Origin of the sequence: Pseudomonas sp. BF-RE-22 (assembly GCF_019956155.1) — a bacterium.
In the GTDB taxonomy this organism is placed as follows: domain Bacteria; phylum Pseudomonadota; class Gammaproteobacteria; order Pseudomonadales; family Pseudomonadaceae; genus Aquipseudomonas; species Aquipseudomonas migulae.
Genome location: NZ_JAHBDD010000086.1, coordinates 114,057 through 170,504, shown reverse-complemented (window position 1 = coordinate 170,504; position 56,448 = coordinate 114,057). Strand labels below are relative to the sequence as shown.

Here is a 56,448-nt window from a genome sequence, read left to right as displayed (position 1 = left end):
TCGACACGAACGGCACTCAGGGCGATAAAGGCCGGCAGTTTACCAGAGCGGCCGGCACAAGCCTGTACCGTCCAGACGGGCTCCCCTATAATTCGCCGCCAATGAACGCACAGCCCTGTGGCTGGTCGAACCACCAGTCACCGAACCAGGAGAGTTTCATGCTGCGCCTTATCGTTCCCACCGCTGCCATCCTGCTGGCGTCGTCCTTCAGCGCTCAGGCTGCGTCCTTGAGTGAGCAGAATCTCAACAGAGAGCTGCGAAACGTCGCCGCACAAAGCAGCGTCGGCACGCCACGGGCGATCAACGAAGACATTCTCGATCAGGGCTACACCGCCGAAGGCAATGTTCTGATCAACCACTTGAGCGTGCAAAGCAGCCACGCCAACAAGATGCGGGCTGATCCGAAAGCGGTGTACTTCCAGCTTGGCGCCTCCGTCTGCAGAAACGAGGGGTTCCGCAAGCTGATGAAGAAGGGCGCGATCATGCGTTACGACTTTACCGAGGTGAAAACCAATCGCGCGGTCGGCTCCGCCAGCTTCGAGGAATCGGATTGCCCGAAAGCCACGCCGCCGGCAAAGAAAAAGTAATCAATGGGAATTGGCGCGCCGCTGTTCATCCTCGGCGCGCAGTTCGGCCAACAGCGCCTGTAAATAGCGCGAACGCCGCTCGGCTCCCTCCAGACGCCGGCAACACTCCTCCTCGAGACTCAAATGATTGGTCTCGGCCGATGACTTCAATAATCGATACAGTTGCGTATCGATCTCCAGAATGACTCTGGCCATAGCATCCCGCCTCCTTGCACTTCGCCCTTGCTTGAGCGACAAAATCCTTGAACCGCTTGTACCGTGCGCCCTGCCTTTGACGCAAAGCTGTCGTGTCACGTCTGTAATTTAGTAAATCAGAGTGCCGGACACTTGGCGCAGGTTCAGACGAGCGGTGAAATCACCTTGAAAATCGTCAATAAGCGGTTGCCAGGAAAGACTTTGCAGCGCAATGATCAAGTCAGCGAAAACCATCTAGAGGGTCTAGATTCATAGTGTTCCCGTTCACTTTTCAGGGCAGAAAAGGGGCTGCCTGGTTTGCGTTTTCCGATGCGAATGTTTCTTTCATCCAAAGGAACAACAGAGCCTGTACGGAAGGAGAAGTTGATGCCTTACCAACCGAATGACCTCCTCAGCCGTCATTTCGAAGAAAGCGGCCACGACCTCATCAACAAGGTCGAAGAGCAACTCAACCTGGTTTCACCCAACAGCCCGAATATCCCGATCTACCGCGACATGATTCTGACCGTGCTGCGCATGGCCCAGGACGATCACAACCGCTGGAATGCCAAGATCACCCTGCAAGCCCTGCGCGAACTCGAACACGCCTTCCGTGTGCTCGAACAGTTCCGGGGCCGGCGCAAAGTCACGGTATTCGGCTCGGCCCGCACACCGATAGAACACCCGTTGTATGGCCTGGCCAGAGAACTCGGCGCCGCACTGGCACGCTCCGACCTGATGGTGATCACCGGCGCAGGCGGCGGCATCATGGCGGCCGCCCACGAAGGTGCCGGCCTTGAACACAGCCTGGGATTCAACATCACCCTGCCCTTCGAGCAGCATGCGAATCCCACCGTGAACGGCACCACCAACTTGCTGCCGTTCCACTTTTTCTTTACCCGCAAGCTGTTCTTCGTCAAGGAAGCCGATGCGCTGGTCTTGTGCCCTGGCGGTTTCGGCACCCTCGATGAAGCGCTGGAAGTGCTGACACTGATTCAAACCGGTAAAAGCCCGCTGGTACCAGTGGTGCTGCTGGACGCTCCAGGTGGCACGTTCTGGCAAGGCGCACTGGACTTCATCCGCAATCAACTGGAGGAGAACCGCTACATCCTGCCGACCGACATGAAGCTGGTGAGCCTGGTCTACAGCGCCGAGGAAGCGGTGGAGCAGATCAATCAGTTCTACAGCAACTTCCACTCCAGCCGCTGGCTCAAGCATCAATTCGTGATCCGCATGAACCACAAGCTCAGTGACGCGGCGCTCGAACACATGCAACAAGCGTTCGCCGACCTGTGCCTGAGCGATCACTTCCATCAGCATGCCTACAGCGGCGAGGAGCACGACGAACCGCAGTTCAGCCACCTCGCTCGCCTGGCCTTCACCTTTAACGCCCGTGATCATGGACGACTGCGCGAACTGGTGGACTACATAAACCTGCCGGAAAACTGGGCGCAGTCCAAACCCCAGGCGCAACAACGCACGCGGGAACCGTCAAAGGTTACGTGAGGAAAAGCACGGCAGCGTACTCGCCCCACCCGTAGGAGCCGGCTTGCTGGCGATGGACTCAAGTGCGACGCGTTGATTCAGACAGCACACGTCATCGTTAACGACCATCGTCGGAACGCCGCCCGCAGACAAGCCGGCTCCTACAGGTTATTGAGTTGCCTGAGTTTCTCGGAACTTTATGAAGAGGCAAAAAAAAACGGCCCGCTATCGAAATAGCGGGCCGTTTTTGTTTAATCATCCATTCCTCGACCGCTGAACAAGCGGTTGATCATTTCCATGGAATACCCCCGATAACTCAGGAACCGCCCTTGCTTGGCGCGTTCCCGTGCGTCTATCGGTAAATGCCCGGCAAACTTGCGCCGCCAGGTATCTTCCAGTTGTTCCTGCCAGTTGATACCGCTCTCACGCAGTGCGAGTTCGATGTCATTGCGTTGCAGGCCACGCTGGCTCAACTCTTCGCGAATACGCAAAGGGCCATAGCCGGAACGGGAACGGTAGGAAACGAAGCTTTCGAGGTAACGGGATTCGGACAACAGGCCCTCTTCCGTCAAGCGGTCGAGTGCTGTGTCGATCATTTCAGGGAGAGCGCCGCGCTGACGCAGTTTACGCGTCAGCTCGACTCGACCGTGCTCGCGTCGCGCGAGCAGGTCCATTGCGGTTCGCCGCACCGCGACGAGTGTATCGAGTACGGCGGTCATCGGATCAATCAGATATCAGCGTCAGCCAGGTCATCTTCAGTCTCTTTGACCGCAGAAGCTTTGGATTCCGCTACCGATGACGGAGACAGCAACTTGTCACGCAATTGCTTCTCAAGTTTCGCCGCGATTTCCGGGTTGTCCGCCAGGAACTTGGCCGAGTTGGCCTTGCCCTGACCGATCTTGGTGCCTTCGTAGGCATACCAGGCACCGGACTTCTCGACGAAACCGTGCAGAACACCCAGGTCGATCATCTCACCGTTCAGGTAGATGCCCTTGCCGTAAAGAATCTGGAACTCGGCCTGACGGAACGGCGAAGCGACCTTGTTCTTCACAACCTTGACGCGGGTTTCGCTACCGACGACTTCATCACCTTCTTTCACCGCGCCAGTACGGCGGATGTCCAGACGAACCGAAGCGTAGAACTTCAGCGCGTTACCACCGGTGGTGGTTTCCGGGCTGCCGAACATCACGCCGATTTTCATACGGATCTGGTTGATGAAGATCACCAGGCAGTTGGCGTTCTTGATGTTACCGGTGATTTTACGCAGCGCCTGGGACATCAGACGGGCTTGCAGGCCCACGTGCATGTCACCCATTTCGCCTTCGATTTCAGCCTTTGGAACCAGGGCGGCTACGGAGTCGACGATGATCACGTCAACCGCGTTGGAACGCACCAGCATGTCGGTGATTTCCAGGGCCTGCTCACCGGTGTCCGGCTGGGAAACCAGCAGGTCGTCGACGTTGACGCCAAGCTTGCCGGCGTATTCAGGATCGAGGGCGTGTTCGGCGTCGACGAATGCGCAGGTCGCGCCGGCTTTTTGAGCCTGGGCGATTACCGACAGTGTCAGCGTGGTTTTACCGGAGGATTCAGGACCGTAGATTTCAACGATACGGCCTTTTGGCAGACCGCCAATGCCGAGCGCGATGTCCAGACCCAGAGAGCCAGTGGAAATAGCCGGGATCGCCTGACGGTCCTGATCGCCCATACGCATTACGGCACCCTTGCCGAATTGACGTTCGATCTGACCCAGGGCCGCAGCCAAGGCTTTCTTCTTGTTGTCGTCCATTAAAGTCCTCACGTAATCAATAAGGCCTGGCGGCCAACACCTGTATAAGTAGCCAGTATTATTCCACAGCGATTCAGGATCGCCTACCCCTGATTTGAGATTTCTCCCGAGGCATGGCGCAGCAGCCCCTCTAGCGCGGCCTTCACCGTTTGTCGGCGGACCTCATCGCGGTTGCCGGGGAAGTGCTGCACCTCGCTGAACACCCGCTCCCCCACCCCCCAGGCCAGCCAGACCGTGCCGACCGGCTTGTTCGGCGAACCGCCATCCGGACCGGCCACACCGCTGACCGCCACGGCAAAATACGCCCGGCTTTTTTCCTGGGCGCCACGGGCCATGGCCTCGACCACTTCGCGACTGACCGCCCCCACCGTCGCAAACAACCCGACAGGGACATTCAATTGCTCGGTCTTCTGCCGGTTGGAGTACGTCACATAACCGGCTTCGAACCACGCCGAACTCCCCGGAATCCGGGTGATCGCCTCGCAAATGCCGCCGCCGGTACAGGATTCGGCTGCGGTGACATGAGCATTGAGAACCTGCAGGCGTCTGCCCAGTTCAGCGGCCAGTTGGGTGATTTCTTTCACGGTCATCTCCTGAGTGGGCGGAATGGGACTACCGTACACGAGCGGATCACGCTTGCAAGTTACAGGATCGATCAAAATGTTAGCGACCGAGCGCCCTGATATAGGCCTGACAGGCCTGCAACGCAATCAGTGCACGGTCGCCGGCGTCGGTGATGGCGATAATTCGTTGAGCATGCGCCGGGTCAAGTCGGGCTCGAACGGCGCCATGATCCACGCTGCCGGTGCTGGCGGCGGTTGGCACTGCACAGGCTGAGGCAGCGTCATGGGCATCGAGGAGGACTGACAGCCGCACATCAGCAGTGGCAAGACGATCGCGCAAGCGACCTTGATCACGTTGGGCATCGCTCAGCGCTCGGTAATGGGTGTGTTCGCTGGCCGATAGCCGCTGTTCCAGCGCCAGCCGTTTATCCTGCTCGGTCTGTTGTCGAGTGGCGGCCGCCAGGGTCAGTTGGTTGAGCATCTCGGCGTGCGCCCTGGCCTGTTCCGCCAGTTGCCGCCCATAACGCCCATCCTGAAATCGCCAGGCCAGCGTTGCCGAGCCACCAGCCAACACAGCCAGCAACACAACAACGCCAACCACCCGCCACGACCCCGGGATCAAACCGAAGGCTGGCATAACACCGCCCTCGCCCGCGCCCAGAGTTGCAAACGATCCTGCAACCCGTTCAGCCCCCCGTTGATCCGGCGGGTGATGCTGTTGAACTGGTCACGATCAGCCAGCTCGTTGAGGCCGTTTTGCCGCCAGAACCAGGCGGCGGATTCGGCGGCCCATTGCGGTTGCTCCAACAGTTCCGGCAACTGCAACAGACGCTCGTCGCCGAACAATCCGAGGCTGCACTGCTGGTAGTTATGGCGGCCGGTAATCTGGATCAGGCCACGGCCTCGGTACCTTTGGCCATCACCGTCGGGCATGGGTGTATTGCCCAAACGAGCGGCCAGGGTGCCGGTGTCGTACTTGCTCAAATACTGATCACCGCCGAGTTCGCGCACGTAGTGCAACTGCCCGGATTCGTGACCGACTTGCGCAAGGAAAGCGGCGCTGCGTTTGGGCGTGTTGATGTCATGGCCATCCATGGCGCTATTGAGAGCAGAAATGAAAACGCCCGCTTGGCTGCGGGCGTTGGGAAGTATTTGCTGTAATTGCAGGACAGTAAGCGGCATGAGTGATGTTCCGTTCGCCATTGATCCGCCAGACCGGCGCCAGTGCATTTGATTGCGTTATTACGTGGCATCCGGACACTTCGCCTCGATCATGCAGCGATAGCTTTGATATTTGTCACCGCTGGCAATGACCTTTTCGATCGACCAGTACCCGCGCAGGAAATCCGGCCAGGACTGGTCGAGCAACAAGACACCCTCGGCGGACAGCGCCGGATTACCCGGGCAACTGATTTTCACCTTGAGCTTTTCACGCAGCAATTTGCGCACTTCACCCTCGCCGATATCCCTGGCCTCCGCTTCATTCTGGCAGAGCCGACCGATGACCTTGAACGGCGCGCTACCGGTTTCAATCACCCGCACCACCCCCGCTGCCGCGTCCCACCAACTCGTCTTGCAGCCCTGGTTTTTCGCCCGGACGGAGTCATCGAGCGTGGCGGAAATGAAGGCGCGATCGCCGGGTCGATTGTTGGTGGTCACCGACAGTTTCACCTGGGGCAACACCTTGCCCGACAGTGACTTGGTCTGACTTGGGAGCGCCAGCACATACAGCTCATTCATCGGTTTGGCGATGGCCTTGTATATGCCGGCGAGGCGAGTCAAAAACGCCATGTCACTTTCGTTGGACTGATCGATGTGGTCGATTTTTTTCAGTGCCAGTTGGGGGGCCACCCGTGGCGAAAAACCGTGCCGCTCAGCGATCTCGCGAAACAGCGCACCCAGGGTGGTCGGCCCATGACTGGCCGATCGACGCTGCAGGAAGCCGGTCTTGTCATCGGCACTGAACGGCGCTGCGGTTGCCACCAGCGTCAAGCGCAGCGGGAACAACGTCGGCGTCAGGCGAGACACCGTGAACTGGCCCTTATCCACCAGACTGGACTCCGCGTAACCGACCTTCAGGCCAATCTTGCCGCCCAGGATCGGCAGCCCCTCAAGCCCTTCCAGATCGAGCGTCAACGTCAATTGATCGGACTCGGTACCGGCGGCATCAATGTGCTCCCAACTGATCAGGCGCTTGTTGATCAAGTCCTTATTGGCCCCATAAATCTCTACCTCTGGCGTAAAACCCAATGCCATGAAACCTCCTTAATCCCACGCGGTAACCGGCGTGGTCACCACAGGTTGTGAGTCAATTTCCGGCAGGACTACCCAGATACCCGCAGGTAATACCGCCCCCTGTTCTGCCAGCGTGGGGTTGAGCCGCCACAGTGCCTCTTCGACGGCGTCGTCACAGCGACCCAGTTCGCGGTACAGCAACAGGTTCACCGAATCTCCGGCCACACTTCTAACTCTACGCATGGATAAACTCCGATAGATCGATGACCCAATTGGTGACCATCGCCGTGCCGTCATCGATGATCACACTCTGGGTCTCCGTCACCGCGTTGATTCGCCAAAGCCCCCAGTTGCGTCCGATGCCATCCACCAACGGCACCGGTTTGCGCTGTTCCTGCAACGTACGCAGTTCATCGAGCCGCTCCATGGCCACCGCGTACATCGACGTCCCCGTAATTTTCAGCGTCTGGGCTTTTTGCCCGGTCTGACTGGATTTCGGCTTGCCGGTCACAATGTCCAGTTCCACCCAGCCACCGTCCGATGTGTGCACGATGTTGTGGTAGGCGAAGTTGCGGGACAGGCCGAAAATGAAACTGCCCAGGATCATTTGCTGGCGCATTACCTGCCTCCATCGGTCAGGGCCGCACCACGTCGGGTGGCGAGGGCGTTGGTGGACATCAGTGGAACAAACTCGCCGTGGAACTGCGTTTGCAGCTGCTGCGCCACGATCGTCCGGATGTGCTCGGAGCTCTCCCCACCGGTGCAGGTGACCTGAATCGACGGTGAGTAATTGATCTGCTGGTTTTGTGTCGGCGCGCTGGTCAGTTCTTTACTGACCTGATCAGGAGCACCGAGCTGATCGGAAGGTGTGGCCAGTTTTTCCCCCAGCCAGGATCCGGTGATACCGCCGAGAAAACCTCCGATGGCCGTGCCCACGCCTGGCAATATCAGGGTGCCTAGCGCGGCGCCAACATAAGAACCGGCCATCATCCCGGCGGAGGAAGCGATGGCTTTGGTATCACCATTGGCGACACCTTGCGCGAGATCGACCCCGGCGCCGAGCACGTTCCGCCTTGGTGCTTTTTTAGGGAGCAACGTGCCGACCTTGGCCACTTTGCCGAGCAACGGGCTGGCCTGCCCGGAGCCCGAGAACGACACCAGACTTTGAGCCTCGGCAATTACAGGCCTGACGGTCCGAGACTGCACAGTGACCTCGATTGGCGATTGATCCTTGGCACTGCTGCGCCCCCCGGCCTTGCCTCGTTTGGCGTCCCGGGATTGCTTACGCGCCTGATCCCCTGTGTACCCAAGACTGTCTTTCGTTTGTTTTTCCGGGGGTGGATCTTTTTTGGCCTGATCGACGTCGCGATTGTCCTCGCTGATCAGCTTGCCCAAGCCGAACGGGATTTTCGGCGAACCACGTTTGATAATTTTTTTGGCAACGTTGGTCAGCGCTTCGGTTGCAACGGCAGCGCCCACGACAGAGGCGATAGAACCCAACGCAACCGCAACGCCTGCCAACACGGTGGCAAGCGTGGAATTGTTCTCGGCAAACGTACCGAGCTTGTCGACTTGAACGGAAAGCGACGTCAGCGGACCGGAAATGTCCGGAGTCACTGCGCGGCCCAATCTGCTGAAACTTGCACTCAAGGCATCGCTGCCGGTTTTCGAAGGGGTCCCCGTGTCTTGGGCGGATTGCGCTTTCGCTACGTTGCCTTCGAGGTTCGAAGTCGCAACAGGCGCGTTATCGGACTTCAGATGATCGGCTGCGGTGTTGTCGCGCGAGCTCAACGTTGTGCTGAGTTGTTTCAACGAGGTGCTGGCGACGCCGTTGCCAACATTACTGTTCAGGGGGGTAACGGCGATGCCTGCGATTTGTTTCGGCGTCGTGCCCGCGGCCCCTCCGGCCTCGCCGCTACCGGGAACAATCCCACGGAAGTCAGCTGCACTGACATTCAGGCTTACGGTACCCAAGTGGCGGGTCACGTCATTCGCCGCGATGCCAGGGAGACTGGATTGTGCCTCGCTGTCCGCGACAGGCTCCTCTGCGCCCCACTTGAGTACAGATCGTGTGGAAGACAATAGCGCTGTCAGCGACATCAGCACTTCACCCAGCTTGTTCTGCCCCGCGGTCAGTAATCGGATGTCCAGGCTGACTGTGTTCAGTGCCTGGTTGAGCTGCGCCAATGGGGCCATTAAACCGGCCAATCCGAGAGTTGCCACGCCGGCGCCCACTGTTAGCGATCCAACGCTATTGGCCGTCACACTGGCCAGTGAATATTGACTGTCTGCCATCCCCCTCTACTCCTGTTTGACGCCAAGGCGATTGATCGCAATGTCGTAGCGGCGCAAGGCCTTGCCGACGTCCCATTCCAGAATGTCCGCTTCACTTATCGGATAAATGAGCGGCACCACATCGAGGATTACTTCGATGTCGCGCTCCGAAAGAAGGCCGCCGGTTTGTTTAAAAAATCGTCGATTCGCACCTGCAATTGTGTCCAGTCAGGCACGGTCAAACTGGCCAGATCGGGCAGCATCAGGCCGGTGCAATGGGCCGTGATGAATTCGGCGCGTTCCTTGGCGGTCTTGAGTTTTTTCATCGCCTTGGTCGCACGCAGCACCGGCATTTCCAGGGTCAGCGTGGTCAGGGCTCGACCCGCCACGGTGAGCGGTTGCAGCAAGCTCACTTCGTCGGGATCGGCCGACGGTTGTTCACTCTCGTCCGCTTGTTCAAGGAAATGCGACGTCGGCAAGGTCGACATCTCATGCACGTACTGCGCGATGCTCACGTAGTCCGGGCGTTTGAGTTGATCGAGTTCCTTGACCGACAAACCGGTGGCCAGCAGCGCCAGCTCGAAGAACTGATCGTCCTCATCATCGCCGGCACGGGCCAGGGCTTCTTTCTGTGCGGCGTAGTACAACGGTTTGAGTTGAATCTGTTCGATCTCCGACTGATCGTCAGCAGTAATCGGCGACAACAAGGCGTGAACGGGTGGAGTCCAGGACATGAAATGAATTCCTTGATGAGTCATGGGAAGGCGTTGCGTTTTGCTACTTGTGGGAGCGAGCTGGCTCGCTCCCACAGAGTGTTACGGGATCAGCACCGCGCGACGGGCGCCGCCGAGAATGTCGACGCCGTTGAGCACGAACTTCTGGGTGCGCACGTCGATGTCGATCACCGGGATGCCGTTTTCCAGGCGGTTGTAGGTGCGGCAGGACAGCTCAAGCGTGGTGAGGGGTTTTTCGCCCATCTTCAGCTTGGCCTCGGTCAGCGATTTGAGCTTGCCGCCGACGGTGTGGTAGGTGAACCAGGTGTTGCCATCCTGATCCTGACCGGCTTCACGGACGTTCAACAAAATGTCGTCGCCCAGCTTCACGCCGAGGGAGAGCATCACTTCGGCGCCGACGCCTTGCAAAATGAGGGTCGCGCCCAGCACTTTGCCGCTCTTGATCATTTCTTCGGCGATGAAGCGCCCGCCCGCCATCGCTTCCATATCGAATTCGATCTTCGGCGGGGTGAACTCTTCCACGGTCGCCGACAACGGCAAGCCTTGCAGGGTGGCCGCGATGGCCTGTCTTACGCGGTTGGTAAACATTAGAGAACGTCCTCCAGGAACTGCTCGATGATTTCATCGCGGGCATTGAGTTGATAAACCATGTGTTCGTTCGGCGCGTAGCGGCCGTAGTCGATGACCACGTACCAGGTGCCGTTCTTGTACTTCTCGACGCTGTTCAATTCCGGGTGCAGGTACACGCTGCCGCCGGGGATGGTTTCGTCGGCGACCAGGGTTTGCAGCCAGTCGTTGATGCGCTTGACCTCCTGGTCCATGAACGACTTGGTGAGGTTCTTGGCCATGGCTTTCTGGCCGGCCTTGACCAGCTTGCGGCTGATCGCATCTTCCAGGCCGACGTAGCTGATGAACTTGCCGGTGATGGAACGGTTACCCAGTAGCGAGAAGCCGCCGAGAATGGTGCGGGCGTAGTAGCTGATGCCGTAGCGGTTGAGCAGGTCGCCTTCGGTGGATTTGTCGAGAATGTTGTATTCCACGACGCGCGAAACGTCCTCGGCAAAGGTCACCTGATTGCCCGGGCTCTCCCATTGCTTGACCTTGGCCAGGGCCGCGATGGCCAGGCTCGACGGCGACAGGAACACGTTTTTCTTCGCTGCCTTGGAGTACACCGACGGCATGTTGTGCACCAGCAGGCAGCGGTCGAAACCCAGTTCCGCGCCGCCCAGTTCCTGGCTGTAAGTCACCTGATCGGCGACCGCGGCATCCTTGCCGTCGAGCACCACACGGGCCTTGATGCGCTTACCGAAAGACGCGAACTCACCGGCCACGGCTTTGGTGCTGGTGAAGCCCGGCGCGCCGATGATGGTCAGGTCTTCCGGCACGCTGCCCAGTGCCGCGAGGCCGAGCTTGCGGCCGGTCAGCGGATCGACGCCGCCGATGACGTTGTTCAGCGTGTCCGCCGGGGTCGCGCCCTCTTCGACGATGACCACGTAGACCGGCACCTTGACCACTTTCAGGATCTGGAAGACCGCGTGATACAGCGTGCCTGCCTCGGTGCCGGTCGGGTCGAGCAGCGCCTGGGTGGTGAAGCTGTTGATGCGGAATGGCGCATTGCGTGGAATCAACGGGTCTGCCTTCGGCGCGGTGCCGATCAGACCGATGACGTTGTCACCCAGGCCACCCATGGCCTCCGGGGATTCGGTGGCATTGACGGTAATGCCGTTGTGCTCGAAGTTCAAAACCTCAGCCATGGTTATTCAGCCTTCTTGGCAGCAGCTTTTTTCGCTGCGGTGGATGGAGAGGCCGAATCGGCAGCCTCGGCTTTTTTCAGCTCCAGACGACCAGCGCTGCGTAGCGCACTGGCCTCCACATCGAGCAGTTGCAGTTCCTGGCCGATGCTCGACCAATGGCCACCCCCGGTAGGGAATGGAAGGAGCACGGTGTACGTTTGGCGTTCTGCCATTTCTGTTTCTCCATAAACGAAAAAGCCCCTTGGGTAAGGGGCTGTCGGGTGTTGTGTGTGTGTTTGTGTTGCGGATAAGAAAACGCCCCGGCGGTGCGGGGCGTTTATCGGGTTTGTTCGGCGATCCAGGACGGAGCGACCGGACGATGCTGGGTATCGGGGAAGTCCGGTGATTGAGGCCAGTCGCGCAGGGCTTGCATGTACACAAGCAACTCACCGAACTGCTCTGCGCTCAGCGTGACAGGCCCACCGATTTCAAGCTGATCGCGATGACGTTCGCGCAGCCACATAACCGCCGACAACTGAACATCGCGCCAAGTGCGCTCCTGTGCAGGAAGATCAGGTTCCGGCTCAGGTGCATCTATCAGATAGGGCAAACCACGCTCGTCATGAGCGCGGACCTTGCCTGGCACAGGATTACCAATGACCGACAGGTACAAGGCCTCGGAAATATCAACAGCGTCTGGAGGCATTTCTGTATGAATACCCTCCAAATAAGTAGTGCCTGTACTCGGGCTATAAAAACGCTTCATTTGTTCTACCCTCCTTAATTTCCGATAGCGAAAAATGATGCGCTGCCGTTTGCACTGTTTGCGACCTTGAAGGAATCCTTGGTCTCACCCAGCACCTCAACAAACTCGCCAACTGTTGGCGCCAGGTTCCCGTAGGCCCCGCCAATGAGGAACATGCAGGCGTTCGGGAAGGCAACCGGGAAAGGTACGGTGCTGATGGTGCCCAACGCTTGAGTAACCCGCCCCCACTGAAAGACAAGCCCACCGAGCCACGTCGGGAACATGATGTAGCCGTTGAGTGCCAAGCTGATCGAAAACCCAAACCGCAACTTCTTCGGCGTCACGATCGTTTCGTCGTCCGCACCGGCATTCACCTGAACCTGAGTCGCGACTTTTGCTGTGCCCTGATTGACCTCAGTGGCCTGTGACGTATGTGTTGCCAGCGCTGCAATGTCGATGTTTCCCTGGTTGATCGGGGCATTCCAGGCCTTGATGCACCACATGATGGCCAGGTTATTGGGTCGGGTTATGCCATAAGTGACCTCTGCGCTACCCGGGAGCGTGGTGTTCGTCACCGCGTTCACCCCAATAAGAGTTACGCCAGCATAAAGCCCCACATCACCAGCATCGTAGCCAGCCCGAACCCTTGACGCCGCAGCATCAGCGAGGTTGGTAGCGATCGTCTGGGCCGCTACTACGTTGATATCAACAGCGACCATGCTGCCTTTCTGCCAACTGCCAACTGCTCGACCAGGATCCATCCCCCGCCCATGATCCCAACCACGCAGAAACTCACCGCGCGATTCGGGAAGACGGAAATTGCCCGCACCTTCGTTGCCCTGGTTGAACGCCGTCCCAAGGAACGCAGCCAAGTCAGGATAAGTCGCAATGCTCCGCACACTACCGTCAAGTTCAAGAAAGCCGGGCGGAACCTTGTTCACCGGCAACCCGACCATACTCCCGACCGGCAGCGCCGAGACCTGCGCAATCAGCGCTTCGACTTCAGGCTTGGTGTAAGTGTCCTTGATCCCAAAACCTGCCAGTGTTTCCGGGTTCGTACCACCCGTCGCGCGGCCATACTTATCGACCGTCAGACTCTTGTAAGTCCCCGCCTGAATCCCCGTCCGCCCCGCAAGCATTTCAAAGCTCAGCGCCGTAGTGCCCAGCGTGATCGGCCCATTCGTGATCAGGTGCCAAAGCGAATCACCATTCGCCGTGCCCTCCTCGACCATCACGGTCAGGCCCGGCGTCACCTTGGCGCTGGCATTGGCATCCGCCGCTCGCACCCAGGCACCGTTGGCCGCAACATAAATGCCGTTGTCCTTCGCCAGCGTTTGCGCCGTCACCAGCACTCGCTGCCCGGAAAGCACTGCGACACCGTCGATTTGCTGCGCACTACTGAGCACGATGTTTTCAGTGGTGGCCACGCGAACTGATTGCTTGCCATCCAGCTTCGCCAGTTCGTCGGCGAGATACCCCATCACCCACGCCCGCGTCGCTTTGACCACGGTGTCGTCGATCAACAGCGTCACGATCGACGCATTGCTGGTCTCGAAAATCGAGCGAATGTAGAACTCTTTCCCCGAACCCGACGTTGCCAGCACCGGTTTGAACGACTCCGGGTATTTGACGATGGCGTAGAGGATGCCAGTGTCGGTCCAGAGCCCGGCTTCACGCACATACCAACCGCCCTCTTCTGGCGGAATGGTCACTTCGGCGAGCAGCCAGCTCGGGTTCTTCTCGTCCTGGAACAGCGCGTTCAGTGGCCCGCGCCACACTTCTCGTTTAAGCGCCGTGGCGGTTGCCGCCGGGTTGTAAACCGCGCCGCCGCCGTCACCGACCGAAATCTGCGACAGTTTGATCGGCACGCCCGCCGCCTTGCAGGCAGTTTCGTAGGCGATCCCCGCATTGGTAAGCAGGGTGTAATAGTCGGCCATTTAGGACCCCTGAGGATAAATAGTGGATGTTTCAACGGCGTAGAGCCCGGCGGCCATGAAGGCCTGCCCCGAGGCTTCGAGCCCTTCGATGACAATCGGATAAACCGTGGTGAGTTCGCCGCACACCGTCGCCGCGCCAATGACGTGACTGCCGAATGCGCTCAAGCCGACGGACACCGACAGAACGTCGCGCTCGCTTTTGGCGTCCGCCAGACGCCGGTCGAGACGAGCGTCGATTTCTTCGCTGTAGGGTTGCTCGGTAAATGCCCTGACGGAAAAGCTGTAAGGCGCGCCCGGCGGTGTCTGCTCGTACCAGGCACGCACCTCAGGCATTAGCCGCAATCCTTTCGCGGCGTTTTCCAGGGCCTGGCGTGTCCCGGCCTGCCGTGCGGTGGGCCAGGCCAGTTCAACGGTCAAACGCTTTTCCGCCTCGGCGGCCTCGGTGCTCCATTCGCTGACACCACGATCCGCTGCGAGATAAGGCAGAAATACCTGAGGCGTCGAGGTCGGGTTCATCAGCTCGGGGAACGGCGGCGCGATGCGGTCAAGCAATGCACCGAAGCCGATATCGAGGGCTTTTTCCAACGGTGAGCTGTTGGCTGGCAACAGGCTCGGGCGCGGCCTCTGGTCACTCATAGCGTGAGCACCTCGACCTCGACCCCGGTGCAGTAAGGCGCTTCAAACGCCGTCGTCACAATCGGCTCGACCGGTTCGAGAATGTCCAGTTGAACCGCGCCGGCACTATGCAGCGTGTAGTCGATCCAGCTCGGATCGATCCGCCCTTCCAGTCGATGACAGCTCTGGGCATACGCTTGCAGTTGCTGTTGCGCGGCCACCTTGGTCAGCCCCGAATCAGGGCCGGCGTTGATTCGGGCGACGACGCGGATTTTGTAGTTTTTGATATGGGCGCTTTGCACTGTGACCCGATCCGTTTCCGGTCGGACGTCGGGCCGGGCGAAGTGCCGCCGCACGCCGTCGAGCAGGTCATCGGACGCAGTGCCATCGCCCTCCCGAGCCAGCACCGTGACCATCACTTCACCGGGCGCCGTGCGGCGTCCATTGCCGTCCTTGACCTGCGCCGCGTAGCCGTCCGGATCGAAGGTGTACGTGACCGTCACCTCGCCCGGTGCATGAGTGTCCACCTTCACCACAGGACGCTCGCCGAGGGTGAAGACCTCGCGGCGATATTGCATGCGTGAACCGGCGGCCGGTGCGTGTGGCGCCAGGTAATAACGCAACCGGGCGTCGTCGTCGCTTTCGTACACGGGCGCAATCGGCGGGAATGCCGCCGGGTCGCCAGGGTCCAGCAACTGACGCTCAAGCCCCATGTCCGCGAGGCGGGCATCGAGGTTGCTGCCAGTCGCCCACCAGGCCAGCATCTGCTTGATACGGGCGTTGTATTTGCGTTCGTGGATTTGCAGGCGCACACAAAAGGCCTCAAGGGCCAGGGTCAGCAACTCGCTTTCGTTTTCGAGGCTGACCTTGATCTTTGCCGCCGACTCGGGAGCGCGGGCGCCAACGTACTCGACGACAAACGTCTTGAACTCGGCGAGCAAATCCTCGAACGCTTCGACGGTGACGATCGAAGGTTCGGCCAACTGGTTCTGGCCGGGTATCAACATGCTCATGTCACCACCTCGAAGGTCTGTTTGCGGTTTTGCCAGGTGCCGGCGAATCGCAGGACCAGCCCGGCACCTTGCCGGCTGGCCACAATGACCTGCGGCTGGAAATCATCGATGCCGTTCTGCGGGTTGTAGAACGCTTGTGCCGCGTGGCTCTGGGCAAGCATCAGCAAGTCGTCGCCGAGGTTGCGGCCCAGCAGTTCCGGGATCAGCGAGCCATACAAAGGACGTTTCTGCCGGGTGCCCAACGGCGTGGTCAGCGCTCGGGTTGCGCGCTGTACAAACTGCGGCCAGTCATCGACCGCCGCCCCGGTGTTTCTTTCGATTCCGATCATGGGAAACTCTTTATGCGGTACTGATGACGCGTCCCTGGTGATCCACCACCGGGCCGCTCAGGTGCACACCGGAAGCGTCGAGTCGCAAGCCGACCGCGCCCAGTTGCAGTTCGATGGCCTCAGGCGTGATCGCAAGTCTCGCCGGCCCGAGATTCAACTCGAGCGCTTCGCGAGAGCCATTGAACGCCGCCGGGCCGTTCTTCCAGTGCAAGGCATGGAGGGCGTCGTCGTAACCGCTTTCCGTACCGTCCAGATAGAGGCGACGCGTCAGCGAAGCCTGGGTCGAGGCGGGTGGAAACCGATTGCCGTTAAGCCCGAACAACGCCACGGATTGAGCGCCGCCCTCGCCGCCGCCATGGTTCAGCAACAGACATTGCTCGCCGACCGAGGGGATCCGCGACTCGCTTTGCGCCCCGGCGCTGGGGTTGAAAAAACGGATGGCGGGCGTCAGCAATCCTGAGTGGCTGACCCGGCAGGTATTGCTGGCCGCATCGACTTCCTGGCACACGCCGATACGACACAAGCTGTCGCTGCGCCGGTGCACGTCTTCAAGTTCGGCCTCCATCTCGGCCAGACGCTCAATGATCGGGCCAAGCTGCTGACGTAAAAGCGCATCGAACATGGCTCAGTCCTCAAGTGCGGTGTATTGGTCCGGGTCGTCGATGTTCGAGACTTCCCAGGTTTTGGCGAATTTCGGGATGCCCAGCGGGTCCTCCAGCAGCAATGCGCCGAGGTAAATCGTCTGGGTAAAGGAGAGGGTCCAGGCGAGGTACTCCTGCGAACCGCTGATGAGCGTCGACGGCAAGGCATCGATATTCATGGGCAGGTCACATTGACTACCCGGCAGGCCCCAGCGGTTATCCGTGGCCAATCCCTTGAGTACGCTCGCCAGATCGCCTGCGGCCAACCCCGGATTACTCAGGGTCGGCGGCACAATGATTTGCAGCGAGACCGTCAAGACATGGGCGATGCGCCCATCAAGGGCGCGGTCGCCGGGTGCATTGCGTTCGATGGCGATCAGGACCCACGCCTGATCGAACGTGCCGTCGAAGTCCTGGCGGCCTCCGACCTTCAAACCCGGGCCAACCGCACGCAGCGCGTCGGCAATGGCAAAAAACAGACGCGACGGCTTATCGATGTCGAGGGACATAAGTGGCTTCCATTCAAATTTCGAGGCGTCCGGCTGCGTGGGTTCATGCAGCGGACCGGGGATGCCAGAACGGCAAAGGGACCTGGCTTTATTGATCCGGGCGGGAATCACGCGGCGGCACTTCACACACGCCGATCCGCTTGGCCGCCCAGCGCTCATAAAGGCCAATGGCGACATCGGCGCCGGCCATCGCCGTAAGGCAGCCGAACGCGCCGGCCGCCCAGATCGACAGGCCGGCGGCGTACAGCAGCATGATGGCCGACACCCCGCAAATCATGCAGGCCCCGGAACGCAGGGCCAGACGCCGCAGCAATGACCAGCCGCGAGCGCCCTCCTTGTCGGCACGCCACATTTCGCCGGTTACCCCGCCCACCAGGGCGAGCACGATGACCAGCCAGATCGGCATGTCCAGCAACGCTTGTTGCTCGTTTGTCATGTCACGCCTCCTGGGGTGAATTGCGTAACGAAAAGGCCCCGCGAATACGAGGCCATAAATAGGGGCGCGTGTCTTTCCACGCTACCTGTCGAAGACCATCGTCCTGATTTTGCTTCGGATAGCAGGCCTGCCCATCGACAAGCCTGCCCTTCAACCACGTTACCGGGCGCAGAACTCAGGCAATGCCGGTGAGTTGCCCCCATCGCATACCCGCTATCAAACGTTTTCGTTACGGCGCATAGCCTGCAGCAACGCATAACCCTTCCACGTCAGTTGATAAAGTGGCGTGCCCTTCGGGCCAACGCCTTCGTTGGAGAAATAACCTCCGTCCATCAACAATTTGAATTGGAACATCTCCTCTGCCTGCGCTGGACGATTGAAGGTTTTCTTGACCAGATCCTCCATCTCCACACCCGCAACGGGTGCGATCGCTTCGCACGCATTCATGAACGATTGGGCTACACCTGTAAAACGTTGCATATGTTTCTCCTGAACGATTAACCCAACAGCTCTATGCCAATTGGGAAGTTGCGGCATGCGCCGCTTCTTTGTCGCTCAACGGCGATCGCTCAAGGCTCGCGGCCTTCACGTGATTCAATGTTCCGCAGCGGGAGCATTTGATCTGGAGCTCGGTGAACTCACCCACCCGGGCGAGCAGTCTTTTGCACTGCCCACACCTGCAATCTTTCAACATCACGACGCCTCCTGGCTTGTGCCGAATCCTTTCTGTGGATGAGGTTGATCGACCTCGTACGAGGTAGGCATTCCAAAAAGCCCGGCGCTTGCCGGGCTTTTCAGTAATGCGGTCCTTCGCGTTGACCTTTCGGCGCTACTGGCGCGGTACGGGTCCATTCAGATTGTTTTTCCGACCGCGGTCCCTGCCCGCCGGATAACTGCTTTCGGTGCTTTACGCTGCACACCCGGGTCAGTTGCCAACCCTCTGAACCGTTGAGGCCGGTTCATCGCTGCCTTTGTCGTGGAACTAAAGAACTTCGTTTCGAGCTGCTTTGTTGAGCGGCTTGAGACAAAGAATATGCATGGATGCATATACAGTCAATGCATAAATGCATTTATTTATGCATTGCAAATGCACTGACGCATGAAAGCCCCGCAGACAAAGGCGTTGGCGGTTTTCAGCAGGCGAAAAAAAACCCGCACGATGGCGGGTTTTATCTGACAGCGACGAGGTTAGCGGGCGTACATGCCCCACCAGAAGACGTGGCCGAGGATGACAATCTGCTCTTCCTGGATCTCCTGGAAGGTGTAGTCCTCGTCCGGATGTTCATCGCGATTGAAGCTGCGCAGGCGAATCCCCGTAGGCAAGCGATAAAGCTGTTTAACCCGCAGCTGACCGTTGTGGTTGATCGCATAAAGGTCGCCATCGACGATATCGCCGATCCCGCACTTGCCGGCATTGACCCCCACGGTGGCGCCGTCACGCAGTACCGGCAGCATGCTGTTACCACGCACCGTCACGCATTTGGCCTGGTCGAACTGCACACCATTGTGGCGCAAACTGCGCTTGCCGAAGCGCAAGCTAGAGCGCTCGCTTTCTTCGATGACGAATCTTCCTGATCCAGCAGCCAATTCAACCTCGCGAAGAAAGGGGACCGACACCTCGTCGTCATCGACAGGCGTATCGTCGTCCCACAGGCTTATGTCCTTGAGTTCGGAATGCAATTCATCGCGACCGGAACTGGCGGCAGGCGCGACATCCGCGCGGCCACGCAACTGATCGGTGCTCACGGCGAAGTACTCGGCGATCTTCGAAATGTGCTTATCCGAAGGATCGACAATCTTCCCGCTGAGGATCCGCGAGAGAGTGGATTGAGGCACGCCGGTGCGACGGTGAAGCTCCGTGGGGGAGATCCCGTGCTGATCGAGCAGCGCTCTTAAGACGGAAGAAACATTGCGTTTTTGCATAACGCGCATAGTGCTTGATCTTTTTTTGGGAAGCAAATGCGTATTTGCATAATACATTGCATAGATCGAGCACAATCAGTAGAGAAGCCTCAGTTGCTCACCGTCCTCAAACCTCATTAACAGGAACGGCACTGTATGGCCATTTGGCACGTAGATCTGGCGAGCATTCACTCCAAAAATAGGTACCTGGTTTCACTGCTCCATTACAGCCCGCAATTGCAACACGTTCGGCATCAGTCAGACAGTTCGTCAAACAGGAGAAAACTGACCGGCTAAACGGAGGCTGCCAGATGACAGAGCCCACCTGTTACCCGTAAAATCACCAGCTTTCCAGCGCAGCCCACGTGAAGGCAATCGTGCAATCCGCTGAATTCGACAAAAAATTAAAAAATGCAAAGTAGTCGCCCCCATCGGCCAGACGACATTCGATGGAATGGCCACTTCGCCCTCCTGGGTGAGTTGATCCTCATACAGTACACGCGTCGCTTCTGTCACAGCCGCGACCGAAACAAAGCCCGCAATGGACGTGCGTTATCGTTGCGCACATTATTTGGAACGTAAACGCATGACATCCCCGCAGATTTCCGTCGTTATCCCTGTGTACAAGGCCGAAAGCTGCCTTGATGAACTTTATCTGCGTTTGAAGGCTGCACTTGAAACGATATCGGAAAACTTTGAAATTGTGCTGGTCGAAGACTGCGGTGGTGATACTTCCTGGGATGTGATCGAGCGGCTGGCAGCAGCAGATCCGCGAGTGCGGGGCATGCAATTCAGCCGCAACTTCGGTCAGCACTATGGCATCACCGCAGGGCTGGATATTTGTCAGGGAGATTGGGTAGTCGTGATGGATTGCGACCTACAGGATCGTCCTGAGGAAATTCCGCGCCTGTACGCCAAAGCACAAGAAGGCTATGACATCGTCTTGGCCAGGCGCGGCGAACGATGCGATCCACCACTGAAACGTATTTCCTCTTGGTTCTTTTACAAAGTATTTAGCTATTTGACCGACACTGAATACGATGGAGAGACCGGTAATTTTCGCATCATGTCACGCAAGGTGGTGGAGAACTTTCGCCGCATGGGAGAACAACTACGATTCTTTGGCGGGCTAGTGCAATGGATTGGTTTTCCCACTGCCAGCATAGATGTAGAGCATGCTGAACGCTTTGAGGGTAAGTCGACTTACACTATCGCAAAGCTTTGGAAGTTGGCGTCTGAAACCATCATCGCCCACTCTGACAAACCACTGCGATTGGCTACACGTTTTGGCTTTTTGATGGCATTTTTCTCCTTTTGCTATGGAACGTATATTCTTAGCCACGCGCTGATATATGGCTCATCTATTCCTGGCTGGAACAGCTTGTTTGTTTCACTGTATTTTATCGGCGGAATAATCATCGCTATTCTTGGAATTCTCGGAATCTATCTTGGCAAGACCTTCGATGAAAGCAAGAAGCGCCCTCTATACATTGTAAGGCGCATAACCTTTAGCGAGCAAAAACCTGACAATTAAACATGCCTGTCGTCCACAAAAAGCGAAACATATATATAATTAAGGAGGGTGGCTTTGGCATTTTTAAATGAGGAATCTCTGAATGCTCTAGGCTTTAAACACCTAGGCTCAAATGTCAAAATCAGCGATAAGGCTTCGATTTATAATCCGGAGCTTATGGAGATAGGCGACAACTCGCGCATTGATGACTTTTGTGTCATTTCTGGAAAAGTAACTATTGGTAAAAACGTCCATATTGCCGTCTTCTGTAACGTTGGGGGCGGTGAGGTCGGGGTTACACTTGATGACTTTTGTGGCTTGGCATACGGCTGTCACGTCTTTGCTCAGTCCGATGACTATTCTGGTCGAACGCTGACCAACCCTACTGTTCCAGACAAATTCAAAAAAGAAACCAAATCACCGGTTTTTATTAAACGTCACTCCATTGTTGGAGTCAGTTCAGTTGTTTTCCCTGGCGTCACCCTGGAAGAAGGAACTTCGATCGGCGCAATGAGCTTGGTCACCAAGTCAACAGAAGCATGGACTGTTTACTTTGGAATCCCAGCCAAACGTTTGAAAACACGTAAGCGAGACCTTCTCGAGCTTGAGAAAGAATACAATTTGGAGCAAAAGGCATGACACAAAAAAATCTGAAGGCTACTTTATTCCACCAGTCAGCTCATTTGTCAGAACAGGATTTATTGGCGCCTAGTGTCTCTTGCCCTTTTTGTAGTGCAACTGAAAGAAAAAAAGTAGCAGTATTGCAGGACGCGCCGGACGTAGCCCTTTTGCACTGCAAAAACTGCAATGCGGCGTCCGCATCAAGAATGCCAAAACCAGAAACACTGAGCAAATATTACTCTCGCTATTACGATACTTTTGATGACACAGAGGACAAAATCACTTTAGATGCACCAGACCGTATGGCCTCTCATATAGTACGGTGCGCTGCTCCAACTCTGGGCAGTCTGTCTGGACGAGATATTTCTATTCTGGATTATGGCGGCGGTGACGGATCAATTTCAGCTCGAGTTGCACAGGAGTTAATTGGCCTCGGCGCTGCAAAAGTCAACATTGCACTTGTTGATTACAACAAAAGCACAATAGCAACATCGGACAACCGCATACAATTTTACCGCCCGAGTGACCTGACAGACATTCAGGAAAAAACAATGCATCTGGTTATTGCCAGTGCAATTATAGAACACATACCCGAGCCTCGTGAAGTTCTGGCTAAACTATTAGCATCACTTAAAAAAGATGGGGTTTTTTACGCCAGAACACCTTATGTCACCCCCCTGTCAAAAATAACCAAAGCGATTAATATAAAATTTGATTTCACCTACCCTGCACATGTTCACGATCTGGGAGCAAAATTCTGGAACAATGTCATTGATGTTCTGCCGCTAGAGGGAGAGTTCAGCGTATTCCACTCCACCCCCTCAATCGTCGAAACGTCATTCAAGCAGCACTTTTTTCGCACATTAATAGCTCATACACTCAAGCTACCCGGATATGTGTTCAAGGAAGCCTATGGATTAGTGGGGGGGTGGGAAATTTGTATCCGCCGTCACTCTTGATGCACGAACAGAACATCGCCTTGAGAGCCATTTTATATTCTGATCACGATTCTGCTGACGCATTCGGTCAGATCACTACAAGTGAGTCTTGATTTGCATATGAACCAGTTAGCACGAAAAAAGTCTTTAAGACAGGTATTCAGTTACGCATTAATCGGCTTACTGACCAATCTTACAGGCTATACGCTGTATCTTCTTCTGACATACTTTGGAAGCACCCCAAAATTAACCATGACCGCACTGTACTCCATCGGTGCGTTAATTGGGTTCTTTGCCAACCGGAGCTTCACCTTTCGCCATGACGGGCATGTTGGCAAGGCTGGAGTCCGCTACCTGCTGGCGCAACTCCTGGGCTGTTTATTAAATCTATTACTGTTGTCGTTATTTGTAGACTGGCTGGACTTTCCACATCAAATCGTTCAGGCGATAGCAATCGTTGTGGTAGCAATTTTCTTGTTTGTCCTGTCACGTTTTTTTGTATTCGCGCCGCACTCTGCCACAAATAAAGGAGCACGATCATGAGAGCCTGTCTTAAGTGCGCAAGTAGTTTTTCTTCAGACGGGTGGGTTTGTCCAGCGTGTGGGTATGAACCCGTCCGATTGAATGGCGTCGAGGCTCACGCAGCAGAGTTCGCGAATGGTGGGGGGGGGTTCAATCCAGAATATTTTGAGGAGCTAGCCCAGTTGGAGGCTGCCAACTTTTGGTTCCGGGCGCGTAACGAACTAATCCTCTGGGCGCTGCAAACCTATAAGCAAAATGCTTCTACCTTTCTAGAGGTGGGTTGCGGAACTGGTTTTGTTCTGTCTGGCATCGCCAAAATGGATGCAGAAATGGCACTAAGCGGGAGTGAAATATTCCTTGCTGGTTTGTCATATGCAGCCGCTCGAGTACCTTCTGCTCAGTTCATGCAGATGGATGCGCGACATGTACCGTTTGTAGACGAATTCGATGCAATTGGTGCCTTTGATGTACTTGAGCACATCGAGGAAGATGAAACCGTCCTTACTCAACTACATAAAGCCCTGAAACCAGGAGGGGTATTGTTACTAACCATACCGCAGCATCCTTGGTTGTGGAGTGCTAACGATGACTATGCTTGCCATGTAAGGCGATACACGGCTCAAGAACTGCATAAAAAGGTCGTGGACGCAGGTTTCTGCATTGAGAGAAGCACTTCGTTCGTAAGTCTATTGTTACCTGCGATGTTGTTCTCACGTAGAAAGCCGAATATGGCATCTACCGAGATCGATGCAACGGCCGAACTACGCCTCCCGAAATTATTAAATAATGTGCTACTCCACGTAATGCGTATCGAGCAAAGGTTGATTAAATTCGGGGTGAATTTTTCGCACGGCGGTTCCAGACTAATTGTGGCTAGTAAGAAGGCTTAATTCCATGCTTAAAATTAACTTTTGGCGTAAGTATGCCCCGATGCTAAGGCGCTAAGTTTCCAACACAAAATCGTCCAGCCAAAATTAATCTCGCAGTTCTTCACTCGCAACGAGAAATGACCAGAAAAACAGCCTGCATGCCCGTATCCATCAATACACTGATGGCGCATTAACACTATGCACAATTGCGCCACCTGATACGCGCAGCGCGCGGAATGCTCTTGACCACCAACGTGATACCCTTGAATCCACCTGCGAACGCGGGGGGAGCGTGAAGAAAAACGCACGCCAAATACCCCTGAAGTTGCCCCACAAATTCAGATAAAAAATTGTAACCCACAGATGAATAAAGCAATTTCCGACCTTTCCAGCCACACGCCAATGATGCAACAGTACTGGCGCCTGAAGAACCAGCACCCCGACCAGCTGATGTTCTACCGCATGGGTGACTTCTACGAGATCTTCTATGAAGACGCGAAGAAGGCCGCCAAGTTGCTGGACATCACCCTGACCGCCCGTGGGCAGTCGGCTGGCCAGGCGATTCCGATGTGTGGGATTCCTTACCACGCCGCGGAAGGTTACCTGGCGAAACTGGTGAAGCTCGGCGAATCGGTGGTGATCTGTGAACAGGTCGGCGACCCGGCGACCAGCAAAGGCCCGGTGGATCGGCAAGTAGTGCGGATCATCACGCCGGGCACGGTCAGTGATGAAGCGCTGCTGGATGAGCGTCGGGACAACCTGATTGCGGCGGTGCTGGGTGACGAGCGTCTGTTCGGTCTGGCGGTGCTGGATATCACCAGCGGCAACTTCTCCGTGCTGGAGATCAAGGGCTGGGAAAACCTGCTGGCGGAACTGGAGCGGGTCAATCCGGTGGAGTTGATGATCCCGGATGACTGGCCGAAGGATTTGCCGGCAGAGAAACGCCGTGGGGTTCGTCGTCGTGCGCCGTGGGATTTCGAGCGCGACTCGGCGCTGAAAAGTCTGTGCCAGCAGTTTTCGACCCAGGATCTGAAAGGGTTTGGCTGCGAGAACCTGACCCTGGCCATCGGCGCTGCCGGCTGCCTGCTCAGCTACGCCAAGGAAACCCAACGCACCGCCCTGCCCCATTTGCGCAGCCTGCGCCATGAGCGCCTGGACGACACCGTGGTGCTGGATGGCGCAAGCCGTCGCAACCTGGAACTGGACACCAACCTGGCCGGTGGCCGCGACAACACGCTGCAATCGGTGGTCGATCGCTGCCAGACCGCCATGGGCAGCCGCTTGCTGACCCGCTGGTTGAATCGTCCGCTGCGGGACCTGAACGTTTTGCTGGCGCGCCAGACCTCGATCACCTGCCTGCTCGACGGTTACCGTTTCGAAAAGCTGCAACCGCAGCTCAAGGAAATCGGTGACATCGAGCGGATTCTCGCGCGCATCGGTTTGCGTAATGCGCGTCCTCGCGACCTGGCGCGTCTGCGCGATGCCCTCGGTGCATTGCCTGAGCTGCAAGTGGCGATGGCCGAGCTGGAAGCGCCGCACATTATTCAACTGGCGAAAACCACCAGCACCTACCCGGAACTGGCGGCCCTGCTGGAAAAAGCCATCATCGACAACCCGCCTGCGGTGATCCGTGACGGCGGCGTGTTGAAAACCGGTTACGACAGCGAACTCGATGACCTGCAATCGCTCAGCGAAAACGCCGGGCAGTTCCTGATCGATCTGGAAGCACGCGAGAAGGCCCGTACCGGCCTGTCGCACCTGAAAGTCGGGTACAACCGCATTCACGGCTACTTTATCGAGCTGCCGAGCAAGCAGGCTGAATCGGCGCCGGCCGACTATATCCGTCGCCAGACGCTCAAAGGCGCCGAGCGCTTTATCACGCCGGAACTGAAGGCGTTCGAGGACAAGGCGCTGTCAGCCAAGAGCCGCGCCCTCGCCCGCGAGAAGATGCTCTACGAAGCGCTGCTCGAAGACTTGATCAGCCAATTGCCGCCGCTGCAAGACACCGCTGCAGCCCTGGCCGAGCTGGACGTGCTGAGCAACCTCGCCGAACGCGCGCTGAATCTCGACCTGAACTGCCCGCGCTTCGTCGACGAGCCGTGCATGCGCATCAGCCAGGGTCGTCACCCGGTGGTCGAGCAAGTACTGACCACGCCGTTCGTGGCCAACGACCTGAGCCTCGACGACAACACGCGCATGCTGGTGATCACCGGTCCGAACATGGGCGGTAAATCCACCTACATGCGCCAGACCGCGTTGATCGTACTGCTGGCGCACATCGGCAGCTTCGTGCCGGCGGCCAGTTGCGAATTGTCGCTGGTGGACCGGATCTTTACCCGGATCGGTTCCAGCGATGATCTGGCCGGTGGGCGTTCGACCTTCATGGTCGAAATGAGCGAAACCGCCAACATTTTGCACAACGCCACCGAGCGCAGCCTGGTGCTGATGGACGAAGTCGGTCGCGGCACCAGCACCTTCGACGGCCTGTCCCTGGCATGGGCGGCGGCTGAACGATTGGCGCAGCTGCGGGCTTACACGCTATTCGCCACGCACTATTTTGAACTGACGGTGCTACCGGAAGCGCAACCGCTGGTGGCCAACGTGCACCTCAATGCCACTGAGCACAACGAGCGCATCGTGTTCCTGCACCACGTGCTGCCCGGGCCTGCCAGCCAGAGTTATGGCCTGGCCGTTGCACAACTGGCCGGCGTGCCGAGCGAAGTGATCGTGCGCGCTCGCGAGCACCTAGGTCGCCTGGAAGCCACCGCGCTGCCGCATGAAGTGCCCAAGGCAGCCAAAGGTAAATCGGCCGCGCCACAGCAAAGCGACATGTTCGCCAGCCTGCCGCATCCGGTACTCGAAGAACTGGCCAAACTGGATCTGGACGACCTTACACCGCGTCGTGCACTAGAAATGCTCTATACACTAAAGACACGGATCTAACGCACTTGCCTGCAAGCTGTTAGAATCTCGCGCGGTTTGGGATGCTGCAGGCTAATAGCCTGGCCTGCAGACTATCGCTCCCAAACCTGGCGACCCCAACGTGAAGGGGCTCCGCTGCCGCCGCCTGAGGAGAAAATTAGAAATGACCTTCGTCGTCACCGACAACTGCATCAAGTGCAAGTACACCGACTGCGTAGAAGTCTGTCCGGTGGACTGCTTTTACGAAGGCCCGAATTTCCTGGTGATTCACCCGGATGAGTGCATCGACTGCGCACTGTGCGAACCAGAATGCCCTGCCGTGGCCATCTTCTCCGAAGATGAAGTCCCGGAAGAGATGCAGGAATTCATTCAGCTGAACGTTGAGTTGGCCGAAATCTGGCCGAACATCACCGAGAAGAAAGAATCGTTGCCCGATGCCGAAGAGTGGGATGGCGTCAAAGGCAAGATCAAAGACCTCGAACGCTGATTGACCCTGCGTTCCCGAAAAGGCCCCTTGCGGGCCTTTTTGCTTTTCTGCAGGCAAAAAAGTTGATAACGCAAAAACCTGTAGGAGCCGGCTTGCTGGCGATGGATTCAAGTGCGCCGCGTCTATCCAGACAGCACGCGTTATCGTTGACCACCATCGCTGGCAAGCCAGCTCCTACAGATTCTGTGTCGTGTGAGAGAAACGGGATCACGCCACTCCTGTAGGAGCGATGGATTCAAGTACGCCGCGTTGAAGCAGGTTTCACGCGTTATCGTTAACGACCATCGCCAGCAAGCCGGCTCCTACAAATTTTGTATCGTGAGACAGAACCGGGATCACGCCACTCCTGTAGGAGCCAGCTTGCTGGCGATGGACTCAAGTGCGCCGCGCCTATCCAGACAGCACGCGTTATCGTTGACCACCATCGCTGGCAAGCCAGCTCCTACAGAGGGGCACGTACGCTTTTGATTTTCACCACTCATCAGGCCGAGCGTTAGCTCGCCTTCAGCTTTTGATCTGAGTGCCCCCTCGAGAGGCCGAGTGGAGGTTCTGCGCAGTGGGCAACCCGGCATGGATGCCGGGTTAGCCGCGCACGGCCATGAATGGCCGATCGCGGCGGGCCCACGGAGCAGGACCGGAGCGAGGGCATGCCGAGCATTAGCGAGGCACCGAACGAAAGGGGCAAGAGCCCTTGGTTACTTGGGGCTCTTCCAAGTGACTCGCCGTAAGGGCGAAAGCATAAGCCGCCGTTACCGCAGGAATGGATATGTACACCACCAGCAAGAGATTGGTCGGCCCAGAGGCCGCCATCGCCGGCAAGCCAGCTCCTACAGGGGAGACCACGCACAACTCGAAAATAAAGTGGCACCCAAACCAAAAAAAGACAAAAAAAGGGGCGGTTTGACCCGCCCACATTTTTTCCCTATTCCCTGTGTTCCTTTTCATCGTCCTGATGAATCGCATCCTGCAATGTCCTTTCCCCTCATCCTTGAAGGGCGTGTCTGTCCGTCGACACAACCTGAATACTAGAGAATTCCCGAGCAAGAGCAATTGCCCTCCGCGGCAAAAATCCGCTGTCATTTGCTCATGATTTTTAAAAATATCTATATAAATCAAAGTATTAAAATGAGCCCCGGAGAACAATAGTCGTCTTCCAGGGTGTAAAAATAGCGAACACTTACGCAAGAGTAAGCCAAGACTTACACCGCAAGACTACAAACATATCGTCAATGCACGAGCATCAGCCAGACAACAAAAAGCCCCGAACCAGTCGGGGCTTTTTGCATGCCGCTCAAGCGATTTGCTTATTGGAACAGCGACTCACTCGACAGGCCATTTTTCTCCAGAATCTCCCGAAGACGCTTCAGGCCTTCAACCTGAATCTGTCTGACGCGTTCCCGGGTCAGGCCAATTTCCAGGCCTACATCTTCCAGTGTGCTGCTCTCATGACCGCGCAGACCGAAGCGGCGTATCACCACCTCGCGCTGCTTGTCGGTCAGTTCCGAGAGCCATTGATCGATGCTCTGGGACAGGTCGTCATCCTGCAGCAGTTCGCATGGATCGGTCGGACGGTCGTCGGTAAGGGTGTCCAGCAGGGTTTTATCCGAATCCGGACCCAGTGAGACATCGACCGAAGAAACCCGCTCGTTCAGGCCCAGCATGCGCTTGACCTCGCCCACCGGTTTTTCCAGCAGGTTGGCGATTTCTTCGGGTGAGGGTTCATGATCGAGTTTTTGCGTCAGCTCCCGTGCGGCCCTCAGGTACACGTTAAGCTCTTTGACCACATGGATCGGCAACCGGATGGTCCGGGTCTGATTCATGATCGCGCGCTCGATGGTCTGACGAATCCACCAGGTTGCGTAGGTCGAAAAGCGGAAGCCACGTTCGGGGTCGAACTTTTCTACCGCCCGAATCAGTCCGAGGTTGCCCTCTTCGATCAGGTCCAGCAGCGACAAGCCACGATTGACATAGCGTCGGGCGATTTTCACCACCAGCCGCAGGTTGCTTTCAATCATGCGTTTGCGCCCGGCCGGATCGCCACTTTGCGACAAGCGTGCAAAGTGAACTTCTTCTTCGGGGGACAGCAGAGGGGAAAAGCCGATTTCATTGAGGTACAGCTGCGTGGCATCGAGCGCACGCGTGTAATCGATGTACTTGTGTTGCTTTAACGAGGCGGAGTGTCTGGATTTGGCACGAACGGAAGGTGGAGCAGCCCCTTCATCATTCGACATCGAATCCGTACCGATGCCGGTCTCCATCAGGAGAACCTCATCGTCGATGTCAAACTCCGGCACTTCTTTACTGAGAGCCATTGTTATAGTCCTTTGGTGAGTTCGACCTCAGGCTCAAGCGGCGCCTTTATCCTTGGCAACGCTGGAGCCTGTTCCCTCTACGTGACGGAACAGGCTGGTAACAAATCAACGACGTGGCAGGAACTGCAGCGGATCTACAGGTTTACCTTGTCGGCGAATCTCAAAATGCAGTTTCACCCGGTCTGTACCCGTTGACCCCATTTCGGCAATTGTCTGTCCGACCTTGACCTGCTGCCCCTCCCGAACCAACAGCCTGCGGTTGTGACCGTAGGCACTGACGTAGGTGTCGCTGTGTTTGATGATGACCAATTCGCCGTAGCCCCTTAAGCCACTCCCGGCGTATACCACCGTCCCATCAGACGCAGCTAAAACAGGCTGTCCCAAATCCCCGGCGATATCAATTCCTTTATTCAAACTACCGTTTGAAGAGAATTTTCCAATGAGAATGCCATTAGAAGGCCACCCCCAGCCGGTCGGGGCCGGGCCTGCGGGAGGCATCGGAGCAGGTGCTGGCTTGTTGGCGACGGACGGTGCAACCACCGTTGTCGTCGTAGTTGCGCCATTTGGCTGGCGCCGGATTACTGTGGTTTTACTCGACGATGAAGGCGCCGAATCGGCCGGGCTGGCCACCGCCGCCGGCGTTGAACCGGTGCGACCGTCAAAGCGAATCGTCTGACCCGGATGTATCGTGTAAGGCGCAGGAATGTTGTTGCGTGCGGCGAGGGCTTTGTAGTCCCAGCCGTAGCGAAAGGCGATGGAGAACAAGGTGTCTTTAGGTCGAACCACATACTGACCCGTGGTCACTGCCGGACGCTGGGCCACGGCATTGTTGCGATCGACGACGCGTACGTCGCTCGACTTGTTGCTGGAACAACCGACCAGCAAGGTACTCAAGACTAGGCCAGTCACCAGGCGCTGAAAGCTCGTTATACCCATTCGCTGCGCAATGACTGTGAGACTCACCCGCCGCTCCCTTTGTGGTGGCTGAAATATTGAATTGCCGTGCTCCCGGCATGAAGTGTCACCAGTATAACGGGCTGTGCAGGCTTTACCTTTAATGAAGCGAAGCACACGTTTGCTACCTGACGATGAAACCCGTTTAACCGATCGACGCCGCTGTAAGACAGAGGCAATCGAAGAGAATTCACAGCGCCCGGACAAATGCTCAGGCCAGGGGGCCGTTGAGCAATGGAACGAAACGCACCGCCCCCAGAACACGCCTGGAAAACCCGTGTTCTTCGCGGATGATCAGCATCAACTGTTGCACTTCACCCGAACCGACCGGTATGACCAGTCGCCCTCCAGGTGCCAACTGATCGAGCAAGGCCTGAGGTACATCGGTCGCCACCGCCGTCACGATAATGCCGTTGTACGGCGCCAGCGCAGGCCAGCCTTCCCAACCATCGCCCCAGCGGAAAACCACATTGCGCAAGTTCAGATCAACCAGGCGTTCCTTGGCCCGGTCCTGCAGAACCTTGATGCGTTCGACGGAAAAAACCCGCTCGACCAGTTGCGACAGGATTGCGGTCTGATAACCCGACCCTGTGCCGATTTCCATTACCTTGTCCAGAGGCCCCGCCTCCAGCAGCAGCTCGCTCATGCGGGCTACCATGTAAGGCTGGGAGATCGTCTGGTTGTTACCGATCGGCAACGCCGTGTCTTCGTAGGCACGGTGCGCCAGCGCTTCGTCGACAAACAGGTGTCGTGGCGTAAGGCGGATCACTTCCAGCACCTTGGTGTTGGAAATGCCTTCCTCGTACAACCGCTGAATCAGACGCTCGCGGGTGCGTTGCGAGGTCATCCCGATACCGCGATGCATCGGGTCTTGTTCACGAGCCATCAGCGCAGTCCCTCCAGCCAGCCGTCGAGACTTGCGAAAGCATCATTGAAGGTGCGATCCAGTTGCAGCGGCGTGATGGATACATAGCCTTGCATCACCGCATGGAAGTCGGTGCCCGGGCCGCCGTCTTCGGCGTCCCCGGCGGCGGCGATCCAGTAACCGGACTTGCCGCGCGGGTCGACCACTTTCATCGGTGCCGCGGCGCGGGCGCGATGGCCGAGGCGCGTCAGCTGGATTCCGCGGATGTGGTCCAGCGGCAAATTGGGAATGTTCACGTTCAGCACCGTGCGCGGTGGCAGGTCAAGGTCAGCGTGGGCTTCCACCAGTTTGCGCGCAAAGTAAGCGGCTGTGGGAAGGTTCTCGACCTGCCGTGAGACCAACGAAAAGGCAAACGATGGCCGCTTCAGGAAACGCCCCTCGAGGGCCGCTGCCACGGTACCGGAATACAACACATCGTCCCCCAGGTTGGCGCCCAGGTTAATGCCGGAAACCACCATGTCCGCTTCGCGCTCCAGCAAGCCGTTGAGGCCCAGGTGCACGCAATCGGTCGGTGTGCCATTAAGGCTGATAAAGCCGTTGGCCAGGGTTTGCGGGTGCAGCGGACGGTCGAGCGTCAGCGAACTGCTGGCGCCGCTTTTGTCCTGGTCCGGGGCGATAACCACGCATTCGGTGTAATCCGCCAGCGCAGCATAAAGCGCGGCGAGACCGGGTGCGGTTACCCCATCGTCGTTAGAAATCAGAATACGCATGGGCTGTCCGTCTGCCCCACCGGCACCAGATCAACAAGCTCGCGCACCAATACAGTGGCAAAGCATCCGGCCGGCAGGACGAATTCCAGTTGCAGAATGTCAGGCTCGGGATAATGCCACGTCAACCCACCAATGGGCAGCCGCAGGATGCGACGTTCGTGGCTCATTCCGGCATTAATCAACCAATCGCGAAGGTCTGCTTCGCGGGCGGCGATTGCCTGCTCCAGTTCATGGACAGCGCCCATCGCAGGCGAGTCACCTTCACCCCACTGTGGGCCGGTCGGGTGCAGGTCGAGAATCGCCAGACGCGGGTCGCTGCACTCGGCCTCACCAGCCGGAAAAAAACTGCGGCTGTCGGTAAACGCCAACAGATCGCCAACCTGCGCTTGCTGCCAGGTGCCATCAGCAACGCGCGCCGCCAACACTTGGTTAAACAGAAAACTGCGGGCGGTGGAAAGCAGACGCGAACGCACATTGCGCTGCTCCGGCAAAGCCTTGCGCGCGGCCCAGCCTCGGGCATCGACCACGTTGCCACCGTCAAAGCCGAAACGCTGGGCGCCGAAATAATTCGGAATACCTTGTTTGGCGATCAGTTGCAGACGCGCTTCGATCGCCGCTTTGTCGCCAGCGAATTGCGTGAGGCGCAAAGTAAAACCGTTGGCCGAGTGGGCACCGCGTTGCAGCTTGCGTTTGTGCCGACCGGTCTTGAGGATTTTCAGCGTATCGTTTTCCGCCGCCGACAGATCGGGGTCGGCCTTGCCCGGCAGTTGCACGCTGAACCACTGACGCGTCAGCGCCTGACGATCCTTGAGACCGGCGTAACTGACGGTGCGCAACGGCACGCCCGCCGCCTTGGCGATTCGACGTGCTGCCTCTTCGGTATTCAGGCCGCGTTTTTCCACCCAGATCCACAGGTGCTCGCCGTCGCCGCTGAGCGGAATATTGAGGACTTCATCGACCTGGAAATCTTCCGCCGTAGCTTTCAGTACAGCGGTGCCGAGGGCTTCACCATAGGCACGCGGGCCAAGCAATTGCAGTTCGTTCATGCGCGCAGCAACAAGGCAACGGAGTGCACGGCAATACCTTCTTCGCGACCGACAAAGCCGAGCTTTTCGGTGGTGGTAGCTTTCACGTTCACTTGATCCAACTCAACTTGAAGATCCGCGGCAATCAGCGCACGCATCGATTCGATATGCGGGGCCATTTTCGGCGCCTGGGCGACGATGGTGTTATCGACGTTGCCGACCTTCCAGCCCTTGGCGTGGACCAGTGCGACGACATGACGCAACAGCACACGGCTGTCGGCACCCTTGAATGTCGGGTCGGTGTCCGGGAAATGCTTGCCGATATCACCCAGCGCAGCAGCGCCGAGCAAGGCATCGCTCAAGGCGTGCAGCAGGACGTCACCGTCGGAATGAGCGAGCAGCCCGAAGCCGTGTGCAATGCGCACGCCGCCCAGAGTAATGAAATCGCCTTCAGCGAAACGGTGCACATCATAGCCGTGGCCAATACGCATAAAAAAACGCCCCGATTTTTGTCAGGGCGTGATTCTACCTGCTTTGTCAGTCATTAGGCGCTTAGAGCACGTCCATGATGCTGCAAGTGTTCATCGATGAAGCTGGCGATGAAGAAATAGCTGTGGTCGTAGCCCGGTTGCAAGCGCAACGTCAGCGGATGACCGGCCAGTTTGGCCGCCTGTTGCAGGGCTTCAGGCTTGAGCTGGGTGGCGAGAAAATCATCTCGATCACCTTGGTCGACCAACAGCGGCAGCTTCTCGTCAGCCTCGGCAATCAGCGCACAGGCATCCCACTCGCGCCACTTCGAACGGTCTTCGCCCAGGTAACGGGAAAAGGCTTTCTGACCCCACGGGCAATCCATCGGATTGTTGATCGGCGAGAACGCCGACACCGACTGATAACGCCCCGGATTGCGCAACGCACAGACCAGCGCGCCGTGACCGCCCATGGAGTGGCCGCTGATACCGCGCTTGTCCGAAGCCGGGAAATGGGCTTCGACCAATGCCGGCAATTCCTGCACGACATAGTCATGCATCCGATAGTGCCGCGACCAGGGTTCCTGCGTGGCATTCAGATAAAACCCGGCGCCTAGGCCGAAGTCCCAGGCACCGTCCGGATCACCCGGCACATCGGGACCGCGCGGGCTGGTGTCCGGGGCAACGATGATCAACCCAAGCTCGGCGGCCATGCGCATGGCGCCGGCCTTTTGCATGAAGTTTTCGTCGGTGCAGGTCAGGCCGGACAACCAGTACAGCACAGGCAGTTTGCCGCCCTGCTCCGCTTGCGGCGGCAGGTACACGGCAAACACCATGTCGCAACCGAGCACGTCGGAGCGGTGCCGGTAGCGTTTGTGCCAGCCGCCGAAGCTTTTCTGGCAGGAGATATTTTCCAGGCTCATGACCGACCTCAGAAATGAATGACGGAACGGATGCTTTTTCCTTCATGCATCAGGTCGAAAGCCTTGTTGATATCTTCCAGGCCCATGGTGTGGGTGATGAACGTATCCAGCGGGATTTCGCCGGTCTCGGCCATTTCGACATAGCTCGGCAACTCGGTACGACCGCGCACACCGCCGAACGCCGAACCGCGCCAGACGCGACCGGTGACCAACTGGAATGGGCGGGTAGCGATTTCCTGACCGGCACCGGCGACGCCGATGATCACCGACTCGCCCCAACCTTTGTGGCAGCACTCAAGTGCGGCGCGCATCAATTGGACATTGCCGATGCACTCGAAGGAAAAGTCGACGCCGCCATCGGTCATGTCGACGATGACTTCCTGGATCGGACGGTCGAAGTCTTTCGGGTTCACGCAGTCGGTTGCACCCAACTGTTTGGCGATCTCGAATTTGGCCGGGTTGATGTCGATGGCGATGATGCGCGCAGCCTTGGCTTTTACCGCGCCAATGACCGCCGACAGACCAATACCGCCAAGACCGAAAATTGCCACGGTATCACCCGGTTTTACCTTGGCTGTGTTGAGTACCGCACCAATGCCGGTGGTGACGCCGCAGCCCAGCAGGCAGACTTTTTCCAGCGGCGCTTCTTTAGGAATCTTGGCGACGGAAATTTCCGGCAGCACGGTGTATTCGGAGAACGTCGAAGTGCCCATGTAGTGGAAAATCGGCTGGCCCTTGTAGGAAAAACGCGTGGTGCCATCTGGCATCAGGCCTTTGCCCTGGGTCGCACGAATCGCCTGACACAGGTTGGTCTTGCCCGACAGGCAGAATTTGCACTTGCGGCATTCCGGGGTGTACAGCGGGATCACATGATCGCCGACAGCGACCGAGGTCACGCCCTCGCCAATCGCTTCAACCACCGCGCCACCTTCGTGACCGAGGATCGACGGGAAGATACCTTCCGGGTCAGCGCCCGACAGGGTGTAGGCATCGGTATGACAGACACCGGAGGCAACCACACGCAACAGAACTTCACCGGCCTTGGGCAGGGCGACATCGACTTCAACGATCTCGAGGGGTTTCTTGGCCTCGAAGGCAACGGCGGCGCGCGACTTGATCATGATGGTTCTCCAGTGAATAAAACGAGACAGTGAGTGTAATACAGCGCCTTACGGTGAATAATCCGGACAAAAGCAAAACATTATTGCCATACAGGGATAATCGTTAATGTCCGAGAACCGCTGGGAAGGTATCGACGAGTTCGTCGCCGTGGCCGAGTGCAGCCAGTTTACGGCGGCGGCAGAGCGTCTTGGGGTGTCTTCCTCCCACATCAGTCGCCAAATAGTACGCCTCGAAGAACGCCTTCAGACGCGCCTGCTGTACCGCAGCACCCGGCGAGTCACGCTGACCGAAGCCGGGCAAACGTTTTTGCAGCATTGCCAACGGTTGCAGGACGGTCGTGAAGAGGCACTCAGAGCCGTCGGCGACCTGACCAGCGAGCCCAAAGGCATGTTGCGCATGACCTGCGCAGTGGCCTACGGCGAGCGCTTTATCGTGCCGCTGGTGACGCGATTCATGGGGCTTTATCCGCAACTGCGGATTGATATCGAACTGAGCAACCGTCAACTCGATCTGGTGCATGAAGGCCTGGACCTGGCGATCCGCCTCGGCCGCCTTCAGGACTCACGACTGGTCGCCACGCGACTGGCACCGCGACGCATGTATTTGTGTGCGTCGCCGTCCTACCTGGAACGGTATGGTCGCCCACATAGCTTGTCGGAATTGAGCCGCCACAACTGCCTCATCGGTAGTTCGGACCTGTGGCAACTGGAACAGAACGGGCGGGAATTTTCCCAGCGGGTGCAGGGAAACTGGCGTTGCAACAGTGGGCAAGCAGTGCTGGATGCGGCGTTACAGGGCGTCGGGCTCTGTCAGCTGCCGGATTACTACGTGCTGGAGCATCTGAAAACCGGGGATTTGATTTCGCTGCTGGAGGCTCATCAGCCGCCGAATACTGCCGTTTGGGCGCTTTATCCACAGCAGCGGCATCTGTCGCCGAAGGTGCGCAAGTTGGTGGATTATTTGAAGGAAGGGTTGGCACAAAGACCGGAGTACCGAAGCTGATGTAAATCATTGCCGGATTTGCTGTCTGGACTACCGCTTTCGCGAGCAAGCCCGCTCCCACAGTTCACCGAGTTCCTTCAGAAAGAATGCGACCGAATGTGGGAGCGGGCTTGCTCGCGAAGGACGCGACGCGGTTTCAGAATGATGAAAGCACTCTAGCGGCGATTGGCCCAACGCTGCCGCAGCCACTCCAGGTCTTCAGGGCGAGTGACTTTCAGATTATCGGAACGCCCTTCTATCAAGCGAGGAGCCATACCAGCCCACTCCATCGCCGACGCTTCATCAGTGATCACCGCATCCGCCACCAGACTGTCCGCCAACGCCCGATGCAACGCGCCAAGTCGAAACATCTGCGGCGTATACGCCTGCCAGATCACGCTGCGGTCCACGGTTTCAACGACACGACCGTGCTTGTCGACCCGCTTCAGGGTATCGCGTGCCGGAACCGCCAGCAGCCCGCCGACCGGATCGTCAGCCAGTTCAACCAGCAACTTGTCCAGATCATCGCGGCTCAGATTCGGCCGCGCAGCATCGTGGACCAACACCCAATCCTCATCGTCCGCACCCAACGCATGCAAGTGCAGCAAGGCATTGAGCACCGACCCGGAACGCTCGGCACCACCGTCAACGCGTTGAATACGCGAATCGCCGGCGCATGCCAGATTGGGCCAATAAGGATCATCAACAGCCAGACTGACCACCAGCCCCTTCAGGGAAGGATGATCAAGGAAACAGCCAAGGCTGTGTTCAAGAATAGTGCGCCCGCCCAGGTGCAAATATTGCTTGGGACGGTCTGCGGCCATACGGGCACCGACGCCCGCGGCAGGGATAACGGCCCAGAAGGCCGGTAACGAGGAATTCATTGAGCCAACTGGTAAAGGGTTTCACCGTCCTTGACCATGCCCAACTCATGGCGAGCCCGCTCTTCAACGGTCTCCATGCCTTTTTTCAATTCACTGACTTCGGCGTCCATGACCCGATTGCGTTCCAGCAAGCCTTCGTTCTCTGCGTGTTGATCCGCGATCTGCTGAGTCAGCTCGGCCACTTGCGCCAGACTGCCATTACCCACCCACAGGCGGTATTGCAGGCCAGCCAGCAACAAGAGCAAGACGAGGAACAACCAATTGGGACTGCGCATCGAATATCAGGTATCCAGTGAAAAAAGACAGCCATGCCAAAACTTTGAAGCTTCTGATAGCACGAAGCCTGGAAAATCCAGGCTTGTGCTCTTAAGGCATCAGATTAGTGGCAAAAACGTCGCTGTCGCGATTTTTCCGACACAATCCGGTGTCTTTTTACCTTCTACAGCTTACCCGCGGAACTCGCTGCGGCCGTTGTACTTGGCTTTGCCGTTCAACTGCTCTTCGATACGCAGCAGTTGGTTGTACTTGGAAACGCGATCGGAACGGCACAGGGAGCCGGTCTTGATCTGGCCAGCCGAAGTGCCCACAGCCAGGTCGGCAATGGTCGAATCTTCGGTTTCGCCGGAGCGGTGCGAGATCACGGCGGTGTAACCGGCGGCCTTGGCCATCTGGATGGCTTCCAGGGTTTCGGTCAGGGTGCCGATCTGGTTGAACTTGATCAGGATCGAGTTGGCGATCTTTTTATCGATGCCTTCTTTCAGGATCTTGGTGTTGGTTACGAACAGGTCGTCGCCTACCAGCTGGGTCTTCTCGCCGATCTTGTCGGTGAGGATTTTCCAGCCAGCCCAGTCGGACTCGTCCAGGCCATCTTCGATGGAGATGATCGGGTAACGCTCGGTCAGGCCTTTCAGGTAATCGGCGAAACCTTCAGCGGTGAACACCTGGCCTTCGCCGGACAGGTTGTACTTGCCGTCTTCGTAGAACTCGCTGGCCGCGCAGTCCAGTGCCAGGGTCACGTCGGTGCCCAGCTTGTAACCGGCGTTGGCCACGGCTTCGGAGATCACTTTCAAAGCGTCTTCGTTGGAAGCCAGGTTCGGTGCGAAACCACCTTCGTCACCGACGGCAGTGCTCAGGCCACGGGCCTTCAACACAGCTTTGAGGTGATGGAAAATCTCGGTGCCCATGCGCAGACCTTCCGAGAAAGACTTGGCGCCAACCGGCTGAACCATGAATTCCTGGATGTCGACGTTGTTATCGGCGTGCTCGCCACCGTTGATGATGTTCATCATCGGAACCGGCATCGAGTAAACACCCGGGGTGCCGTTCAGGTTGGCGATGTGTGCGTACAGCGGCAGGTCCTGGTCCTGAGCTGCTGCCTTGGCCGCGGCCAGGGAAACGGCGAGGATCGCGTTGGCGCCCAGGGAGCCTTTGTTTTCAGTACCGTCCAGCTTGATCATCGCGTGATCCAGCGCTTTCTGGTCGCTCGGATCTGTACCTTTCAACAGGTCGCGGATCGGACCGTTGATGTTGGCGACGGCTTTCAGAACGCCTTTGCCCAGGTAACGGCTCTTGTCGCCATCACGCAGCTCGAGCGCTTCACGCGAGCCAGTGGAAGCACCGGACGGCGCGCAAGCACTGCCGATGATGCCGTTATCGAGAAGCACGTCCGCTTCCACGGTGGGGTTGCCACGGGAGTCGAGAACTTCACGACCTTTGATGTCGACGATTTTTGCCATTGTTGTAAACACTCCAAAGTTGACGAAAACGACGCAGCTGAAGGAAATCTTTTATCGCCGGCAAGTGATGTGCAACGGGCAGACTTGCGGACGATAAGGCTCAGGCCCGAGGGCCTGAGCAACAAATCGTGCGGTACTTTACCGGAGAAATGAGGATTACGCGGTTTCTACCGTCGGAAAACTCTTCACCAGTTCGTCCAAAGCTTTGAGCTGGGCCAGGAATGGCTCCAGTTTGTCCAGACGCAAGGCGCAAGGGCCGTCGCATTTGGCGTTGTCCGGGTCCGGGTGGGCTTCGAGGAACAGACCGGCCAGTGACTGGCTGATCCCGGCTTTCGCCAGATCGAGGACCTGGGCGCGACGACCGCCGGCGGAATCGGCACGACCGCCAGGCATTTGCAGCGCGTGGGTCACGTCGAAGAACACCGGGTACTCGAACTGCTTCATGATGCCGAAGCCGAGCATGTCGACCACCAGGTTGTTGTAGCCGAAGCTCGAACCACGCTCGCAGAGGATCAACTGATCGTTACCCGCTTCCACGCACTTGTTCAGGATGTGTTTCATTTCCTGAGGTGCGAGGAACTGGGCTTTCTTGATGTTGATCACCGCACCGGTCTTGGCCATCGCGACCACGAGGTCGGTCTGGCGCGACAGGAAGGCCGGCAGCTGGATGATGTCGCAGACTTCAGCGACGACCGCGGCCTGTTCAGGCTCGTGGACGTCAGTGATGATCGGCACGCCGAAGGCTTGCTTGATGTCCTGGAAAATCCGCATGCCCTCTTCCAGGCCGGGGCCACGGTAAGAGGTCACGGAGGAACGGTTGGCCTTGTCGAAGCTGGCCTTGAACACGTAAGGGATACCGAGTTTCTCGGTAACCTTCACGTACTCTTCGCAGACCTGCATCGCCATGTCGCGGCTTTCCAGCACGTTCATGCCACCGAAAAGCACCATTGGCTTGTCGTTGGCAATCTCGATATCGCCTACGCGGATGATCTTCTGCGCCATAAGGTTCAAGCCTTCTTCTGGTGTTGAGCCAAAGCTGCTTTGACGAAGCCGCTGAACAACGGGTGACCGTCGCGTGGCGTCGAGGTGAACTCAGGGTGGAACTGGCAAGCGACGAACCATGGATGATCCGGGGCTTCGACCACTTCAACCAGCGCGCCATCACCGGAGCGACCGGAGATTTTCAGACCGGCTTCCATGATTTTCGGCAGCAGGTTGTTGTTCACTTCGTAGCGGTGACGGTGACGCTCGACGATCACGTCCTTGCCGTAGCAACCGTGAACCAGGGAACCCGGCTCCAGCAGACAATCCTGCGCGCCGAGACGCATGGTGCCGCCCAGATCGGAGGTTTCGGTACGGGTTTCGACGGCGCCGGTGGCGTCTTCCCACTCGGTGATCAGACCCACGACCGGGTGACCGCTTGCACGATCGAACTCGGTGGAGTTGGCGTCTTTCCAGCCCATGACGTTACGAGCGAACTCGATGACCGCCACTTGCATGCCCAGGCAGATGCCGAGGTACGGAACCTTGTTTTCGCGAGCGAACTGGACGGCGGTGATCTTGCCTTCCACGCCACGCAGACCGAAGCCGCCTGGAACCAGAATCGCGTCGACGCCTTCCAGCAGCGCGGTGCCCTGGTTTTCGATGTCTTCGGAATCGATGTAGCGCAGGTTGACCTTGGTGCGGTTGCTGATGCCGGCGTGACTCATCGCTTCGATCAGCGACTTGTAGGCGTCCAGCAATTCCATGTACTTGCCGACCATGGCGATGGTGACTTCGTGCTCAGGATTGAGCTTGGCGTCAACCACGGCTTCCCACTCGGACAGATCAGCACCGCCACATTGCAGGCCGAAACGCTCGACCACAAAATCATCCAGGCCTTGCGAATGCAGGATGCCCGGGATCTTGTAGATGGTGTCGGCGTCTTCCAGCGCGATCACCGCACGTTCTTCAACGTTGGTGAATTGCGCGATCTTGCGACGCGAGGAGATGTCGATCGGGTGATCGGAGCGGCACACCAGCACGTCAGGTTGCAGGCCGATGGAGCGCAGCTCCTTGACCGAGTGCTGGGTTGGCTTGGTTTTGGTTTCGCCGGCAGTGGCGATGTACGGCACCAGTGTCAGGTGCATCAGCATCGCGCGCTTGGCGCCGACTTCGAAACGCAGCTGGCGGATGGCTTCGAGGAACGGTTGGGATTCGATGTCACCCACGGTGCCACCGATCTCGACCATGGCCACGTCGGCATCGCCGGCGCCCTTGATGATCCGGCGCTTGATTTCGTCGGTGATGTGCGGGATCACCTGGATGGTCGCGCCCAGGTAATCACCACGGCGCTCTTTGCGCAGGACGTGTTCGTAGACACGGCCGGTGGTGAAGTTGTTGTTCTGGGTCATGGTCGTGCGGATGAACCGCTCGTAGTGACCCAGGTCCAGGTCGGTCTCGGCGCCGTCGTGGGTGACGAACACTTCACCGTGCTGGAACGGGCTCATGGTGCCCGGATCGACGTTGATGTACGGATCCAGCTTCAGCATGGTGACCTTAAGTCCCCGCGCCTCCAGGATGGCCGCCAATGAAGCCGATGCAATGCCTTTCCCCAATGAAGAAACAACACCGCCCGTGACGAATATGTAGCGCGTCATGAAAAACCCTAGAAGTCTGCGTTAAAGCGGTCCGAGCCGCCGGGGAAAGCGAAGGAAGGCCGAAGCCCCCGATCACCTGCATTAATCACAGTGCACCTTTCAAAAAAACCGCCGCGTTGGGACAGACCGGAAGATGAAACACCGGTACGTTGCTCGCTACACATTTTTTGGAATCGCCCAGCAAAGACTGCTTGGTAATCGGCAACTCCTGCAATTCAGGCGAATCCACAGAAGTTGTATCAAGAAGGGAGCGTAGTCTACCGGAAAGCCCCTTTCAGCTCAAACCTTGATCTTCGTTCGGTGGCTGCCAATGCAAATTCCAGCCGTCCTGCTCACTGCCATTCAAACCTTGCAGCCTCGCCACCGCCAACAATTGCTCGCCCTGATAGAGCAACGGCAATCTGCCACGGACGAAGCCCGGGACGCCGCGTTCGTTGAGCAAACGCTTCAGATCACGATGGCCGCGCTCGGGCAGACTCATGACCTCACCCCCTTCACGATAGCGGATATGCAGCGGGCCATCGGGGGTTTGACCGGTGAGTGAGAGCACGCCGTTATCCGGCAACGCCAGCGATAGCGAGGGATCAGTCCAATCAGGCGCGGGCGGCGGCGTTCGCAGCCAGCAGCCCGACAGCCACCAGATCCGCCCGTTCGCCCGATGCAATTCCCCATCAGCCAAGCGCCAGACCGGAGACGCATCCGCGGCAGCATCACGAAAATCTTCCCAACCCGACCAATGGTCGCTATCCGGTAAACGGGTCAATGCCGAGAGCCAGTGACTCACTGCATTTCGCTGGCGAGCGGCGGACAGGCTGGCAAGCGTAGAAAGCTCAAGTGACGGCACACCCAGCCAATCGAATTCACTGATGGAGCTGGCCTGGGCCAGATCGATTTGCGCCAACTCATCGAGCAATTCCTGCGCTTCGCTCAGATGCGCGGCGCTGCGAGCCATAGTCGCCATCGCTTGAGGCCAGCGCTCGGTCAGCACCGGGAACACCTGATTGCGCAAGTAATTACGCGAGAAACGTCGATCCTGATTGGAAGGATCCTCGATCCAGCTCAATGAGCACTGGTTCGCGTACCCCTCCAACTCTGCTCGCGTGACATCGAGCAAGGGTCGCACCAGATGCCCTTTGCCCAACACACGCTGGCGCGGCATCCCCGACAACCCTCTCACCCCTGCCCCACGCAGCAATCGGAACAACAGGGTTTCCGCCTGATCATCACGATGCTGGGCGGTCAACAGCACTTCATTGGCTTGAGTAGCCTCGATGAACGCACCATAACGCGCGTCACGGGCTGCACGCTCAAGGCTGGCGCCGGGCTGAACCTGGACGTGAACGACCTGTAGCGGTATTCCCAGCGCATCACAGACTGACTGGCAATGCTCCGGCCACGCGTCGGCCGCAGACTGGAGGCCGTGATGAATGTGGATAGCTTTCAGCTCAGGGAGGTGTTCGGTTTTGGCGAGATGGGCGAGAAGGTGCAGAAGGACCGTGGAGTCGAGTCCACCGGAGAAGGCGATGTGCCATTTCGCAGCATTGCGCCACGGGTTCAGATTCATCAAAAGCCGGGAAGGCAAATCAATCGTGGGCCGATCCATATCTTTCCCTTTGCACAAATCAAATGTGGGAGCGAGCCTGCTCGCGATTGCGGTCAAACAGCCAACCGATTAGTTGAATGTTAAACCGCAATCGCGAGCAGGCTCGCTCCCACAGGGATATTGCGCGCCCGGCTTAGAGACCGTAGCTCATCAGTCGCTCGTAACGGCGCTTGAGCAGCGCGTCGTTATCGAACTTCTTCAGCATCGCCAGTTGCGAGGTCAGCTCGGCACGGATCGATGCAGCGGCCGCCACCGGGTCGCGATGAGCGCCGCCCAGAGGCTCGCCGATCACTTTGTCAACGATGCCCAGGCCTTTCAGGCGCTCGGCGGTGATGCCCATGGCTTCAGCGGCATCCGGCGCTTTTTCGGCGGTTTTCCACAGAATCGACGCACAACCTTCCGGCGAGATCACCGCGTAGGTCGAGTACTGCAGCATGTTCAACTGATCGCACACGCCGATTGCCAGTGCACCACCGGAACCACCTTCACCGATGACGGTGGCGATGATCGGGGTTTTCAGGCGAGCCATGACACGCAGGTTCCAGGCAATCGCTTCGCTCTGGTTGCGCTCTTCAGCGTCGATGCCCGGGTAAGCACCCGGCGTGTCGATGAAGGTCAGGATCGGCATTTTGAAGCGCTCGGCCATTTCCATCAGGCGGCACGCCTTGCGGTAGCCTTCCGGACGCGGCATACCGAAGTTGCGGCGAACCTTCTCGCGCACTTCGCGGCCTTTCTGGTGACCGATGATCATCACCGGCTGGTCGTCCAGACGGGCCACGCCGCCAACGATGGCAGCGTCGTCAGAGAAGTGACGGTCGCCGTGCAGTTCGTCGAACTCGGTGAAGATGTGTTCGATGTAGTCCAGGGTGTATGGACGTTTCGGGTGACGCGCCAGACGCGCGATCTGCCAGCTGGTCAGCTTGCCGAAGATGTCTTCGGTCAGCGTGCTGCTTTTGTCCTGCAGGCGGGAGATCTCATCGCCGATATTCAGCGAATTGTCGTTACCGACCAAGCGCAACTCTTCGATCTTGGCTTGCAGGTCGGCGATCGGCTGTTCGAAATCTAGAAAATTCGGGTTCATAGGCGTCCGTCTTGGGTCGACGTCCAAGAGAGCTTGGGCCGGCCGGTTGTCTATTCGCGCCCTACCTTAAGGGAGAGGCGCGTTCAGGTCGAGATTAAAAATTCAGGTCGAGATCAGGGCGTTCAGTTGCTACCTGACCGTCAACGGTATTGGAGGAAGACGTTGTCTCGCCCGAACTGGTCACGCAAGGCTTGAATCAACGCATCCGCCGGGTCGATTCGCCAGGTCTCGCCGAACTGCAGCAAGGCCTTCGCATCGGGGCTCGTGTACTCCATGGTGATCGGGCACGCACCTCGGTGACGCTTGAACAGCTCACCCAGCCAGCGTAGCTGATCGCCTTTCAAATCCTTGGTCTGCAGCTTCAAGCGCAGACTTTCGGCCAGGTTGGTGCGCGCATCTTCCATGCTCATCACCCGCTTGACCCGCAGGCGCAAACCGCCGGAGAAATCGTCGTTGCTGACTTCGCCCTCGACAACAACCATCGCATCAGTCTGCAACAGCGACTGCGCCGAATGGAACGCATCGGCAAACAACGAAGCTTCGATCCGCCCAGAACGATCGTCAAGGGTGATGAACCCCATCTTGTCGCCCTTTTTGTTCTTCATCACACGCAGGGCGATGATCATGCCCGCGACGGTCTGCGTATCACGAGCCGGCTTCAGATCGATGATGCGCTGACGGGCAAAGCGGCGGATTTCGCCTTCGTATTCGTCGATCGGGTGACCGGTCAGGTACAGGCCCAGGGTGTCTTTCTCCCCTTTCAGGCGTTCCTTCAGGGTCAGCTCTTTCGCCTTGCGGTGATTGGCGTAGACGTCGGCGTCTGCCTCGACGAACAGCCCGCCAAACAGATCGGCGTGGCCACTGTCGTGGGTGCGAGCGGTTTGTTCGGCGGCCTTGATCGCCCCTTCCATCGCATTCAGCAGCACTGCGCGGTTCTGGTCGATGCTCGCCTGATAGGCTTTCGGTTCGTCATGGAAATACGGGCCCAGACGATCCAGCGCACCGCTGCGGATCAAACCGTCGAGGGTGCGCTTGTTGATGCGCTTGAGGTCGACACGGGCGCAGAAATCGAACAGATCCTTGAACGGACCGTCCTGACGCGCCTCGGTAATCGCCTCCACCGGGCCTTCGCCCACACCCTTGATCGCGCCGAGGCCGTAAATGATGCGGCCTTCGTCGTTCACCGTGAACTTGAACTCCGAAGTATTCACATCCGGCGCGTCGAGACGCAGCTTCATGGTGCGAATTTCTTCGATCAAGGTCACGACCTTGTCGGTGTTGTGCATATCCGCCGACAGTACCGCGGCCATGAACGGCGCCGGGTAGTGCGTTTTCAGCCACGCGGTCTGGTACGACACCAGCCCGTAGGCGGCGGAGTGGGATTTGTTGAAGCCGTAACCGGCGAATTTCTCTACCAGGTCGAAAATGTTACCGGCCAGGTCGGCTTCGATATTGTTGGTCTTGCAACCTTCAATGAAACCGCCGCGCTGCTTGGCCATTTCTTCGGGCTTTTTCTTACCCATGGCCCGCCGCAGCATGTCCGCACCGCCGAGGGTGTAACCGGCCATGACCTGGGCGATCTGCATCACCTGTTCCTGATACAGGATGATGCCGTAAGTCGGTGCCAGTACCGGTTTCAGGCCTTCGTACTGGTAATCCGAGTGCGGGTACGCGAGTTCGGCGCGGCCGTGCTTACGGTTGATAAAGTCGTCAACCATGCCGGATTGCAAAGGGCCCGGACGGAACAGGGCCACCAGTGCGATCAAGTCTTCCAGGCAGTCGGGCTTGAGCTTTTTGATCAGCTCTTTCATGCCGCGCGACTCGAGCTGGAACACCGCGGTGGTTTCCGCTTTTTGCAGCAGCGTGTAGGTCGGCTTGTCGTCCAGCGGAATGAACGCGATGTCCAGCGGTGGCTCGTTGACCTTGGCGCGGTCGCGGTTGATGGTTTTCAGCGCCCAGTCGATGACCGTCAGGGTCCGCAGACCGAGGAAGTCGAACTTCACCAGGCCGGCGGCTTCAACGTCGTCCTTGTCGAACTGGGTTACCAGGCCGTCACCGGCCTCGTCGCAATAGATCGGCGAGAAGTCGGTCAGCTTGGTCGGCGCGATAACCACACCACCGGCGTGTTTACCGACGTTACGCACGACGCCTTCAAGCTTGCGCGCCATTTCCCAGATTTCCGCGGCTTCTTCATCGACCTTGATGAAGTCACGCAGGATTTCTTCCTGTTCGTAGGCTTTTTCCAGGGTCATGCCGACTTCGAACGGAATCATCTTCGACAGACGATCCGCCAGGCCGTAGGACTTGCCTTGGACCCGCGCCACGTCACGGACCACAGCCTTGGCAGCCATGGAACCGAAAGTGATGATCTGGCTTACCGCGTTGCGCCCGTATTTCTCGGCCACGTAGTCGATCACGCGGTCACGACCGTCCATGCAGAAGTCAACGTCGAAGTCGGGCATGGAGACCCGTTCCGGGTTAAGGAACCGTTCGAACAGCAGGTCATATTCCAGCGGGTCGAGGTCGGTGATCTTCTGTACATAGGCCACCAGCGATCCGGCACCCGATCCACGGCCAGGGCCTACCGGCACACCGTTGCTCTTGGCCCACTGGATAAAGTCCATAACGATCAGGAAGTAACCGGGGAAGCCCATCTGGATGATGATATCCAGCTCGAAATTCAACCGGTCGACGTAGACCTGGCGCTTGGCTTCATAGTCTTCGGTGGTGTCCTTGGGCAGCAGAACGGTCAGCCGTTCTTCCAGGCCATCGAAGGACACCTTGCGGAAATATTCGTCGATGGTCATGCCATCGGGAATCGGGAAGTTGGGCAGGAAGTGCGTGCCCAGCTTCACTTCGATGTTGCAGCGCTTGGCGATCTCGACGGTGTTTTCCAGCGCCTCGGGAATGTCGCTGAACAGCTCGGCCATTTCCTCGGCGCTTTTGAGGTATTGCTGATCGCTGTAGTTCTTCGACCGCCGCGGATCGTCGAGGGCGCGACCCTCACCGATGCAGACGCGGGTTTCGTGAGCCGCGAAATCTTCCTGCTTGATGAAGCGCACGTCGTTGGTCGCCACCAGCGGCGCGCCGATTTTCTCGGCCAGGGCCACGGCACCGTGCAGTTGTTCTTCATCGTTAGGGCGGTTGGTGCGCTGGATTTCCAGGTAGAAACGATCCGGGAACACCGCCATCCATTCGCGTGCCAGTTTTTCCGCTTCCGCCGGATTGCCGCTGAGCATGGCCAGGCCGATTTCGCCTTCCTTCGCCGCCGACAGCATGATCAAGCCTTCGCTGGCCTCGGCCACCCACTCACGCTCGATGATGATCGAGCCATTACGCTGGCCGTCGATGAAACCGCGGGAGATCAGCTCAGTCAGGTTGCGATAGCCGACAGCGTTCATCGCCAACAGGCTGATCCGGCTCAGGGCGTTGTCCGGGTCCTTGTTCGACAGCCACAAGTCGGCGCCGCAGATCGGCTTGATACCTGCGCCCATCGAGGCTTTATAGAATTTGACCAGGGAACACATGTTGTTCTGATCGGTGACCGCTACGGCAGGCATGTTCATGCCGACCAGGGTCTTGACCAGCGGTTTGATCCGCACCAGACCGTCGACCAGGGAGTATTCAGTGTGCAGGCGTAGGTGAACGAATGAAGCCGGCATAGTGATCCTGTCTAGAAACGTGAAGACAACAAGGCCCGGATTGTACCGGGCCTTGGCGAAAACATCAGCCTCGCGACTAACTCTCCATGAGGCTTTCCCGCGCCTCATACGCCAACCGCACCGGTGCGAACGAGCGGCGGTGAATCGGCGTCGGCCCCAAGCGTGCCAGCGCTTCCAGATGAACGGGCGTCGGGTAGCCTTTGTGACCGCCGATGCCGTAACCCGGGTAAATCAGTTCGAATGCCGCCATTTCACGGTCGCGGCTGACCTTGGCCAGAATCGAGGCCGCGGCGATGGCCGGGACCTTGCTGTCGCCCTTGACCACGGCTTCAGCGCGCATGGCCAGTTTCGGGCAGCGGTTACCGTCGATCATCGCCAGTTTTGGCTGAATGTGCAGGCCTTCGATCGCACGCTGCATGGCCAGCATGGTGGCATGCAGGATGTTCAGCTCGTCGATTTCTTCGACTTCCGCGCGAGCGATGCACCAGCTCAGGGCTTTTTCGCAGATTTCGTCGAAGAGTTTTTCGCGGCGGGCTTCGGTGAGCTTCTTCGAATCGTTGAGGCCAAGGATCGGACGATTCGGATCGAGGATCACCGCTGCCGTGACCACAGCGCCGCAGAGCGGGCCGCGACCGACTTCATCAACACCGGCAACCAGCTCTTCGACTTCGGCGACCAAGGTGAAATCGAGGCCCATCTGTTGTGCTTTTGTCATTGTGTTTTGCCGATCAGATTCAATACCGCGTCCGCTGCCTGATTGGAGGCATCCAGGCGCAAGGTCCGGTGGATTTCGTCGAAGCCGCGGGTCTGCTCTTCGCCACCTTCGATCAGGGGCGACAGCGTCTGGGCCAAGGCTTCAACCGTTGCATCGTCCTGTAACAATTCAGGCACCAAGAGGCGCTGGGCGAGCAGGTTCGGCAACGAGACGTAAGGGCTTTTCACCATGCGCTTGAGGATCCAGAACGTCAGCGGTGCCAGGCGATAAGCCACCACCATCGGACGCTTGTACAGCAAGGCTTCGAGGGTCGCCGTTCCGGAGGCGATCAACACTGCGTCGCAGGCGGCCAGCGCCAGATGGGACTTGCCGTCGAGCAGGGTCAGCGGCAGATCGCGACCGGCAAGCAGTTCTTCAAGCTGCACGCGGCGCTGAGGGCTGGCGCAAGGAATAATGAACCGCACGCCAGGGCGCATGGCGCGCAAACGCTCGGCGGCATCGAGGAACAAAGCGCCCAGACGCCCGACTTCGCCACCGCGACTGCCCGGCATCAGCGCGACCAATGGGCCATCAGGCAAACCGAGCTCGGCGCGTGCAGCGCGACGATCAGCCTCAAGGGGTATCGCATCGGCCAAGGTGTGACCGACAAACCGCACCGGCACGCCCTTCTCTTCATAGAATTTCGCTTCGAACGGGAACAGCGTCAGCATCAGGTCGCAACCTTCGCGAATCTTCAGCACCCGCTTCTGCCGCCACGCCCACACCGACGGGCTGACGTAATGCACGGTCTTGATCCCGGCCTGACGCAGCTTCAGTTCGATATTGAGGTTGAAATCCGGCGCATCGATACCGATGAACACGTCCGGTTTCTCGGCGATCAGGTCTGCGATCAGCTTCTTGCGGCGTTTCAACAACTCGCGCAGCCGACCGAGCACTTCCACCAGCCCCATGACCGAGAGACGTTCCATCGGAAAATACGAGGTCAGGCCTTCAGCCTGCATCAGCGGGCCACCGACACCGATGAACTCGACCGCCGGATGCTGAGCCTTGAGCGCACGCATGAGACCGGCGCCCAGAATGTCACCGGAAGCCTCACCCGCCACCAGCGCAATACGCAGATTAGCCATGATTAACGTGTGATGCCGCGGGTCGAAGACTGGATGGAGTCACGGAACACCGCAACTTCCGGAAACTGCTCCGAAGGTTCGGCCAGCTCCGCGAGTGCCTGCTCAACCGTGAGGCCCTGGCGATAAACCACCTTGTAGGCACGGCGCAGGGCGTGGATCGCGTCTTCGCTGAAACCACGACGGCGCATGCCTTCGAAGTTCATGCTGCGCGCTTCGGCCGGGTTGCCGAACACCGTGACGTACGCTGGAACGTCCTTGCCGATGGCGGTACCCATACCGGAAAAGCTGTGGGCGCCGATGTGGCAATACTGGTGAACCAGGGTAAAACCGGACAGGATCGCCCAGTCTTCAACATGCACGTGGCCCGCCAACGCAGTGTTGTTGACCAGGATGCAATGGTTGCCGATGACGCTGTCGTGGCCGATGTGAGCGTAGGCCATGATCAGGTTGTGATCGCCCAGGGTCGTTTCGGAACGGTCCTGAATGGTCCCGCGGTGAATGGTCACGCCTTCACGGATGACGTTGTGGTCACCGATGACCAGACGGGTTTCTTCACCCTTGTATTTCAGATCGGGCGTGTCTTCGCCTACCGAAGAAAACTGGTAGATGCGGTTGTGCTTACCGATTCGGGTCGGGCCTTTGAGAATCACATGCGGCCCGATCACTGTCCCCTCGCCGATTTCCACACCAGCGCCGACGATCGACCAAGGGCCGACCTCGACGTCGTCGGCCAGGATGGCCGTCGGATCGATGATTGCGCGAGGGTCAATCAAACTCATACTTTTTGTTCCGCACAGATGATCTCGGCCGAGCAGACCGGCTTGCCATCTACCGACGCCTGGCATTCGAACTTCCAGATCTTGCGCTTGCAGCTGATGAACGTGGCTTCAAGGATCAACTGGTCGCCAGGCTTGACCGGCTGACGGAAACGCAGTTTGTCGGAGCCTACGAAGTAGTACAGGGTGCCATCAGCCGGCTTCACGTCCAGCATCTTGAAACCAAGGATCCCGGCAGCCTGAGCCATCGCTTCGATGATCAGTACGCCCGGCATGATTGGATGCGCAGGGAAGTGACCATTGAAGAACGGTTCGTTGATGCTGACATTCTTGTAGGCGCGAATGCGCTTGCCTTCCACATCCAGATCCACGACCCGGTCCACCAGCAGGAACGGGTAACGGTGAGGCAGGTATTCGCGAATCTCGTTGATGTCCATCATTTCGGGGGGAAGCCTATGTAAAGATTGGGAACGCGCGACTGACGCGCGCTCCTCTAGCAAATCAAGGAGGCAGTCTAGCGGCTGTGCACACTTGATATGGAAATGGTATCAGCCATCTGATGAAGCAATACCGTCAGGGGTCACTTCCCCTACTCGCTTTTCCAGCTGTCGCAGCCGCCGCGCGATGTCATCGAGCTGACGGATACGTGCCGCGCTTTTGCGCCATTCGGCAGCCGGTTGCATGGCCGTACCGGAAGAATAGGAACCCGGCTCGGTAATCGAGTGGGTCACCATGGTCATCCCGGTAATGAAAACCTTGTCACAAATTTCGATATGTCCCACCAGCCCTACGCCACCGGCGAGCATGCAATGCTTGCCGATTTTGGTGCTGCCGGAAATCCCCACGCACGCCGCCATGGCAGTGTGATCACCAACCTGAACGTTGTGGGCGATCTGAATCTGATTGTCGAGCTTGACGCCATTACCAAGAATGGTATCGGCCAGTGCACCGCGGTCGATGGCAGTATTCACGCCGATCTCCACATCGTCACCGACCAGAACGCCACCGATCTGGGCGATTTTCTGCCAGATGCCTTTCTCGTTGGCAAAGCCGAAGCCTTCGCCACCCAATACTGCACCGGACTGAATCACCACCCGCTTGCCGATGCGCACGTCGTGATACAGCGTGACACGCGGTGCGAGCCAGCCACCTTCGCCGATAACGCTACGAGCGCCGATGAAGCAATGCGCGCCGATGGTCGTACCTGCATCAATTCGCGCCCCGCTTTCGATGACCACAAAGGCACCGATGCTCGCCGCTGGATCAACCACCGCGTCCGCCGCAATCACTGCGGTCGGATGAATGCCGGCAGCCGCCTTGGGCTTGGGATCGAAGAGGTGGGAAACACGAGCGTAGGCGGCGTACGGATCAGGTACGACCAACGCATTCCCGGCAAAACCTTCAGCGTCAGCGGCTTTCAGCAACAGTGCTGCAGCCCGGCTGTCAGCCAGGTATTTGCGGTATTGAGGATTTGCCAGAAAGCTCAACTGAGCTGGGCCAGCCTCTTGCAAAGTGGCTAGCCCAGTAATTTCCTTCTCTGGGTCGCCACGTAGGGTGGCGCCGAGGAACTCGGCCAACTGGCCGAGTTTTATGGTCGCTGTCATGGATTACTTCAGCTGATTCATGCGCTCGATAACCTGGCGAGTGATGTCGTACTGAGGTTTGACATCAATCACTGCGCCACGCTCGAAGACCAGGTCAAAAGCACCTTTCTTGATGACTTCTTCCACAGCGCTGTCCAGTTTCGGCTTGAGCTGCTTCAGCATTTCACGGTCGGCAACGGCTTTGGCTTCGTTCAATTCCTTGGACTGGAACTGGAAGTCACGGGCCTTTTGCTTGAATTCAAGCTCCAGACGCTCACGCTCGCCTTGCTGCATCTTGTCGCCGCCAGCCATCAGACGGTCCTGAATACCCTTGGCACTGCTTTCCAGCGTCTTGAGCTTGGTCAGTTGCGGGCCGAACTTCTTCTCGGCATCCACGGCGTACTTCTTGGCCGCATCGGATTCCAGCAAAGCCATTTGATAGTTCAGAACGGCAATTTTCATGTCGGCAAAAGCCGGGCCTGCTACCAGTACGGTCGCCAGGAGAACCAATTGAGTCAACTTACGCACGATGCACTCCTACAAAATCCATTGTCGTTATCTTGGGTCAGACGCTTAGAACGTCTGGCCGAGGGAGAATTGGAACACTTGAGTTTCAGCCTCATCCGGTTTCTTGATCGGCATGGCCAACGCGAAACTCAGAGGACCCAGTGCGGTAACCCATGTCACGCCTACACCGACAGAGCTGGCCATGTTGCTCAGGCTGATGTCGTTGCACTGTGTATTGGACTTCGAACCATCGGCATTGGTGGTCGACTTGCACTGCGAGTCGAACACGTTACCCACGTCCCAGAATACCGAGGTGCGCAGGGAACGCTGATCCTTGACGAACGGCAGAGGGAAAAGAACCTCCACACCGCCCTGGATCAGGACGTTACCACCGAACGGCAGCGGATCCTGGTCCGGATCGAGCGCAGTGCCAGGGTTCTTGCCGGTACTTGGAGTACTGCGAGGACCCAGGGTGCTGTCCTTGAAGCCACGAACCGAGTTGAAACCACCAGCATAGTAGTTTTCATAGAACGGCAAGCCATCGGTCGAACCGTAGCCATCGCCATAACCCAGCTCGGTATGCAGGCGCATGGTGTAGTTTTCGGTCAACGGCTGGAACAACTGGCCACGGTAGTCGAGTTTGAAGAACGACAGGTCGCTGCCAGGGGTCGTGGTTTCCAGCACAAGGCTTTGCGAATGACCACGGGTCGCCAGCACGCCTTTGTTCAGGGTCGACTCGGACCAACCGGCCGAAGCCTTGAAGTTCAGGTAGCTGTCGCCTTCCTTGTTAACGAAGTCGAAGATTTCGTCAACGGTGTACAGGCCAGTCTTGATCTTGTCCTGTTGCGCAGTCAGGCCGAAGGTCAGACGCGAAGTCTCGCTGATCGGATAACCGACGCTGGCGCCGGCACCGTAGCTGTCTACCGCATAGCTGGCAACGTCGACGTCGAGGTCTTTGTAGTCAGTGGTGCGATAGAACGCGTTGTAACCCAGGCTCACACCGTCAGCAGTCCAGTACGGGTCGACATAACCGAAGTTATAGCGGCTCTGGTATTCACTGCGGGTCAAGCCAACGCTGACCTTGTTACCGGTACCGAGGAAGTTGTTCTGGGTGATCGAACCACCGAGGATCAGACCGGCACTCTGTGCAAAGCCGACGCTGGCGGTAATCGAACCGGACGCTTGCTCTTCAACGCTGTAGTTCACGTCAACCTGGTCATCGACACCCGGTACAGCCGGGGTTTCGACGTTGACTTCCTTGAAGAAGCCCAGACGCTCAAGACGGGTCTTGGATTGGTCGATCAGGTAAGTCGAAGCCCAGCCGCCTTCCATCTGACGCATTTCACGGCGCAGCACTTCGTCTTCGGACTTGGTGTTGCCACGGAAGTTGATGCGGTTAACGTAAGCACGCTTGCCCGGATCGACCGCGAAAGTGATATCGACGGTGTGGTCTTCATCATGCGGCTGAGGTACGCCGTTGACGTTGGCGAAGGTGTAACCCTCGTTACCCAGGCGACGGGTGATCAGTTCGGACGTAGTGGTCATCAGCTTGCGCGAGAACACCTGGCCTTTCTGCACCAGCAGCAGGGACTTGACCTGGTCTTCAGGAACTTTCAGGTCGCCGCTCAGCTTGACGTCACGAACGGTGTACTTCTCGCCTTCGTTGACGTTGACGGTGATGTAGACGTGCTTCTTGTCCGGGGTGATGGACACCTGGGTCGAAGCGATATCCATGTTGATATAGCCACGGTCCAGGTAGTAGGAACGCAGACGCTCCAGGTCACCGGACAGTTTTTCACGAGCGTACTTGTCGTCGTTCTTGAAGAACGACAACCAGTTCGTGGTCTTGAGTTCGAACAGGTCGATCAGGTCTTCATCAGGGAAGACCGTGTTACCCACCACGTTGATGTGCTGGATAGCTGCAACGGTGCCTTCGTTGATATTGACCTTGAGGCCGACGCGGTTACGCGGCTGCGGCACCACTTCGGTGTCAACGGTAGCCGAGTAGCGGCCCTGAGCGACGTACTGGCGCTGCAGCTCGTTACGAACACCTTCGAGGGTGGCGCGCTGGAAGATCTCGCCTTCGGCCAGACCGGACTGTTTGAGGCCCTTCATCAGGTCTTCAGTGGAGATCGCCTTGTTACCCTCGATCTCGATACTGGCGACGGACGGACGCTCGACTACAGTAATGACCAGGACGTTGCCATCGCGGCCCAGCTGGATATCTTGAAAGAACCCGGTTTTGAACAGCGCACGAGTGGATTCCACCAGGCGACGATCATCCGCCTGTTCACCGACGTTCAACGGCAAGGCACCAAAGACGCTACCCGCGGAGACCCGCTGGAGGCCATTGACGCGAATATCAGAGATAGTGAAGGACTCGGCGTGAACTTCGGCGATCATCAATACGGTGAGAACCGCAGTTAGCAGCAGACGTTTCATGAAGTCCTTTCTTATTCCAACTGGCAATAAACAAACTGCCGCAAAATGCGGCAGATTCGCAATTCAGCGAAGTGTTACAGACGACCCAAATCATTGACCAGAGCGAGCAACATCACCCCGACCACCAAACTGATGCCGATCTGTATCCCCCAACCCTGCACCCGATCCGACAAGGGGCGACCACGCGCCCACTCAATCAGATAAAACAACAAATGCCCCCCATCCAGTACCGGAATGGGCAACAAATTCAGAACCCCCAGGCTAATACTCAGATAAGCAAGGAAATTCAGGAAATCAGCGACGCCCGACTGGGCAGAAGCGCCCGCCACTTTAGCAATGGTTATCGGTCCACTCAAGTTTTTTACCGAGAGCTCACCGAACAACATTTTCTTGAGCGAATCGAGGGTCAGTATGCTCATGGTCCAGGTGCGTCGAGCCCCCTCGCCAATCGCGGCCAAAGGACCGTAACTGACCTCGCGAATCATCTCCGGCGGCCAATCGATCGCTTTCACCCCGGCACCGAGATAACCACTGGGCGACTTTTTCTCGCCGCGAGAAGCCAGCGTCACAGGGACGTCGATTTGAGCACCATCGCGCTCGACGCGCAGCATGATTTTGGTATCAGGATGAATACGGACGATATCGACCACTTGTTGCCAGTCATCGAGCGCCTTGCCATCCAGAGCCAACAATCGGTCACCGGT

The 56,448-nt window shown here is 57.9% G+C and carries 60 protein-coding genes (1 of these 60 cut by a window edge); 10 read left to right on the top strand and 50 right to left on the bottom strand.

Annotation, left to right across the window (positions count from 1 at the left end; genetic code table 11):
• The first annotated feature begins 158 nt into the window (after positions 1-158).
• Positions 159-587 (top strand): PA3611 family quorum-sensing-regulated virulence factor, encoded by a 429-nt coding sequence (locus KGA82_RS28030; protein WP_008030019.1) that lies wholly within the window; start codon positions 159-161, stop codon positions 585-587.
• On the opposite strand, the gene KGA82_RS28025 is transcribed toward KGA82_RS28030, so the two are convergent.
• Together KGA82_RS28025 and KGA82_RS29355 are read right to left on the bottom strand one after the other, a co-directional pair.
• Positions 588-782, bottom strand: a complete 195-nt coding sequence (locus tag KGA82_RS28025; protein ID WP_008030018.1) for a hypothetical protein — start codon at positions 780-782, stop codon at positions 588-590.
• A gap of 108 nt (positions 783-890) precedes the next feature.
• Entirely contained in the window at positions 891-1,016 is a 126-nt protein-coding gene (locus KGA82_RS29355) for a hypothetical protein (RefSeq protein WP_263290812.1), read from the bottom strand.
• 132 nt (positions 1,017-1,148) lie between these two features.
• On the opposite strand from KGA82_RS29355, the gene KGA82_RS28020 reads away from it, so the two are divergent.
• Positions 1,149-2,267: a TIGR00730 family Rossman fold protein gene (locus KGA82_RS28020; RefSeq protein WP_223453221.1), complete on the top strand. Its 1,119-nt coding sequence runs from the start codon at positions 1,149-1,151 to the stop codon at positions 2,265-2,267.
• Positions 2,268-2,497: 230 nt separating this feature from the next.
• Here KGA82_RS28020 and recX read toward each other — a convergent pair whose 3' ends face one another.
• The 24 genes from recX to KGA82_RS27900 all read right to left on the bottom strand — a co-directional run bounded on the left by recX (position 2,498) and on the right by KGA82_RS27900 (position 19,719).
• Positions 2,498-2,965, bottom strand: a complete 468-nt coding sequence (gene recX, locus KGA82_RS28015; protein ID WP_223453220.1) for a recombination regulator RecX — start codon at positions 2,963-2,965, stop codon at positions 2,498-2,500.
• Positions 2,966-2,973: 8 nt separating this feature from the next.
• Positions 2,974-4,032: a recombinase RecA gene (gene recA / locus KGA82_RS28010; RefSeq protein ID WP_008030012.1), complete on the bottom strand. Its 1,059-nt coding sequence runs from the start codon at positions 4,030-4,032 to the stop codon at positions 2,974-2,976.
• A gap of 83 nt (positions 4,033-4,115) precedes the next feature.
• The gene (locus KGA82_RS28005) at positions 4,116-4,616 is read right to left on the bottom strand and encodes a CinA family protein (protein ID WP_223453219.1); all 501 of its coding nucleotides are present in this window, start codon (positions 4,614-4,616) and stop codon (positions 4,116-4,118) included.
• A 79-nt stretch (positions 4,617-4,695) separates the two neighbouring features.
• Entirely contained in the window at positions 4,696-5,232 is a 537-nt protein-coding gene (locus KGA82_RS28000) for a lysis system i-spanin subunit Rz (protein WP_223453218.1), read from the bottom strand.
• The gene (locus KGA82_RS27995) at positions 5,214-5,777 is read right to left on the bottom strand and encodes a glycoside hydrolase family 19 protein (protein WP_008039295.1); all 564 of its coding nucleotides are present in this window, start codon (positions 5,775-5,777) and stop codon (positions 5,214-5,216) included. Before KGA82_RS27995 ends, KGA82_RS28000 begins: the two co-directional genes overlap by 19 nt.
• A gap of 60 nt (positions 5,778-5,837) precedes the next feature.
• Entirely contained in the window at positions 5,838-6,851 is a 1,014-nt protein-coding gene (locus KGA82_RS27990; RefSeq protein WP_008039296.1) for a hypothetical protein, read from the bottom strand.
• Between the two features lie 9 nt (positions 6,852-6,860).
• A complete protein-coding gene (locus tag KGA82_RS27985) occupies positions 6,861-7,073 on the bottom strand; it encodes a tail protein X (protein ID WP_223414427.1) in 213 nt (70 codons plus the stop codon).
• Entirely contained in the window at positions 7,066-7,449 is a 384-nt protein-coding gene (locus tag KGA82_RS27980; RefSeq protein WP_223453217.1) for a phage tail protein, read from the bottom strand. The genes KGA82_RS27985 and KGA82_RS27980 overlap by 8 nt, the downstream gene beginning before the upstream one ends.
• Entirely contained in the window at positions 7,449-9,125 is a 1,677-nt protein-coding gene (locus KGA82_RS27975; RefSeq protein WP_223453216.1) for a glycine zipper domain-containing protein, read from the bottom strand. The genes KGA82_RS27980 and KGA82_RS27975 overlap by 1 nt, the downstream gene beginning before the upstream one ends.
• A 128-nt stretch (positions 9,126-9,253) precedes the next feature.
• Positions 9,254-9,838, bottom strand: a complete 585-nt coding sequence (locus tag KGA82_RS27970; RefSeq protein WP_223453215.1) for a phage tail assembly protein — start codon at positions 9,836-9,838, stop codon at positions 9,254-9,256.
• Positions 9,839-9,919: 81 nt separating this feature from the next.
• Positions 9,920-10,426 (bottom strand): phage major tail tube protein, encoded by a 507-nt coding sequence (locus KGA82_RS27965; RefSeq protein ID WP_192228509.1) that lies wholly within the window; start codon positions 10,424-10,426, stop codon positions 9,920-9,922.
• Positions 10,426-11,592 carry a phage tail protein gene (locus tag KGA82_RS27960; protein ID WP_223414422.1) on the bottom strand — a complete coding sequence of 389 codons (1,167 nt, stop codon included), beginning with the start codon at positions 11,590-11,592 and terminating at the stop codon, positions 10,426-10,428. The genes KGA82_RS27965 and KGA82_RS27960 overlap by 1 nt, the downstream gene beginning before the upstream one ends.
• A 2-nt stretch (positions 11,593-11,594) precedes the next feature.
• Positions 11,595-11,804 (bottom strand): hypothetical protein, encoded by a 210-nt coding sequence (locus KGA82_RS27955; RefSeq protein ID WP_008029992.1) that lies wholly within the window; start codon positions 11,802-11,804, stop codon positions 11,595-11,597.
• Between the two features lie 104 nt (positions 11,805-11,908).
• Positions 11,909-12,337, bottom strand: coding sequence for a phage tail assembly chaperone (locus KGA82_RS27950; protein ID WP_223453214.1), 429 nt, complete (start codon positions 12,335-12,337; stop codon positions 11,909-11,911).
• Between the two features lie 14 nt (positions 12,338-12,351).
• Complete coding sequence (locus KGA82_RS27945) at positions 12,352-14,253, bottom strand: phage tail protein (protein WP_223453213.1); 1,902 nt, start codon at positions 14,251-14,253, stop codon at positions 12,352-12,354.
• A complete protein-coding gene (locus tag KGA82_RS27940; protein ID WP_223453212.1) occupies positions 14,254-14,889 on the bottom strand; it encodes a phage tail protein I in 636 nt (211 codons plus the stop codon).
• The gene (locus tag KGA82_RS27935) at positions 14,886-15,881 is read right to left on the bottom strand and encodes a baseplate J/gp47 family protein (RefSeq protein WP_223453211.1); all 996 of its coding nucleotides are present in this window, start codon (positions 15,879-15,881) and stop codon (positions 14,886-14,888) included. The genes KGA82_RS27940 and KGA82_RS27935 overlap by 4 nt, the downstream gene beginning before the upstream one ends.
• Positions 15,878-16,210 carry a hypothetical protein gene (locus tag KGA82_RS27930; protein ID WP_008029983.1) on the bottom strand — a complete coding sequence of 111 codons (333 nt, stop codon included), beginning with the start codon at positions 16,208-16,210 and terminating at the stop codon, positions 15,878-15,880. The genes KGA82_RS27935 and KGA82_RS27930 overlap by 4 nt, the downstream gene beginning before the upstream one ends.
• Before the next feature lie 10 nt (positions 16,211-16,220).
• Positions 16,221-16,832 carry a phage baseplate assembly protein V gene (locus KGA82_RS27925; protein ID WP_008039320.1) on the bottom strand — a complete coding sequence of 204 codons (612 nt, stop codon included), beginning with the start codon at positions 16,830-16,832 and terminating at the stop codon, positions 16,221-16,223.
• A 3-nt stretch (positions 16,833-16,835) separates the two neighbouring features.
• Positions 16,836-17,360, bottom strand: a complete 525-nt coding sequence (locus tag KGA82_RS27920) for a hypothetical protein (protein ID WP_223453210.1) — start codon at positions 17,358-17,360, stop codon at positions 16,836-16,838.
• A gap of 88 nt (positions 17,361-17,448) precedes the next feature.
• Entirely contained in the window at positions 17,449-17,796 is a 348-nt protein-coding gene (locus KGA82_RS27915; RefSeq protein WP_008039324.1) for a phage holin family protein, read from the bottom strand.
• Positions 17,797-18,012: 216 nt separating this feature from the next.
• Positions 18,013-18,276 carry a hypothetical protein gene (locus KGA82_RS27910; RefSeq protein WP_008039325.1) on the bottom strand — a complete coding sequence of 88 codons (264 nt, stop codon included), beginning with the start codon at positions 18,274-18,276 and terminating at the stop codon, positions 18,013-18,015.
• 31 nt (positions 18,277-18,307) lie between these two features.
• Positions 18,308-18,490 carry a Com family DNA-binding transcriptional regulator gene (locus tag KGA82_RS27905; protein ID WP_223453209.1) on the bottom strand — a complete coding sequence of 61 codons (183 nt, stop codon included), beginning with the start codon at positions 18,488-18,490 and terminating at the stop codon, positions 18,308-18,310.
• A 494-nt stretch (positions 18,491-18,984) separates the two neighbouring features.
• Positions 18,985-19,719 (bottom strand): XRE family transcriptional regulator, encoded by a 735-nt coding sequence (locus KGA82_RS27900; protein WP_223453208.1) that lies wholly within the window; start codon positions 19,717-19,719, stop codon positions 18,985-18,987.
• A gap of 520 nt (positions 19,720-20,239) precedes the next feature.
• On the opposite strand from KGA82_RS27900, the gene KGA82_RS27895 reads away from it, so the two are divergent.
• From KGA82_RS27895 to fdxA, 7 genes are all read left to right on the top strand, one after another.
• Positions 20,240-21,232 carry a glycosyltransferase family 2 protein gene (locus KGA82_RS27895; protein ID WP_223453207.1) on the top strand — a complete coding sequence of 331 codons (993 nt, stop codon included), beginning with the start codon at positions 20,240-20,242 and terminating at the stop codon, positions 21,230-21,232.
• 48 nt (positions 21,233-21,280) lie between these two features.
• On the top strand, positions 21,281-21,850 hold the full coding sequence (locus tag KGA82_RS27890) for an acyltransferase (RefSeq protein ID WP_317851276.1): 570 nt from the start codon (positions 21,281-21,283) through the stop codon (positions 21,848-21,850).
• A complete protein-coding gene (locus tag KGA82_RS27885) occupies positions 21,847-22,791 on the top strand; it encodes a class I SAM-dependent methyltransferase (RefSeq protein WP_223453205.1) in 945 nt (314 codons plus the stop codon). The genes KGA82_RS27890 and KGA82_RS27885 overlap by 4 nt, the downstream gene beginning before the upstream one ends.
• 99 nt (positions 22,792-22,890) lie before the next feature.
• Complete coding sequence (locus tag KGA82_RS27880; protein WP_223453204.1) at positions 22,891-23,313, top strand: GtrA family protein; 423 nt, start codon at positions 22,891-22,893, stop codon at positions 23,311-23,313.
• Positions 23,310-24,182, top strand: coding sequence for a class I SAM-dependent methyltransferase (locus tag KGA82_RS27875; RefSeq protein ID WP_223453203.1), 873 nt, complete (start codon positions 23,310-23,312; stop codon positions 24,180-24,182). The genes KGA82_RS27880 and KGA82_RS27875 overlap by 4 nt, the downstream gene beginning before the upstream one ends.
• A gap of 354 nt (positions 24,183-24,536) precedes the next feature.
• Positions 24,537-27,104: a DNA mismatch repair protein MutS gene (gene mutS, locus KGA82_RS27870; RefSeq protein ID WP_223453239.1), complete on the top strand. Its 2,568-nt coding sequence runs from the start codon at positions 24,537-24,539 to the stop codon at positions 27,102-27,104.
• A gap of 142 nt (positions 27,105-27,246) precedes the next feature.
• Positions 27,247-27,570, top strand: a complete 324-nt coding sequence (gene fdxA / locus KGA82_RS27865) for a ferredoxin FdxA (RefSeq protein ID WP_007908827.1) — start codon at positions 27,247-27,249, stop codon at positions 27,568-27,570.
• A gap of 1,304 nt (positions 27,571-28,874) precedes the next feature.
• Here the strand turns inward: fdxA and rpoS are convergent.
• The 8 genes from rpoS to KGA82_RS27825 form a co-directional block, all read right to left on the bottom strand.
• Positions 28,875-29,882 (bottom strand): RNA polymerase sigma factor RpoS, encoded by a 1,008-nt coding sequence (gene rpoS, locus KGA82_RS27860; protein WP_008029016.1) that lies wholly within the window; start codon positions 29,880-29,882, stop codon positions 28,875-28,877.
• A gap of 105 nt (positions 29,883-29,987) precedes the next feature.
• Complete coding sequence (locus tag KGA82_RS27855) at positions 29,988-30,845, bottom strand: peptidoglycan DD-metalloendopeptidase family protein (protein WP_223453202.1); 858 nt, start codon at positions 30,843-30,845, stop codon at positions 29,988-29,990.
• Positions 30,846-31,047: 202 nt separating this feature from the next.
• Entirely contained in the window at positions 31,048-31,683 is a 636-nt protein-coding gene (locus KGA82_RS27850) for a protein-L-isoaspartate(D-aspartate) O-methyltransferase (RefSeq protein ID WP_177318174.1), read from the bottom strand.
• A 38-nt stretch (positions 31,684-31,721) separates the two neighbouring features.
• On the bottom strand, positions 31,722-32,471 hold the full coding sequence (gene surE / locus KGA82_RS27845; protein WP_008029009.1) for a 5'/3'-nucleotidase SurE: 750 nt from the start codon (positions 32,469-32,471) through the stop codon (positions 31,722-31,724).
• Positions 32,459-33,517: a tRNA pseudouridine(13) synthase TruD gene (truD, locus tag KGA82_RS27840; protein WP_223453201.1), complete on the bottom strand. Its 1,059-nt coding sequence runs from the start codon at positions 33,515-33,517 to the stop codon at positions 32,459-32,461. Before truD ends, surE begins: the two co-directional genes overlap by 13 nt.
• On the bottom strand, positions 33,514-33,987 hold the full coding sequence (gene ispF / locus KGA82_RS27835; RefSeq protein ID WP_008029005.1) for a 2-C-methyl-D-erythritol 2,4-cyclodiphosphate synthase: 474 nt from the start codon (positions 33,985-33,987) through the stop codon (positions 33,514-33,516). Before ispF ends, truD begins: the two co-directional genes overlap by 4 nt.
• Positions 33,988-34,040: 53 nt before the next feature.
• Positions 34,041-34,886 (bottom strand): S-formylglutathione hydrolase, encoded by an 846-nt coding sequence (gene fghA / locus KGA82_RS27830; protein ID WP_008029003.1) that lies wholly within the window; start codon positions 34,884-34,886, stop codon positions 34,041-34,043.
• An 8-nt stretch (positions 34,887-34,894) separates the two neighbouring features.
• Positions 34,895-36,007 carry an S-(hydroxymethyl)glutathione dehydrogenase/class III alcohol dehydrogenase gene (locus KGA82_RS27825; protein WP_223453200.1) on the bottom strand — a complete coding sequence of 371 codons (1,113 nt, stop codon included), beginning with the start codon at positions 36,005-36,007 and terminating at the stop codon, positions 34,895-34,897.
• Between the two features lie 106 nt (positions 36,008-36,113).
• Between KGA82_RS27825 and KGA82_RS27820 the strand changes: the two genes are divergently transcribed.
• Positions 36,114-37,010 carry a LysR substrate-binding domain-containing protein gene (locus tag KGA82_RS27820; RefSeq protein WP_223453199.1) on the top strand — a complete coding sequence of 299 codons (897 nt, stop codon included), beginning with the start codon at positions 36,114-36,116 and terminating at the stop codon, positions 37,008-37,010.
• A gap of 155 nt (positions 37,011-37,165) precedes the next feature.
• On the opposite strand, the gene ispD is transcribed toward KGA82_RS27820, so the two are convergent.
• From ispD to rseP, 16 genes are all read right to left on the bottom strand, one after another.
• Positions 37,166-37,873 (bottom strand): 2-C-methyl-D-erythritol 4-phosphate cytidylyltransferase, encoded by a 708-nt coding sequence (gene ispD, locus KGA82_RS27815; protein WP_223414411.1) that lies wholly within the window; start codon positions 37,871-37,873, stop codon positions 37,166-37,168.
• The gene (ftsB, locus tag KGA82_RS27810) at positions 37,870-38,148 is read right to left on the bottom strand and encodes a cell division protein FtsB (RefSeq protein ID WP_008028992.1); all 279 of its coding nucleotides are present in this window, start codon (positions 38,146-38,148) and stop codon (positions 37,870-37,872) included. The genes ispD and ftsB overlap by 4 nt, the downstream gene beginning before the upstream one ends.
• A 171-nt stretch (positions 38,149-38,319) precedes the next feature.
• The gene (eno, locus tag KGA82_RS27805) at positions 38,320-39,609 is read right to left on the bottom strand and encodes a phosphopyruvate hydratase (protein ID WP_008039408.1); all 1,290 of its coding nucleotides are present in this window, start codon (positions 39,607-39,609) and stop codon (positions 38,320-38,322) included.
• A gap of 156 nt (positions 39,610-39,765) precedes the next feature.
• Entirely contained in the window at positions 39,766-40,611 is an 846-nt protein-coding gene (kdsA, locus tag KGA82_RS27800; RefSeq protein ID WP_008028990.1) for a 3-deoxy-8-phosphooctulonate synthase, read from the bottom strand.
• A gap of 5 nt (positions 40,612-40,616) precedes the next feature.
• Positions 40,617-42,248 carry a CTP synthase gene (locus KGA82_RS27795; protein WP_223453198.1) on the bottom strand — a complete coding sequence of 544 codons (1,632 nt, stop codon included), beginning with the start codon at positions 42,246-42,248 and terminating at the stop codon, positions 40,617-40,619.
• Positions 42,249-42,522: 274 nt separating this feature from the next.
• Positions 42,523-43,851, bottom strand: a complete 1,329-nt coding sequence (tilS, locus tag KGA82_RS27790) for a tRNA lysidine(34) synthetase TilS (RefSeq protein WP_223453238.1) — start codon at positions 43,849-43,851, stop codon at positions 42,523-42,525.
• A gap of 133 nt (positions 43,852-43,984) precedes the next feature.
• The gene (locus KGA82_RS27785; RefSeq protein WP_223453197.1) at positions 43,985-44,932 is read right to left on the bottom strand and encodes an acetyl-CoA carboxylase carboxyltransferase subunit alpha; all 948 of its coding nucleotides are present in this window, start codon (positions 44,930-44,932) and stop codon (positions 43,985-43,987) included.
• 140 nt (positions 44,933-45,072) lie between these two features.
• Positions 45,073-48,594 carry a DNA polymerase III subunit alpha gene (gene dnaE / locus KGA82_RS27780; RefSeq protein WP_008028986.1) on the bottom strand — a complete coding sequence of 1,174 codons (3,522 nt, stop codon included), beginning with the start codon at positions 48,592-48,594 and terminating at the stop codon, positions 45,073-45,075.
• Positions 48,595-48,670: 76 nt separating this feature from the next.
• Positions 48,671-49,309: a ribonuclease HII gene (rnhB, locus tag KGA82_RS27775; protein ID WP_223453196.1), complete on the bottom strand. Its 639-nt coding sequence runs from the start codon at positions 49,307-49,309 to the stop codon at positions 48,671-48,673.
• Positions 49,306-50,436, bottom strand: a complete 1,131-nt coding sequence (gene lpxB, locus KGA82_RS27770) for a lipid-A-disaccharide synthase (protein ID WP_192228497.1) — start codon at positions 50,434-50,436, stop codon at positions 49,306-49,308. Before lpxB ends, rnhB begins: the two co-directional genes overlap by 4 nt.
• A 2-nt stretch (positions 50,437-50,438) precedes the next feature.
• Positions 50,439-51,215, bottom strand: a complete 777-nt coding sequence (lpxA, locus tag KGA82_RS27765; RefSeq protein ID WP_008039405.1) for an acyl-ACP--UDP-N-acetylglucosamine O-acyltransferase — start codon at positions 51,213-51,215, stop codon at positions 50,439-50,441.
• The gene (fabZ, locus tag KGA82_RS27760; protein WP_008028982.1) at positions 51,212-51,652 is read right to left on the bottom strand and encodes a 3-hydroxyacyl-ACP dehydratase FabZ; all 441 of its coding nucleotides are present in this window, start codon (positions 51,650-51,652) and stop codon (positions 51,212-51,214) included. The genes lpxA and fabZ overlap by 4 nt, the downstream gene beginning before the upstream one ends.
• Before the next feature lie 108 nt (positions 51,653-51,760).
• A complete protein-coding gene (gene lpxD / locus KGA82_RS27755) occupies positions 51,761-52,816 on the bottom strand; it encodes a UDP-3-O-(3-hydroxymyristoyl)glucosamine N-acyltransferase (RefSeq protein WP_192417911.1) in 1,056 nt (351 codons plus the stop codon).
• A gap of 3 nt (positions 52,817-52,819) precedes the next feature.
• On the bottom strand, positions 52,820-53,323 hold the full coding sequence (locus tag KGA82_RS27750) for an OmpH family outer membrane protein (protein WP_008028980.1): 504 nt from the start codon (positions 53,321-53,323) through the stop codon (positions 52,820-52,822).
• 45 nt (positions 53,324-53,368) lie between these two features.
• On the bottom strand, positions 53,369-55,744 hold the full coding sequence (gene bamA / locus KGA82_RS27745; protein WP_008039402.1) for an outer membrane protein assembly factor BamA: 2,376 nt from the start codon (positions 55,742-55,744) through the stop codon (positions 53,369-53,371).
• A gap of 74 nt (positions 55,745-55,818) precedes the next feature.
• Positions 55,819-56,448, bottom strand: partial view of a sigma E protease regulator RseP gene (gene rseP / locus KGA82_RS27740; protein ID WP_192228496.1) — the 3' portion only. Its footprint extends 723 nt past the window's final position; only the last 630 of its 1,353 coding nucleotides appear in the window; its start codon lies off the right edge, out of view; it ends in the stop codon at positions 55,819-55,821.

Coding starts and splice junctions, on each gene's coding strand:
- ispD (WP_223414411.1), bottom strand. CDS start 37,873: ATGAATTCCTCGTTACCGGCCTTCTGGGCCGTTATCCCTGCCGCGGGC.
- eno (WP_008039408.1), bottom strand. CDS start 39,609: ATGGCAAAAATCGTCGACATCAAAGGTCGTGAAGTTCTCGACTCCCGT.
- KGA82_RS27850 (WP_177318174.1), bottom strand. CDS start 31,683: ATGACCTCGCAACGCACCCGCGAGCGTCTGATTCAGCGGTTGTACGAG.
- KGA82_RS27795 (WP_223453198.1), bottom strand. CDS start 42,248: ATGACGCGCTACATATTCGTCACGGGCGGTGTTGTTTCTTCATTGGGG.
- tilS (WP_223453238.1), bottom strand. CDS start 43,851: ATGGATCGGCCCACGATTGATTTGCCTTCCCGGCTTTTGATGAATCTG.
- KGA82_RS27785 (WP_223453197.1), bottom strand. CDS start 44,932: ATGAACCCGAATTTTCTAGATTTCGAACAGCCGATCGCCGACCTGCAA.
- bamA (WP_008039402.1), bottom strand. CDS start 55,744: ATGAAACGTCTGCTGCTAACTGCGGTTCTCACCGTATTGATGATCGCC.
- KGA82_RS27915 (WP_008039324.1), bottom strand. CDS start 17,796: ATGACAAACGAGCAACAAGCGTTGCTGGACATGCCGATCTGGCTGGTC.
- KGA82_RS28030 (WP_008030019.1), top strand. CDS start 159: ATGCTGCGCCTTATCGTTCCCACCGCTGCCATCCTGCTGGCGTCGTCC.
- KGA82_RS27945 (WP_223453213.1), bottom strand. CDS start 14,253: ATGGCCGACTATTACACCCTGCTTACCAATGCGGGGATCGCCTACGAA.
- rpoS (WP_008029016.1), bottom strand. CDS start 29,882: ATGGCTCTCAGTAAAGAAGTGCCGGAGTTTGACATCGACGATGAGGTT.
- KGA82_RS27895 (WP_223453207.1), top strand. CDS start 20,240: ATGGACGTGCGTTATCGTTGCGCACATTATTTGGAACGTAAACGCATG.
- KGA82_RS27905 (WP_223453209.1), bottom strand. CDS start 18,490: ATGTTGAAAGATTGCAGGTGTGGGCAGTGCAAAAGACTGCTCGCCCGG.
- KGA82_RS27900 (WP_223453208.1), bottom strand. CDS start 19,719: ATGCAAAAACGCAATGTTTCTTCCGTCTTAAGAGCGCTGCTCGATCAG.
- KGA82_RS27880 (WP_223453204.1), top strand. CDS start 22,891: ATGAACCAGTTAGCACGAAAAAAGTCTTTAAGACAGGTATTCAGTTAC.
- dnaE (WP_008028986.1), bottom strand. CDS start 48,594: ATGCCGGCTTCATTCGTTCACCTACGCCTGCACACTGAATACTCCCTG.
- surE (WP_008029009.1), bottom strand. CDS start 32,471: ATGCGTATTCTGATTTCTAACGACGATGGGGTAACCGCACCCGGTCTC.
- KGA82_RS28020 (WP_223453221.1), top strand. CDS start 1,149: ATGCCTTACCAACCGAATGACCTCCTCAGCCGTCATTTCGAAGAAAGC.
- KGA82_RS27965 (WP_192228509.1), bottom strand. CDS start 10,426: ATGTTTACCAACCGCGTAAGACAGGCCATCGCGGCCACCCTGCAAGGC.
- KGA82_RS27930 (WP_008029983.1), bottom strand. CDS start 16,210: ATGATCGGAATCGAAAGAAACACCGGGGCGGCGGTCGATGACTGGCCG.
- KGA82_RS27950 (WP_223453214.1), bottom strand. CDS start 12,337: ATGAAGCGTTTTTATAGCCCGAGTACAGGCACTACTTATTTGGAGGGT.
- lpxA (WP_008039405.1), bottom strand. CDS start 51,215: ATGAGTTTGATTGACCCTCGCGCAATCATCGATCCGACGGCCATCCTG.
- KGA82_RS27825 (WP_223453200.1), bottom strand. CDS start 36,007: ATGATCAAGTCGCGCGCCGCCGTTGCCTTCGAGGCCAAGAAACCCCTC.
- KGA82_RS27940 (WP_223453212.1), bottom strand. CDS start 14,889: ATGAGTGACCAGAGGCCGCGCCCGAGCCTGTTGCCAGCCAACAGCTCA.
- KGA82_RS27985 (WP_223414427.1), bottom strand. CDS start 7,073: ATGCGTAGAGTTAGAAGTGTGGCCGGAGATTCGGTGAACCTGTTGCTG.
- KGA82_RS27885 (WP_223453205.1), top strand. CDS start 21,847: ATGACACAAAAAAATCTGAAGGCTACTTTATTCCACCAGTCAGCTCAT.
- fdxA (WP_007908827.1), top strand. CDS start 27,247: ATGACCTTCGTCGTCACCGACAACTGCATCAAGTGCAAGTACACCGAC.
- KGA82_RS27980 (WP_223453217.1), bottom strand. CDS start 7,449: ATGCGCCAGCAAATGATCCTGGGCAGTTTCATTTTCGGCCTGTCCCGC.
- KGA82_RS27975 (WP_223453216.1), bottom strand. CDS start 9,125: ATGGCAGACAGTCAATATTCACTGGCCAGTGTGACGGCCAATAGCGTT.
- KGA82_RS27960 (WP_223414422.1), bottom strand. CDS start 11,592: ATGGCTGAGGTTTTGAACTTCGAGCACAACGGCATTACCGTCAATGCC.
- KGA82_RS27990 (WP_008039296.1), bottom strand. CDS start 6,851: ATGGCATTGGGTTTTACGCCAGAGGTAGAGATTTATGGGGCCAATAAG.
- rnhB (WP_223453196.1), bottom strand. CDS start 49,309: ATGACAAAAGCACAACAGATGGGCCTCGATTTCACCTTGGTCGCCGAA.
- recA (WP_008030012.1), bottom strand. CDS start 4,032: ATGGACGACAACAAGAAGAAAGCCTTGGCTGCGGCCCTGGGTCAGATC.
- KGA82_RS27910 (WP_008039325.1), bottom strand. CDS start 18,276: ATGCAACGTTTTACAGGTGTAGCCCAATCGTTCATGAATGCGTGCGAA.
- lpxB (WP_192228497.1), bottom strand. CDS start 50,436: ATGGCTAATCTGCGTATTGCGCTGGTGGCGGGTGAGGCTTCCGGTGAC.
- fabZ (WP_008028982.1), bottom strand. CDS start 51,652: ATGATGGACATCAACGAGATTCGCGAATACCTGCCTCACCGTTACCCG.
- ftsB (WP_008028992.1), bottom strand. CDS start 38,148: ATGCGCAGTCCCAATTGGTTGTTCCTCGTCTTGCTCTTGTTGCTGGCT.
- KGA82_RS27875 (WP_223453203.1), top strand. CDS start 23,310: ATGAGAGCCTGTCTTAAGTGCGCAAGTAGTTTTTCTTCAGACGGGTGG.
- KGA82_RS27925 (WP_008039320.1), bottom strand. CDS start 16,832: ATGTTCGATGCGCTTTTACGTCAGCAGCTTGGCCCGATCATTGAGCGT.
- ispF (WP_008029005.1), bottom strand. CDS start 33,987: ATGCGTATTGGCCACGGCTATGATGTGCACCGTTTCGCTGAAGGCGAT.
- KGA82_RS28000 (WP_223453218.1), bottom strand. CDS start 5,232: ATGCCAGCCTTCGGTTTGATCCCGGGGTCGTGGCGGGTGGTTGGCGTT.
- kdsA (WP_008028990.1), bottom strand. CDS start 40,611: ATGGCGCAGAAGATCATCCGCGTAGGCGATATCGAGATTGCCAACGAC.
- recX (WP_223453220.1), bottom strand. CDS start 2,965: ATGACCGCCGTACTCGATACACTCGTCGCGGTGCGGCGAACCGCAATG.
- KGA82_RS28025 (WP_008030018.1), bottom strand. CDS start 782: ATGGCCAGAGTCATTCTGGAGATCGATACGCAACTGTATCGATTATTG.
- truD (WP_223453201.1), bottom strand. CDS start 33,517: ATGAACGAACTGCAATTGCTTGGCCCGCGTGCCTATGGTGAAGCCCTC.
- fghA (WP_008029003.1), bottom strand. CDS start 34,886: ATGAGCCTGGAAAATATCTCCTGCCAGAAAAGCTTCGGCGGCTGGCAC.
- lpxD (WP_192417911.1), bottom strand. CDS start 52,816: ATGACAGCGACCATAAAACTCGGCCAGTTGGCCGAGTTCCTCGGCGCC.
- KGA82_RS27995 (WP_008039295.1), bottom strand. CDS start 5,777: ATGCCGCTTACTGTCCTGCAATTACAGCAAATACTTCCCAACGCCCGC.
- KGA82_RS27970 (WP_223453215.1), bottom strand. CDS start 9,838: ATGTCCTGGACTCCACCCGTTCACGCCTTGTTGTCGCCGATTACTGCT.
- KGA82_RS29355 (WP_263290812.1), bottom strand. CDS start 1,016: ATGGTTTTCGCTGACTTGATCATTGCGCTGCAAAGTCTTTCCTGGCAA.
- KGA82_RS27920 (WP_223453210.1), bottom strand. CDS start 17,360: ATGTCCCTCGACATCGATAAGCCGTCGCGTCTGTTTTTTGCCATTGCC.
- KGA82_RS27935 (WP_223453211.1), bottom strand. CDS start 15,881: ATGAGCATGTTGATACCCGGCCAGAACCAGTTGGCCGAACCTTCGATC.
- KGA82_RS27820 (WP_223453199.1), top strand. CDS start 36,114: ATGTCCGAGAACCGCTGGGAAGGTATCGACGAGTTCGTCGCCGTGGCC.
- KGA82_RS27955 (WP_008029992.1), bottom strand. CDS start 11,804: ATGGCAGAACGCCAAACGTACACCGTGCTCCTTCCATTCCCTACCGGG.